The sequence below is a fragment of the Paraburkholderia dinghuensis genome, assembly GCF_003837865.1.
Classification (GTDB): domain Bacteria; phylum Pseudomonadota; class Gammaproteobacteria; order Burkholderiales; family Burkholderiaceae; genus Paraburkholderia; species Paraburkholderia dinghuensis.
The window spans coordinates 1-49,883 of the sequence record NZ_RQIS01000015.1 but is presented as its reverse complement, the minus strand read 5'-3'; the positions used below and the strand labels follow the sequence as shown (position 1 = coordinate 49,883).

Here is a 49,883-nt window from a genome sequence, read left to right as displayed (position 1 = left end):
ACCTGACCGGCTGGCAGCGCTTCTGGAAGCTCGAAGTGCCGTTCTCGATGCCCGGCCTCATCTGGAACATGATGATGTCGATGTCGGGGGGCTGGTTCTTCGTCGTCGCCTCCGAAGCGATCACGGTCGGCAACAAGACGATTACGCTGCCCGGCATCGGCGCGTATCTCGCACAGGCGATCTCCGATAAGAATCTCGGCGCTGTGGGCTGGGTGATCCTGACGATGACGGTCGTGATCCTTGCGTACGACCAGTTCCTGTTCCGTCCGCTCGTCGCGTGGGCCGACAAATTCCGCATGGAAACCACGAGTTCGGGCGATGCGCCAGAGTCGTGGCTGCTCGACCTGATCCGCCGCACGCGCCTGATTCACCGCCTGCTCGTGCCGATGGGCATGCTGCTCGCCACGCTCGCGCGCATTCCGATCCGTGTGCAGCTACCGAAAGCCGTGCCCGTGGTCAGCGCGACGCGCAGCAAGCGCTCGCGTGTCGGCGATGTGGTCTGGGCCGTCTTCGTGATCGTGCTGACTGTCTACGTCGTCTGGCGCGTCGTGGCCTACGTGCGCACGGGCGTGACGCTCGACGAAGTCGGCCACGTGCTCGTGCTCGGCCTCATCACACTGTTGCGCGTCATTCTGCTGATCGCGATCGCTTCGGTGATCTGGGTGCCGCTCGGCGTGCTGATTGGCTTGCGTCCCGCGCTTGCCGAAAAGGTCCAGCCGCTCGCGCAGTTCCTCGCCGCGTTCCCGGCGAACCTGCTGTTTCCGGTGTTCGTGATCGTTATCGTGCGCTTCCACCTGAATCCGGATATCTGGCTCTCGCCGCTGATCGTGCTCGGCACGCAGTGGTACATCCTGTTCAACGTGATCGCGGGCGCGACGGCCTATCCGAACGACTACAAGGAAGCGGCCACGAATTTCCGCATCCGCGGCTGGCAGTGGTGGCGCCAGGCGATGTTGCCCGGCATCTTCCCGTACTACGTCACTGGCGCGATCACGGCGTCGGGCGGCGCGTGGAACGCGAGCATCGTCTCCGAATTCGTCCAGTGGGGCGATACGAAGGTTGAGGCGCACGGGCTCGGCGCGTACATCGCACAGATGACCGCCGCCGGCGACTTTCCAAAAATCATTGTGGGCATCGCCGTGATGTCCCTGTTCGTCACGCTGTTCAACCGCGTGCTCTGGCGTCCGCTGTATGCGTACGCCGAGTCCCGGCTGCGGCTCGACTGAGGTAGACCGCGATGCTGAATCCGAAACTCGTTACCCCCGACCTGATCGCGCCGATGCGTCCCACCCGCGGCGCGGAAGTGCTCTCCGTGCGCAACGTTTCGCGTGGCTTCGGGAAGACCGACGACGAACGACTCGTGCTCGACAACGTGAACGTCTCGCTGCGCGAGGGTGAGATCGTCGGGCTGCTGGGCCGCTCGGGCTCGGGCAAGTCGACGCTCCTGCGCATCATCTCGGGTCTCATCGAGCCGACGGCCGGTGAAGTCGACTGGCTCGGCAAGCCGCTCGAAGGCCCGGCCGAAGGTGTCGCGATGGTGTTCCAGACCTTCGCACTGTTTCCGTGGCTCACCGTGCTGCAGAACGTGGAAGCGGGCCTCGAAGCGCAGGGCGTGGGCGCGCGCGAGCGCCGCGAACGCGCGCTGGCGGCGATCGACCTGATCGGTCTCGACGGCTTCGAGAACGCTTATCCGCGCGAACTTTCTGGCGGCATGCGTCAGCGCGTGGGTTTCGCGCGCGCGCTCGTCGTCGATCCGACGCTGCTGCTGATGGACGAACCGTTCTCGGCGCTCGACGTGCTGACCGCCGAAACGCTGCGTACCGACCTGCTCGATCTCTGGACCCAGGGCCGCATGCCGATCAAGTCGGTGTTGATCGTCACGCACAACATCGAAGAAGCGGTGTTCATGTGCGACCGTATTCTCGTGCTGTCGTCGAATCCGGGCCGTGTCGTCGCCGAGATCAAGGTGCCGTTCAAGCATCCGCGCAACCGTCTGGACCCGGCGTTCCGCAGGCTCGTCGACGACATCTACGCGAAGATGACCGCGCGCGAGGCGAGCGCGGCGTCGCGCGGCGGGCTCGAAGTGGGCAGCCGTCTGCCGAACGTTTCGACCAACCTGATGGCGGGTCTCATCGAGACGCTGGCGGCCGCGCCGTACCACGGTCGCGCCGACATGCCGGAAATCGCGCGCTCGCTGCATCTGGAAGTGGACGATCTGTTCCCGATCGCCGAAATGCTTCAGTTGCTCGGCTTCGCGGACGTGCGCGACGGCGACCTGCTGCTCACGCCGCCCGCGCGCGTGTTTGTCGAGATGGGTACGCAGGCGCGCAAGATGATGTTCGCGGAGCACCTGCTGCGTCACGTGCCGCTCGCGGCGCGGATCAAGAAGGTGTTGGGCGAGCGTCCGGGACACCGCGCACCGCGCGTGCGTTTCGAGCAGGAACTCGAAGACTTCCTCTCCGATGTCGTCGCCGAGGAAACGCTCGATACCGTGATCGACTGGGGCCGTTACGGCGAGATCTTTTCGTACAACGACCAGTCTGAAATCTTCAGCCTCGAAGACGTCGAGGTGTAAGCGGCGAAGGGCAAGTGCCGGCGGGTTGCCGTCGCCTGTCCGTCCGCACGCTGTACGACTCGCGCCCGGGCGTTCGTCCGGGCATCTATTCGCTAGCGGCGCGCAGGTGCGCCCGCTCTTTGCGCATTCAAGACTTATCCATCCCGGAACGAGCCGCTCGCAGCGGGCCTTCTACGCGCACGCGTGCCTGCTGGAACTTCGTGTTCAGGCACGACGATGAAGGGTGAGCTTCTTCGGGAGGTCACGCGATATTTGAGCGCCGGATCGTGACGCCACGCGCAGGTCATTGATTGGACTGAAAAGTCCGCCGTACTGATGGATCGTTACGGCGGGCCTGAACAGCTTGAGGTGAGCATTTTCGGGGGCTGGCAGGGTGAGTTCGGCGCGCGTGCGGTGCGCACCGGCGTGCGGTTTCCTTCGTAGAAAATCTCACCGCCGACAGGCACAGACGAGGTCGTCAGGACGGCTTACGTCCCGTGCCCGATGAGCCGTGGCCGTCGCCGGACTGGCCGTTGCGAGGCTTGCTCTCGTGTGCGGTACGCTGCGACGCGCGCGCTGTATCGCCGGAGGCACCGTCATCGTCGGCGTTGCCGGTCTGTCCTTCGACGTCCCTCGCGCCCGGCAGGCCCACCACGAAATTGCGCTGCGGATTCGCGAGCGCAATGCCGAGCGCCGTGAAGCGCTCGAGGAGCCGCCGGTTGAATTCGCGCTGCACCGGCCAGCGCGCGGAGTCCTTGCACTGGATCTGCCCGACCAGCGTCACGCTCGCACCGTCCACCTGATCGACGCCCCAGTAGGCAAAGTCGCTCAGAATGCCGTCCTTGAACTGGTCGTCGGCGCGCAGTTCGGCGCCGATTTGCTTCATGGTGTCGACGGCGCGCGTCACGTCCGCGCCGTACGCGATCGCCACCTTCACTGCCGCGTTGCCGATGCCGCGATTCGTGTTGTTGACTGTCGTGACCGAACTGAACGGCACGGTGTAGAGCGAGCCGTCGCCGCCGCGCAGTCGCACGGTGCGGATCGACAGGAATTCGACCGAGCCCGAGACGCCCGCCACCGTCACCCAGTCGCCCACCTGCATCGCGTTTTCGGTCAGCAGGAAGATACCCGTGATGAAGTCCTGCACGAGCTTCTGCGAGCCGAATCCGAGCGCCACGCCGAAGATGCTCGCGCCCGCGATGAGCGGCGCCGTGTTGACGCCGAGCTGCGATAGCGCGGTCAGCCCGACGATGATGAAGATCGCGACGAAGAGCGTGGTGCGAAACATTGGCAGCAGCGTGCGCAGGCGGGCGGCGCGCACGTAGTCGCCGGCATCGGTCCAGGCCTCGAGGCGGCGTTCGGCAGCGCCGTTCGCGGCTTCCCAGATCACGACGGCGACGACGATCGCCACGACGATCGTCGCGAGCGCGGAGCCGAGCAGGTGACCGATCGGCGCGCTCACGAGCACGCGGCCCGGGTGCAGACCCCAGACGTGCAGCAGCACATCGAGCGTAATGAGCCAGACGGTCGCGGTCGCAATCAGCCGCAGCGCCGGGTAATAGCGATAGGCGCGGCGCTGCGTGATGGAGATGTCGTCGCGATTGCCGAGCGGGTCGAACACGCGGCCGACCGCGCCGAGCACGACGATCGCGACCACGCGCGCGACGAGCAGCACAGCGAGCGAAATTCCGCCTGCGTGCAGTAACTCGCTGTAGCCGCCGCGCACGTCGAGTGCCCACACGAGCCACAGCGCGATCACGACGAAAACAGCGACACCGGCCCAGATATCGGCGAACCACTGAACGAGGTACGCAAGCGAACTGCGCCCGGAGGCCGAGCGGCGCATTGCGTCGGCGACGGGACGGCGGCACTGCAGGATCATGACGGCTAGCGCAAGGTGGCCAATCAACGTGACGATCTTCACGAGGGCGAGATGCGCATCGTCGGTCATGCCGAGCGGCACCGCCGCAGTCAACGCACCGCCCACGCCGCCGATCACGACGATGCGCGTGGTCCAGCGCTGGGCGAACACCGCTGCCGTGCCGGAGAGCGGCATCAGGCGCAGGGCGTCGGCGTCGGGTGCGAACAGCAGCGCACCGACCGCGATCACGATGCGGCAGATCACATACGTATCGACGAGTTGACCGACTGACTCCGCGAACGGGGCGTCGCTGGCGCCAAACAGCGAGAGCACGCCGGCCGCGCACAGCCCGAACGCAATCACGGGAAGGAGTTCGAGCGAGGCGAGCAGCAGTGCGGCGGGTAGGCGTTGCAGCCGCATCCAGTGGTGCACGCGGCGATGGGGCAGGCTCATCACGCTTGCCAGTGCGCCGGCCGTTTGCCCCGCGGTTTGCCCCGGTGTTGTGCGCGCGGCAGTGCTTGCTTGCACGTTGGTGTGTGGATCGGCGTTCGCTTCGTTGCTCGACACCGCGGACGGCCCGGCGCTCTCCATCCCTGCGGCAGTGCGCAGGGCTTTCGCCTGGTCTTCGCTTGCGTCTTTGTCGTTTTCGGGCCGGTTAGTCGCGGGCGCGGTGTCGCCGAGCGTGGCCGTGGCGTAGGCGACGATCGTGCGATGTGGCCGCGTGATGGCGCGGCGCGTCAGCGCCTCGGCGATCAGTGCGGGCGCGAGCGTGAGCAGCAGGACGCGCAGCAGGGCGAGCAGCATGGCGTGTCCGGCAGGTGTACCGAGGCGCTCGGTCCACCAGTCGCGAGCCGACGCCAGATCGAAGAGTGCCGTGCGTGATTGCAGCAGACGCGCGCCGAGAATCTGCGCACTGCGTGCGGCGTGATCGGCGATCTGCAGCACGAGGCCGTTCGAACGCAGTGCATGGCCGAGCGGCGCGGATGCGGGCGTCGCGGTTGCCGGTGCGCTCATCGCTGCGGGTGCGGGGGCAGGCGTGGCGAGCGCGCCGGCGGCTGCGATCGCGCGAAGCGTGTCTTCCACGTGAGCGCGCTGCGCCGGATCGTCAAGCACCTGCAGTGCGGCGCGCGCCTGGGCGGGCGTCAGCACGACGGGGGCGGCGGGATTTGCGGGGGCTGCGGCGCCCGGTTGGTTCGCGGGTTGCGGCGCGGCGTTGGCGGCGCTCATGCAGAGCGTGCAGGCAAGCGCGGCCAGGGTGGCCAGGAATTGCGTACACAGTGCGTGTAAGGCGCAATGGCGGAAAGTCCTTTGCATGGGAACGGGTCGGATGTCGATGGCTTCGATGGTGGCGGGACGGGCGGTAGGGACGCCGCGTGATCCGGACGGACATTCGACACGTCGCCGCAAAATTCGTGCCCTCTATCGCGCGGACTGGTGAGCGCCAGGCGAAAGGCACCCGGGCGGCGACGGTGAACGGCCAGTATGCACCGCCTGGCGACGGCCTGCGTCGTGCCGCCGTGTTTCATACCGCCTTTGCCGCGGCTTGACGCGCAAGTTAAAACGGATTGCAGGCCAAATAAAAGACGTAAGGGGAGTTTATTGCGATAGCCGTATGTAACTGGTCTGTACCATGTTGCGCCCATCGGGCTATCACGGGAACAGGATCGATCATGCGGCGCAGAACTCATCAGGTAAGCGAAATAAACGCCCGCCTGTTTCAGTGCGTGGCAGCTGCTTCTGCTGCTGCGGCGTTCACATTTACCGGCCTCATGTGCGCGATGTATCACCTGTGCACCACGTCCGGCAGCACCTGCAGCATGATCACAACACCTTCGATGGCGTTGCTCACCGTCGGGCCGGGTGCGCTGATTGCCGCCGTGTCCGGCTGGATTCGCGCCGCGAGCAATGCGCGGCGTGAGGCAGCCTGACGCGCGCCAATCCTTGCGGCGTGTTAGCCGACACGCTCAAGTGTTATGAACATTTCGTCTGGCTTACGAAGTGCTCGCGCATCGAAACCGCGAAAATTACGAAATTAGAAGCTCAGCGCGGAACCCGCGCGGACACGTCCAGTAGTCGCGCGCGAGCCGGCAAAGGCGGCCTCAACTGCGCTGCGCTACGCCTCAAAGTCACATTCACGCTATTCGACACCACGCTGCGGCTCAAGCGCGACGGCTTTGTCACGAGGGCGAGATCCTGGCGACGAGGTATCAAGCTTTGCGTAACGCCTGGATAAGGAAACCATAAGAATTTTTCCCTAGCATTAATCATCAGTTGACCTATCGCGGACTCGTCGGGTTGATTCCGTTGCGGGCAATGATTGCGAGGGACGATGAAATGACGCATGCACTGGATCCGCAACTGCACGCACATATATGCGTTGGCAAAACGCGAGCCGTCGATTTACGTAAAGCGGAAGTGAAGGGCGGGAATCACGTCTGTCGATTCAAATGCTACGGGCGAGGGCCTGACGGCGAGCAGCACTTCCAGTGCGTCGTATGCGGCGTTTATATGGTGCGTGGCGTAATGTATGGTCCAGACTGATTGTCGAAAGGTGTCGCGAATCGCGAATGAAAGCGGAGAATGACCGCGATCTAGCCGCTAACGGCGCGTCGCGCTGACGCGTTTTACCGTAGAGCATGCCGAGTGTCGGCGCAGCCACGCCAGTGCGCTGTGCAAGTTCGGAAGGCGCGCCGAGCAGCGCACGCGGTTCTTCGGCGCGTTCGTCCAACTGCGGCGCCGAAGCCCCGACGATCAGCAGATTGCTGCTGCCTTTGCGGATCACGCCGGGCGCCGCGATCGTCGACGATAAATGCATGACACAACCGGACGTCTGCGCGGGTGGCAGCGCCCCCGACATACGAGGCATCGAGGCGCTCGGCGCGCCGTATCAACGCCGCGAGTACATTCTCGCTAACGTCGTGCCCGGGCGAGAACTGGAGCGAAGTGCGCGTGATGCGCGCCGCACAGCGGCGCGAGACGGTGAGGATTTACGGGAGAATTGTGCAGCCCCAGGCCACTGCACGTGGCAGCAGCGCGTGTCAGCGGAGCACGCCGAAGGCTTCGTCGAGTTCGTGCGCGTTTGTCGGGCGCACCACGCGCGCGACTTCCACACCGTTACGCAGAAAGATCAGCGTGGGCCACAACTTCACGCGAAACGAGCGGCCGAGCGCGCGGCCGGGACCGTCTTCCACTTTTAGATGCCGTACGTCGCCGTGCTGCGCAAATGCAGCCCCGATCAGCGGCTGCGCGCCCTGGCAATAGCTGCACCAGTTGGTGCCGAATTCCAGTACGGCGGAGCCGGTCAACGCGTCGATATCCTTGCGCGCGGGCGCATTCGTGGCATAGCTCATGATGTTTTCCGTTGACGAGACGTTCACACGATACCCCAACGTACCGAAGCGTTCAGGCGCGTGCTCGCGTGGCGATGGTTGCAGACGACTCGATGCGCTCGATCAGCCAGCCGTCTGTGGCGTGCTCGGCGATAAGGGCGTCAATGCGTTCGAGCAGCGTGTCGAGCTGATCGCCGAGGCGCTCGCGTGAGAGGCTCGACATCGAAAGCGGCCGTGCCTTCAACTGCTCCGCACTCACACGACGGTATTCGATCACCGAGATACGTTCGAGCGCTGAAAACGCGGAGCGCGCCAGCACGTCGGCGTGGCTTTCCCAGTCGGCCGACTGGCGCTGCTTGCGCGCGGGATCGAGATTCGCGTATTGGTCGAGCAGCGTGCGATATTGCGCGGCCCACGGGCGCAGCGGGTCGTCGAGATGGGCGGTGTTAAAAAGCGCGACAGCGCCGCGTTCCGCGATGAGTGTGTCGAGGCGGGCGAGCGTATCGGCGCGATCCATCCAGTGAAATGCACGACCGATCACGGCGAGATGAATGGGGCCGAGACTCGCGTCGAGGTCGTAAGAACTGCCTTGCCGGTATTCGACATTCGGCGCGATGCCCGCGCCGAGTTGCGACGCGACTTCGAGCATCGCGGGCTCGGGATCGATCGCGACGGCCATCGCGACCCAGCTCGCGAACGCGAGCGAGATCTGGCCAGGGCCGCAGCCGAGGTCGAGCAGGCGCTGCGTGCCGTCGAGCCCGGTCAGTTGCGCGACGCGGCGGATCAGGGCGGGCGAGTAGGCGGGACGGCCGGTCAGATAGTGCTGGGCGGCGTTGCGAAAACGGTCGGGGATAAAAGGCGTGATCGAACTCATGGCGTCTCGGACGTGCGCGTGGGTCAGCAAAGGAGTGGGGCTTCGACAGTCTGGAGACGCTGCGCGGTTGCGTCAAGGTGCCGTGCGCCGCGATGGGTGAGCTTTTTCGGGAGTGAGCGGGGCGCGGTCTGAAGTCGCACCGTCGCGGGCGCGGTGGGAGAGTGAGCGTTTGGGCGATCGGCGAGGAAGTGCCTTAAAACAAGGGGTAAAGTGAGTGAACGCAGATTTCGGCGACGCGTGCCGCGGCGTCGGCGCGCCGGTTAACACGGTAGCGCGCAGCAAAAGGTGAGACTTTGCGGGACCTGAAGACAGGTACCCGAACGACGTACACGAATCGGCTCGCGGCATAGCATGCCGGACCTCAGAAATCGAATTTTGGCCTTGTTTTCAAGGCGTTTTGTGCCACGCAATCGATTGCGTGGCGAGCGGCTGCGCATTGTTTGGTCAAGCGGAATTTGCAAAGGTGAGAGGATTCGGGAGTCGCGTGCCGGGCCCATGGACGGCCGCATGGGATCGGTATATAACAGAATCACGAGTTTTCTCGATTCCTTGATATCCAGGAGAGACCCATCATCATGACGAGTGACGATATGCACAAACGGGACGCGCAAACGCCAGGTGGCGAGCAGGCGCAACCCGATCTGGAACATCTGAACGCAGCGCTTGCCCACGTCGACGAGGGCGTGAAGTCCGGCAGGATTGCGGCAGGTGCTGCGAAAGGCCTCGTGTACAGCCTGGTTGAAACGCTCGGCGCGCTGGTGGGCGATCCTGATCTGCCGGAGCACGCTCGCTCGGGCTACCAGGGGTTGCTGGAAGCGGCGCGAGAACTGCGCGCGAAGCTGGAGCGCTAAACGAATCGTGGGCGGCGCGCGGTATTCGCGAGCCGCTTGCATTGCGCGTCCTTATTGCTTATGTGGACAGTTGCGCATTGGCCGGGGCGTGTTCACATAATTTTTTGTTTGATCGTATTCTTCGGTGACGGAAATTCTTGAACCATGGGAATATGATCGGCAAATGTACAAGCGCCAAAACGATGTTGAACGCCTGTTTCGCCGCCTCAAAGACCTCCGCCGCATTTTTCCCGGTTCTAAAAACTGGACGTGATCTTCCTCGCTTTCATCAATTTCGCGCTCATTGTCTATGGGCGTAGATAGTGTGAACACGACCTGGATTGTTCTCCTAACGAAAAAACCTCGACGCCATTTCATCACGCATGAGCAGCGGCCACTTGCGCTGGCATGGCAGCAAGCAACTGATGGATCTGCGCAACGACAGCGGCGCCTTCACCCACCGCCGCCGCAACACGCTTGGTCGATCCCGCGCGCGCGTCGCCAATCGCGTACACGCCTTCAACGGAAGTCGCCAGACTGCACGACGCGTCGCTGTCCCCGGTAACGACGAAGCCATGCGGGTCAAGCGTCACGCCACACGTGCGCAGCCATTCGGTGTTCGGGTTCGCGCCAGTGAACAGGAACAGATGGCGCGCGTCGAAATGATCGATGCCGTCCGCGCACGGCGTTTTCAGGCGGATCGACGCGAGCCCGCTGTCGTCTTCGCCGAGTGTACCGATCTCGCTCGCCGGATGCACGTCCACGTTCGACAGCGATGAAATGCGGTCAATCAGGTAGCGCGACATCGTCGATTCGAACCCCGTCTTGCGGATCAGCACGTCGATATGGCGCACGTGTGTGGAGAGGTAGACGATCGCCTGCCCCGCAGAATTGCCGCCGCCCACGAGCACGACGTTCTCGTGCTTGCAGAGCTTTGCCTCGACCGGGGACGCCCAGTAATAGACGCCGTGCCCTTCGAAGCGGTCGAGTCCCTCGATGTGCGGACGCCGGTACACCGCGCCACTGGCGATCACCACGGCATGCGCGCGCACGTCGCCGCTGCATGTTTCGAGCCGCCTCGGCTGCTCGTCGCAGCGCAGCGACTTGACCTTCACGGGAATCGCGATGTGCGCGCCGAACTTCTGCGCCTGCACGAAAGCACGGCCCGCGAGCGCCTGGCCCGAGATACCGGTGGGAAAGCCGAGATAGTTTTCGATGCGGGAACTTGCACCGGCCTGGCCGCCTGGCGCACGCGCGTCGAGCACGATCACGGAGAGCCCTTCGGATGCCGCATAGACCGCCGTCGCGAGCCCGGCGGGACCCGCGCCGACGACGGCCACGTCATACACGCGGTTGTCGTCGAGTTCGGGCAACAGGCCGAGGCATGTCGCAAGCTCGGGAGGGCTGGGATGGCGCAGCACTGAGCCATCGGGGCAGATCACGAGCGGCAGATCTTCGCTGGACGCCGCGTAGCGCTCGACGACGCAGAGCATGTTCCCGTCACGTTCGTCGAGCACCTTGTACGGATGCGCGTTGCGCGAAAGGAAGCCCTGGAGCGCGAGCAGGGCCGGGTCGTCGTGCTTGCCGACGAGGATCGGGCCGCCCGCGCCCTTTTCGATGAGCGCGACGCGGCGCAATATCAGTGCGCGCACGATGCGCTCTCCGAGTTCGGCTTCGGCGACGATGGCCGCGCGCAGATGCTCTGGCGGGATCAGCAATGCCTCCACGGGTTCGAGTGCGACGCCGTCGACAAGCGCCGGACCGCCCGAGAGCTGGCCGACTTCGGCGAGGAACGAGCCCCGATGATGTTCGTTGATCACTTTCTCCTGTCCGAGCCCGTCGCGCTGGCGCACCTTCACGGCGCCAGACAGCATCACGAACATGCCAGGGCCGGTCTCGCCCGTGCGGAACAGCAACTCGCCCGGAGCCCAGCTACGCACGACGCCGAAGCGCCGCAGCCGATCGATTTCGTCGTCGGTGAGCACGGGAAACATCTGGTGGTGCCGTGTGGCGAGCGTCGAAAACGGTGCGTCGGCCGGCTGCGGTTGCGTGTCGGCGTGTCGAGCTTCGGCTTCGGTGATGGTGCTCATCTGGCTGATCTCCTCGTGCAGTGTGCCCGGTAGCGGCCGGGCCGACGGATGCGGATATTCTGCAGGCGACGCGGGACTGGCGTGACGGCGCGACCGGAACCGGTCCCGGGGCCGATCGACCGCGCGTCGCCGCGGGCCGGTCGGACCGATCGCACGTGGTGCAGGAATCAGACGGCTTTCGGCGTGATGTGAGGCGGGACCTCGTCGGCCGGTGCGTGCTGCAGCGGTTCGAGCGTGCGGCCCGAGTCACGCCACGCGTCGAGGCCGCCGAGCAGCGGCAGCACGTCGGTGTAGCCGGCCTCGGCGAGCTGCTTTGCCATCCAGGCCGCGGAAATTTCATTGGGGCATGAGCAGTAAATCACGAGCTTCTGGTCGTGCGGATACTTCGCGAGAATTTCGCCGAGTTGCCGTTCATCGGCGAACAGCGCGCCCGGAATAACGTACGGATCGAGCTTGCGCTTTTCATGCGAGCGGATATCGAACACGACGGGCGGGGGCTTCCCGCCCATCGCGCGGTACAGGTCGTCCACGGTGATGCGGGCGTGGGCGAGCTTCTTGATCAGCTGGCGGCGGCGCTGCCAGCGATAGAGCGCGTAGAGCACGAGCAACGCGGCGACCACGACCGCACTAAGGCGCCCGAGGTGGCTAGCACTCGCGAACAGCATGTCGATTTGCGGTGCGAACATTACGCCGATCAGGAGGCCCGTGCCGGTCCACAGCGCCGCTCCGATTCCATCGAAGCTCAGGAACTGGCGGTACGGCGTGCCCATGGCGCCGGCCATTGGCACGGAGACGATCGACAGTCCGGGGATAAACTTCGCGACCGCGAGCACGCGCACGCCCCAACGTCCGAAGAAGCGTTCGGTCTTCTTGACGCAGGTGTCGCGCGAAAGCGAGAGCTTGCAGAGAGTCTTGAGCGTGTTGCCGCCATAGAGCCGCCCGGCGAGGAACCAGACGCTGTCGCCGATCAGCGTGGCGAAGACGGCGAGCACGAGCACTGGCGCGACTTGCTGACCGATCGTTCCCGGATGCATTGCGGCCATCGCGCCGAAGAGAACGAGCGCGGGCATTGCGGGCACAGGTAAGCCTAGCGACGAAGCGAGCACGTTCGCAAACACAATGGCCGCTCCGTACTGCTGGATGAGATCGTGTAGCATCTGCTTACTTCCGTTGTCGCGGTTAGCGAATGGAGGAAGAGTAACGCAACGATTATGAACGCAATTCGAAGTCGTTCAAGTGAGGCGGCGTAAATCTGCTCCCGCGCGCCTGTTCCAGTCGCCCTTCACGCCGACTGCGCGTGCAGCGACATTGCCTTTCTATGTCAACTGCGATCCGCCGACGATGTAAGCAGACTTCCTGAGCCATCGCCTTGAAGCATAACGAGTTGGCTGTGCCGGGATTCGCGGGTCGACGAAGGGCGCAAGTGGGGAACGCAGGGAAGGGTGTGCGATGTCGTTTCATTGAAATTTAGTATTCCTGTTTATTATCGAGTGATCACGCTTGAGTCGGCTGCCTGGAATTTTCAGGTTTTGGCGAAGCCCACGCATAACGCTCGCGCGATTCTGATTGTCCGAGACCAGGGCTCGGGTAAGTCGACATGGCCGGACTTCCGCGCCGAATTCGCGGTGCGCAATGCAATTTGCGAAGCCCTCAGGCTCCGGTTCTGACTGTTGATGCAAATCACATACCGCAGCGCCGAGTGCCCGGCGTCTATCGTTCGATAGCGCATGCAATATTTGCGTTTTGGCAAGAAAAGGAAAGTTTTGAAAGTTGCGCACGCAAATATCTAACGATATTTGACAGTGTGCTCGGAGCGCCTGTGCAATTCTTACATGACTTACAGGAATACTACGAAACGAGACCCGTCTTGAGCACTGACACTTTGCCCACACGACTTGGTACTGACCTTTTGCTCGTTGCGCTTCTCGAGGTATGCGTGGCTGCGGTTGGCACCGTGTATGCCAATGGCGTCCTCGATCGCTTTGCGGGGGATGGTTACCTGGATATTTCCCTGGCGGTTGTTGCCACAGCATCGGTGATTTGCGTCGGCGTAAGCCTTTCAGCGCTCTGGCGCTCGCGTCGTGACAGTGCCGCACCGCGCCGGCGAGTTTACCTGGCGCTGGTTACGCATGGTGCGCTTTCGATGCCGGGTCTCGTTCTGATCTGGCAATTTCTGAGGGCATAAGCGCCACGCCGTCAACGCACCCGCATGCGTGCGACGGATCCGTTGCACGCAATCGCTAATCGTCAATCGCCGGGCGATACTCGCTGCTCGCGCCGCACTTATCGAACGACCCACCCGGCGAATACGGGCGACATTCCGTAGATTCAGGGCGCACGATTATCAATACTCCTTATCATCGTCCGGCGGAAAACGATTAAGGGCGGACGTATGAATGCGTCTCCGGTACAGGCATGCTGCTCCTCTATGCCTTGCTCGTGAGTGCGAACTCAGCGAATCACCATCGTTTCTCGTCGAGTCACGCTGCACCCACGGCGTCATGTCACGGCTAGCTTACAGAACGCATCCAGAATGCTTGCCGATGGAAACCGGATACTGCCGAGCAACGCGCGGCGATCGTGAGGTTGATGAAAAATAGAACGACGCGATGCGAATAGATCGAGCGTTCGGCTGGAGACGAATACGCTTTGAACGCGTTCAAGTGGCGTGCGACGCGCCCGTTCGAGACCCGTTCGTTCGATCACGCCATTACACGACACGCAGCGCGGGCATGTGAGGACAACAGGAAAGCGCGGATCGGGACAGATCACGCGAAGGGGATGGAAAGCTGCCGCGCCCGCGCGGCAGCACACCGCGCGACGACAGTGCGTGCGCGGGATGGACGACGCGCTCAAACGGCGCGCGTGTTACCGGCTGTGCGATTCCCCAGGTAGCTCAGCGCCTTGCGCGCGAATAGCCGCGATCAGTTCCGCAGGCGTGATTTCATAACGCACTTCGCGGTGGATGCCCGGCTTGCGCTCGTCGACTTCGATCAGCATCAGGCTCTTGCCGTCCGCACTCGATTCAAGCCGCAGCGAACGCACTTCGCGCCCGTTTGCATCGTCATGCTCGGTGAGCAGGGTCATGGTTCCAGAAGACCCGGTCGTGCGCATTGATATTGTCCTCGTGCGTTGGGTAGTCGAGCCATTGTACGGGGTCGGCCGCGCAGCGTGCTTTCCGAATGCGCGCGGGCGCACACAGCATGTGTGTGCCGCGGAGTCCCGGCAAGCCAGTGTAACGCGACTCGCAGATTTGCCGCGGCTTTTTGCGCGCTTCACAACAAGTTCATGGTGCATGCGTTTGTCGCGACCCCAGTGCATACGGTCGCGGCGCGTCGCCGGAGGGTTTCCGATAGCGCTCACCCTCGTGACCAAAAAAAATCGGCCCACCCGGTATGGCCGGATGAGCCGCTGAAACGCCGTTGTTACTCGGATCAGCAGACCCACGTAGGACGTGCTGATGTGCAAATGGTGTGCGTCGCGGATCGGGCTGTCGAGATGGGACTTACGCCGATATTTCAGACCAATAGGTCTCGACGGGGCGATTGACTTGACGCTGGCCGCGTGTCATTCGTCACGCGTATTCCGTTTCTTCGAGCGGTTGCGCCTGCGTCGCCCGCACCGGGTTGCGCCGCGCGGCTTGAGCGCCGCCCACGGTGAAGAGCCGTACCGCTTCGTCGAGCACGTCGGCCTGATCGGCGAGGTGCATCGCGGTAGCGGCCGCTTGCTCGACGAGCGCCGCGTTCTGCTGCGTCGCGCTGTCGAGATGGGTGATGGCCTGGTTCACCTGGCGGATCCCTTCCGCCTGCTCGCTGCTCGCGTTCGCCACTTCGACGATGATCGACGACACACGGCCCACGGCCTCGTCGATCGCGCGCATCTGGGCGGTCGTGCGCGAGACGAGTTGGGTGCCTTGCGCCACTTCGTTCACGCTGGCGTCGACGACGTCCTTGATCTCCCTCGCCGACGCCGCGCAGCGCTGTGCAAGCGTGCGCACCTCGCTCGCGACGACCGCGAATGAGCGGCCCGCTTCGCCCGCGCGCGCGGCTTCGACGGCCGCGTTCAAGGCGAGGATGTTGGTCTGGAACGCGATGCCGTCGATCACGCCGACGATATCGCTGATGCGCAGCGATGCTTCATTGATGCCCGCCATCGTGCGCTCGACCTGACTGGCGATCGAGCCGCCTTCGGCTGCAACGGCCTGTGCTTCGCGTGCGAGGTTGAGCGCGCGCGCGCTTGCATCGGCGTTGGCCTCTACGGTGCTGGTCAGCTGCTCCATGGTCGAGGCGGTTTCTTCGAGTGAGGCCGCCTGGACTTCGGTGCGTCGCGAGAGATCGGCGCTGCTGCTGGAAATCTCGTGTGCGGCGTTGAGCATGCCATCGATCTGCACGCGCACGTCGAGCACGATGGCCGTGAGGTTGGCCTGCAACTGATTCAGTGCGAGGAGCACTTCGCCGAGATCGTCGTGCGTGGTGATCTGCAGGGTGGCGGTGAGATCGCCTGCGGCCATGCGCGTCGAGGCGGTGGTCATCTGTTCGAGCGGCGTGCCGAGGTGGCTCGTGGTCAGCCACCAGGCTATGGCGCCGCAGATGCACGCTGCGCCGAATGCGCCCCAGAAGGGCAACGGCGGCAGGCCTTGCCAGGCAGCAAAGGCGGCGAGCGCCATCACGGCGGGCACGCCGGCGTAGCCGATTGCAACGCGCGTGGCGATGGGCACACGCAGGAGTCCTTCCAGCGCGCCCACGATGCCGGTGCGAACGATCGTGCCGCGGCGCAGTCGCACACCGCGCAGCGTGCCTTCGCGCATCTTCGCGTAGAGCGCCTCGGCGCCGCGGATTTCGTCGCGCGACGGCTTCACTCGCACGCTCAGGTAGCCGACCACGGCGCCCCGTTCCTCGATCGGCGTCACGTTCGCGCGCACCCAGTAGTAATCGCCGTTCTTGCGGCGATTCTTCACGAGCGCGGTCCAGGGACGGCCTTCGCCAATTGTCTTCCACAAATCGGCGAAGGCTTCCGGCGGCATGTCCGGATGGCGAATGATGTTGTGCGCCTTGCCGGTCAACTCGTCCCGGGTGTACCCGGAGACAGCGATGAAGGTGGGATTGCAGTACTGGATGCGGCCTTTGAGGTCGGTGGCCGAGACAAGCATCTGCGAGGCGGGATAGTCGTATTCCTGCTGCGTGACGGGCTGATTATTGCGCATAAATTTCCTTGCTGGCGGGCCTGTGGACCGGCCTGTCATTGAATTGACATATCGGCAATTCCCGCAAGAAATTTAGGGTTATTCAGCGAAGAGTGCTGACCCGCGAGCGAGGGGAATGGGAATTCCGTTTCGGTTCAATGCCTTGGCATACATGCCAGGAGGATATGCACAGGGTTGCTCACGTTTTCTGTGGAAAACTCAAGGCGTTTTACGCGGACGTTTCCAGACGTAGCCCACGATGCTTGCGTTTTGCAGAGTTCTTTTGCGCTCAAGGGCTTGGCGCATTTCTCCGAAAGATACTCACAGGCTTCTCCACGTTTTCTGTGGGTAACTTATGGGGCAAGCGTGGGGTGGGCTCAGAAGGCTTGGGTAGTGCCTCGTTGCGGGATGCGTGGTTGACGGCAACGACGTCGCGCCCGGGAATGAAAGCAGTCGGGTTCCTCGTAGCCTCGTAGCAATCACGAAACGGCGCGAACGCGTGGGCACACGCAAATCTAAGTCGTTCGCGCGACGCGGAGCATCGCGGCGCTTTTCTCGTCGATGCGGCGCTTCATCGCCCGTCGGTCGGCAGAACGATGCAGTCCAGTTGGACCGCACAAGTGTTGCGCAAGATCGAGACGAGGCTGGCGAAAAGCGGTCGCGCCACGAGCGACTTCGGCGCGTCCGTGACGACTCCCAACGCCTGGTAGTACGTAGTAAATTTTCGCCGCGTGCAGCGTGACGGTGCTGTTCACGACTTGTTCCAGTTCTGCAAGCAAGGCATGCGGAGCAGGCCGCGATGACCTCGCCCTGATCGGTCGCCGTCTTGCACCGCCGTGCCCTGCCTTCACGCAGGGCAATTTTCTTCAATACGCATCCACACGGTCCCAGTACGCTCGGTCAGTGATTCATCGCCACCGGGCGTAACGAGGATACCTGTGAGCACCGCACTTTCGATGGCCGCTTTCGCGCTGGCCACGTCGATTACCCCTGGACCCGTCAATGTCGTCGCGCTAGGCACCGGCGCGCGTTACGGCCTGCGCCACGTGTGGGGCGCAACCGCCGGATTCACGTTGCTGCTTCTATTGATCGGTCTGGGCTTGCACGAACTGCTCGCGAAATGGCCGGTGCTCACGCTTGCGATCCGCTGGGCCGGCGTGGCTTTTGTGCTCTACGTCGCGTGGCGCCTGGCTGCCGACGATGGCCGCATCGACGACACGGGCACCGCACGGGGACCGTCGCTCCTGATGGGCGCGATGATGCAATGGCTCAATCCGAAGGCCTGGCTCGCGTCGGTGGCCGGGATGGGCGCCTATGCGGCGTCGGGCGACAAGGCGCTCGTGTGGCAGTTCGCTGCCATCTACTTCGTCATCTGCTTCGTGTCGATCGCGTGCTGGGCGTGGGCGGGTGCGTCGCTGCGCCATGCAATGCGGGAGCCTGCGCGCGTGCGGCTCGTCAATCGGAGCATGGCCGGGCTGCTCGCGGCTTCGGCGCTATATCTGTCGATGACGTGAAGACGATGTAGCCCGCGCTCAGGCGTTGCCGCGATATTGACCCGGCGTTGCCGCGACGAACTGGCGGAACGCGCGCTGGAGATGCGCTTGGTCGGCGAAACCGGCTTCGGCGGCGACGTCGGCAATGGCACGGCCGCGCCGCAGTTGCGCGCGACTGAACTCGATGCGCCGGTTCACGATGTACGCATGCGGCGTCATACCGTACTGCTGCCTGAACGCGCGAATCAGATACGACGGCGAGAGATCCGCCGCCGCGCAGATCTCTTCGAGCCTGAGTGTGCGCGTGTAGTTGTCGTCGATGAAGCCGGCTGCGCGCGCGAGGCGATGGTTCGGCTCGCGTCCTCCCGCGACGGGTGCGGGATTCAGCACCTGCTGCAGCGTCGAGAAGTACGCGACGATCGCGCTTTCCTTGCGCAGCGTGTCTTCGCGTGCGTCGATGAGCAGCGCGTAGAGCTGGTTGAGACCGGCGAACAGTTCGGGCCGCATGCTCAAGGTCTGTTCGAACGCGTGAAAGCCGTGATGCTCACCGAAGCCGAGATCCTGCTGAAGCTTTGCGAGCCAGTCCACATCCAGATAGAACATGCGGTAGGCCCACGGCGCCACTTCGGCCGGATTGCACGCATGCACGACTTCCGGATTGACGACCACCACCGCGCCTGCACCGATGTGCTGCAGTGTGTTGCCGTTGAGATATGTACTGTGCCCGCCCGTCACCGCGCCAATCGAAAACGTGCTGTGCGCGTGGCGTCCGTAGCGCACCTTGCGGCCATCGGCAATCGCACGCACCTCGATGAACGGGAGCGCTGCGTCGCGCCAGAATTGCGGCGAGGCGTCGCAGGATATCGGCGATGAGGGCACGGGCAAATACCTCGAATGAAACGTTTGCACCATATTACCGCAAGGCCGTAACTCCTTGAGTCGCAAGGCAGCAGGGTTCTGCCTTGCCGTTTCCGCGCCTCGTCTCGCGGTCGCCACGCTTGCCTTGCATACATATGAACATTCACAAATCGGTCACAACCCCTCGTGATAATCCCGGCACGAACTATTGCCCTTTGCGTCACGAGTCGCGCAACCATAGCGCGACCGGCGCGATACGGCCGGGGGTTTTGACCATGACCATACGTCACCGCATTACGCTGCTCATCGTTCTGATGTTCGTCGCGCTGTCCGCCATCGGCGGCTACGCGGTGTATCAGACGCGGCACAGCGCAGCCGATGTCCGCCAGGTCACGCAAGGCGTCGTGCCAAGCGCGCTGGCTTCTTCCGATCTCGTTTCGCTGGTGAAAGACGTGCAGCTGGCGACGATGACGCTCATCTACGCCCCGGATGTGAACACGGCGACGCTCGCACAGGACGAGCTGAAGACGAAGGAAGCCGCGCTGCGCGCCGCGCTCGATGTCCAGCGCAAGGCCGCTGCGAGTCACGCTCAGGACGGCCTCGTCGCACAGGCGCAGGAGAGCGTTGCGAACTATTTCTCCGCGATCGACGACACCGCGAAGATGAAGGCCGCGGGCAAGACCGAACTCGCGCAGGCGTATCTCTTCGCGAACGTCGCTCAGTATCGCGACGAGCTGGAGGGCATCGTCACGACGATGCGCGTCGAGAAAAACCGCCAGAAAGACGACGCGATCCGCGCGCTGAACGCCACGCTTGACACCACGACGAGTGCCATCGCCGGTGTAACGGGCGGCGCGGTGCTGCTGCTCACGGTGATTGGCTTGCTGCTCTACCGCCAGATCACGCGTCCGCTCTCGCGTATGCAGGCGATGATGAGCGAAATCGCGTCGAACCAGGACTTCACGCGGCGCGTGCCGGTGGGCCGCATGGACGAGATCGGCCATTCGATCGTCGCGTTCAACGGCATGATCGAGAAGATCCAGCATAGCTCTGCGCAGCTCGCGCGAAAGACCGCCGACATTCAGGCCATGCTGCAGAACATGCAGCAGGGCATTCTCACCGTCGTGGAAGGCGCGACGATTCACAACGAGTACTCGGCGTATCTGGAAGCGATCTTCGAGACGGACGAGATCGCCGGGCGTCCGCTCATGGATCTCGTATTCTCGCAATCGAGCCTCGACGCCGACACGATCGCGCAGATCGACGCGGCCGTCGATGCGTGCCTCGGCGAGGACAGCGTGAATTTCGCGTTCAACCAGCATCTGCTCGTCAACGAAATCACGCGCACGATGCCCGATGGCCGCGAGAAGGTGCTCGACCTCAGCTGGTCGGCGATCATGGACGAAAACGACATCGTCGTGCGCCTCATGCTGTGCGTGCGCGACGTGACCGAACTGCGCGAACTCGCGGCCGAAGCGGGCGAGCAGAAGCGCCGCCTGCAGATGATCGGCGAAATTCTCGCGGTGAGTGAAGAGAAGTTTCATCGGTTCGTGGAAAGCTCGAAGGGCTTCATTCACGAGAACGAGCGCATTATTCGCCAGCACGACTGCGCCGATATGAGCGCCATTGCCGAGTTGTTCCGCAACATGCATACGGTGAAGGGCAATGCGCGCACGTACAGCCTGCAGCATCTCACAGGCGTCGTGCACGAAGTCGAACAGCGCTACGACGCGCTGCGCCGCGAGGACGCGAGTCACGAATGGGATCAGCAGGCGCTCATCGCCGACCTCGAACGCGTGAAGGCATCGCTCGAGCACTACGCCACGATCAACGAAGTGAGCCTCGGCCGCGGCACGCGCGCTGCGAGCGATGACGGCAGCGTGAGCGTGGCGCGCGAGCAGATCGACACGGTGTTGCGCGCACTCGACGCCGCCGACGCAGATGATCTCGCGTCGCTGTGTGCGATGCGCGAGACGGTGCGCGGGACGCTCGCTCGCATCGGCACCGTGGCGATCGCCGACGCGCTCGCGGGCGTGATCGATTCACTGCCGTCGCTGGCTGCCGAACTGGGTAAGGTCGCGCCCGTCGTGCGCATTGTCGACAACGGTTATCGGCTGCGTAGCGGCGCCGCCTCGGTGATGAATGACGTGTTCACGCATCTGCTCCGAAACTCGCTTGACCACGGTATTGAAATGCCGGCGCAACGTCGCGCGCAAGGCAAGGCCGAAGCGGGGTGTATTGCCATCGAAGCAGGCGTGAGCGGTGGTGCGCTGCAATTGGCGCTCGCGGACGATGGCCGCGGTCTTGCGCTCGCGCGTATCCGCAGCATCGCTGTGGAGCGCGGCTGGCTTGCGCAGGACGAGGCCGCAAGCGATGAGACGATTGCCGGCTTCATTTTCCGGTCGGGCTTTTCGACGGCTCACGACGTGACCGAAGTGTCGGGACGTGGCGTGGGCATGGATGCGGTGCGCGCATTCCTCGAAGGCGAAGGCGGCCGTATCGAATTGCGCTTCACGGACAGCCGTCACGGTGCGGATTATCGGCACTTCGAGACGGTCGTGTATTTGCCCGCGCAGTGGGTAGTGGATGGTGCCGGCGCGGAGCGCGCCGAGCGTGCGCAGGCGCTGGCGATCTAGCGTATTTTCGGGGGGAGTTGTGTTGTCGATAGTGTTTGCAGGGGTGGCAGGCGCCGCGCTCATGGCGCTCGCGGCCGCAGGCGTGATTGGCATATCGCGTGCGCGCTGGCGCCGCGAGGGCGAAGCGCAGATCGTCACGCACGAGGAAGCGATTGCGCAGGCCGAGGCGCGAGCGAATGAGCGTTTTGCGGCGCGCGCGAGCGAAATCGACGCGCTCACATCGCAGGTCGACACGCTGCGCGCCGAACTGGCGCAGCGCAAATCCGTCGCCGACGCCCTTGAAGGCGCACTCGCCGCCGAGCATGCGCGGTGTGAGGACGCGCAGCAACGCGCGGCACGCATCGCGGAGGAGGCCACGCGCTTGCGCCTCATGTCGGCGACGTTCGAGCGCTGGCACGAGCAGATGACCTCGCTCATGGCGCAGAACCATGACATGCACCAGAAGAATCAGGAGCTGTCGTCGATCGTGAACCATGTGCTGATCGTTTCGCTCAACGCGTCGATCGAAGCGGCGCGAGCGGGCGCAGCGGGTCGTGGTTTCTCGATCGTGGCGGGCGAGGTGCGTGCGCTGGCGACGCGTTCGCAGGAACTCTCCAAGAGCTATCGCGACAGCCTGAACCGCAACGACCTCATCACTGCTGCGACGTTTCAGGACATCCAGGCGGGCGGCAAGATGATCGCGGCGTCGCTTGCGAGCGTCGAATCGCTGTCGAACCAGCTCAAGACGCAGCTCAAGGAAACGCGCACCGGGGAGCCCGCATGATCGGCCCGCGCGCAAAGGACAGTATCGAGCGCATTTTCTTTGCGGCTGCGCGCACGCGACTCGTCACCGACGCGCAACATGTCTGCGAAATCGCTCCGCACGCGAGCCACACAGCGCAGGGCGCGCAGGTGGTGGTGCTCACGATTTCGTCGATGCAATTCCGTCTGCTGTTGCTGCTGCACTTCGATGATGACGAAACCATGCGCCGGTACTACGCGGCCGACGCGCAGCGCACGCTCGCGGAAGCATTCATGGAATTCGGCAATCTCTGCTGTGGCGCGATGAACCAGCAACTCGTGGCGCACTTCCCGGACCTCGGCATGTCGACGCCCTATGTGCTCAGCGGCGAGTGCCTGCCACATCTGCGCGAGCTTAAGCCTGATTACCGGTCGTCGTATGCGCTGGTGATTGACGGCAGCGTGCGGCTCGGCGCGACGGTGTGCGTCTGTTCGCAGACGTCGCTCGACTTCGTCGCGGCAGACACCGAAACGCAGAGCGAAAGCACCGGCGAGCTGGAATTGTTTTAAATAAAAAAAGTCGTTTTACGCTACGCGAAGGAGAAATCAAAATGGCGAAAATTCTGATCGTGGACGATTCGAGCACGGTGCGCGACGAAGTGGCGGGTTTTCTGCGCAAGAACGGCCTCGACGTGGATACGGCAGTGGACGGCAAGGACGGCCTCACGAAGCTGCGCGCGAATCCTGGCGTCAAGCTCGTGGTGAGCGACGTGAACATGCCGAACATGGACGGCCTCACGATGGTCGAGAAGATCCGCAGCGACCTCGCGAACACGGCGGTCAATGTGGTCATGCTCACGACGGAAAGCAGCCCGGCGATGAAAGAGCGCGGCAAAGCGGCCGGCGTGCGCGGCTGGATTGTGAAGCCGTTCAAGGGCGAGGCCGTGCTGGAGACATTCCGCAAGCTGGCGGGCTGATATCGCGCGATCTCCAACGCCCGACCCGCGCGGGCGTCATGGTGGCAGGGGACGGCAAGGCGGATTGGGCCGGCGATTTCGCAGCGGCGTGCCCCGATCCTGGCATATCCCAGGAATATGCCAGGACAAAAGGACCTGGCTCGCGCTAAGCTAGCCGCAATCCTTTCTATCGCCGCCACGCTATGGACTATATCGACAGTCTGCGCATCTTCCGCTCCGTGGTCGAGGCGCGCAGTTTCACGCGCGCCGCCGACATGCACGGCGTCACGACACCCGTTGTGTCGCGTACGGTCGCCAAGCTTGAAGAGCGCCTCGGCTGCCGGCTCTTTCACCGCACCACGCGCGCGGTGTCGCTCACCGAAGCCGCCGAGGGCTTTTACGAGGGCTGCTGCCGCATACTGGACGACCTCGATACGCTGGAGGCAAGCGCCTCGGAGCAATCGCGCGAGGCGAACGGTGTGCTGCGGCTCGTCGCGCACACCACGGCGACGGTGAGCCGGCTCGTGCCGCTCATCGCGAGCTTCAAGCGAGCGCATCCCAAGGTGAATCTCGACGTGACGCTGACCGAACGTCCGGTCGATCTCGTCGCGGAGGGTTACGATCTCGGCCTCGTGCTGCCCTTCATGCTCAACAGCGACACGACCGTGACGCGTCTGCTCGAACGCATCCCGCTCGCGCTTGTGACGACACCTGGTTATCTCTCGACGCACCCGTCGCCCACGCATCCTGCCGAGCTGACGCAGCATGTATTCGTGCTGATGCCGCCTTCACTGCGCAAACCCGCGCTGACCTTCCGTGATGGCGATGCGGACGTGTCGGTGGAGCTGAAACATGAAGTCGTCTCGAACAACCCGGAATTCAATCGCGAGATGGTACTGGAGGGCTTCGGCATCGGCGTGCTGCCGGCGGCGCTCGTGCGTGCCGAACTCGAAGCGGGCCGGCTCGTGACGCTGCTCGACGAGTACCCCATCGTCGACGCCCAGATCGAGATCCGCCTTGCCTACACGACGCGCACGCTTCTACCCGCGAAAGTGCGCGCGTTCATCGACCACGCCACCGCGTTTTTCGACGATATGACATCCGCAGCGCCGGTGCCTGCTGCAGTGAAAGCAAAATGAAGGTTTGAACGTCATTATTGTCGGCGCGTTCACAATTTGATGTCGCGGCTGGCGGTTGTATCTGCATTTCGCGCCCGCTAATCTGTGCGTATGCACACTTACCCGTCCACCCAGCTTCCCGAACACGACGATTGCTTCGCCGTTCGCCAGGCCGCCCGCCACTTGTCGCAGCTTTACGAGCGGCATCTTTCGGCGGCCGGACTCACGCCGACGCAGTTCAGCATTCTCGGGATGCTCGGACGCGGTTCCAGTCTGACGATGGCGGAGCTGGCCGCTGCTCTGGTGATGGAGCGCACGACCCTCGTGCGCGCGCTGCGGCCGTTGCTGCGCGGGGGGCTCGTCGCCGACGCCGCGCTTATGCGCCGCCGTCAACTGGCGCTGACGCCGGGCGGCCGCGTGCGGCTCTTCGAGGCGGGCGCGCATTGGCGGGCGGCGCAGGATGAGTTCGAGCGCCGCTTCGGTTCACAACGGGCAGCGTGGCTGCGGCGCGAACTCTTTCGCGTCACGCGCGCGCTTTGAATTACTGCGCCGCGTCGTGCAACAAACGCATAAGGTCGTCCAACAGCGGCATTTTTTTGTCTTCAATAGTGCATATACACAGGTGAGCGCAATGTCGAGTCCTTCTACTCCCGTAACAGACAGGCCCGTTGCCGTGCGTGTCGAGCCGGGCCGGCTGCCGTGGATGGCGCTGGCCGTCGGCGCCGTCGCGCTGGTGCTCGCGCTGGCGGGCGGCTACTGGTTCTTCGTGTTGCGGTTCGTGCAGACGACCGACGATGCCTACGTCGGCGGCAACGTGACGGTGATGGCGCCGCGCGTGAGCGGCTTCGTGGACGAGATTCTCGTGCAGGACAACCAGCGCGTGCGGGCGGGTCAGGTGCTGATCCGGCTCGATTCGCGCGACTACGACGCAAAGCTCGCCGAAGCGACCGCGGAAGTGGACAGCGCGCGCGCCGCCGTCGCCGAACTGGAGGCGCGCCGCACGTTGCAGGAAGCGGTCATCAACCAGCATCAGGCGGACGTGCGTGCGTCGAACGCGGAGCTGACGCGTAGCGCGCAGGATCAGACGCGCTATCGCGAACTCGTCAAGGACGACGCGGTGTCGAATCAGCTTGTCGAGCGAGCGGACGCCGATTACGCGAAAGCGCAGGCCGTACTGGCCAGCAACGGGGCAGCGGTGCAGGCCGCGCAGCGCGAGCTTGAGGTGCTGGGCGCGCAGATCGCGAACGGACAGGCTCGCGTTTCCACCGCTCTGGCAACCCAGCGGCTCGCGGCGCTGAACGTCGACTACACGACGATACGCTCACCCGTCGATGGCTACATCGGCAATCGCTCGGCGCGCGTGGGCACGCTTGCGAACGTCGGCGCGTCGCTGCTGACCGTCGTGCCCGCGTCCGATCTGTGGGTGGACGCGAATTTCAAGGAAGACCAGTTAAAGAAGATGCACGCGGGCGACCGTGCCGACGTCGAACTCGACGCGGCCAGCGGCGTTCTGCACGGCCACGTGGAAAGCGTGGCGCCGGCCACTGGCGCGACCTTCAGCGTGCTGCCGCCCGAGAACGCCACGGGCAACTTCACGAAGATCGTGCAGCGCGTGCCGGTGCGTATTCGCCTCGATGTGCCGAAGGAGATGGAAGGCACGCTGCGGCCCGGCCTCTCGGCGACGGTGAAGGTCCATCTGTCCGGCACCGAAGTGACGGCGACCACCCACTGAGACGGCAGGCAGACATGAACACGACGCAGACCGCAGCCACGCACGAGGCGCCGCTCGCACCGCACCTTCAGCCGCTCGGCCAGCGCGCCTTTGCGTTCGGGCTAATGTGCATCGGCTTTTTCATGGCGACGCTCGACATCCAGATCGTTGCTTCCTCGCTGCGTGACATCGGCGGTGGGCTGTCCGCGAGCCAGGACGAACTCTCGTGGGTGCAGACCGCGTATCTGATCGCCGAAATCATGGTGATTCCCATGTCGGGCTGGTTATCGAAGGTGTTCTCCACGCGCTGGCTCTTCGTTGCATCGGCGGTGGGCTTCACGATCACGAGCATGTTGTGCGGACTCGCCTGGGATATCGATTCCATGATTCTCTTTCGCGGCCTGCAAGGCGCGTTGGGCGCTGCGATGATCCCCACCGTGTTCACGACCGCTTTCGTGCTGTTCCCGGGCAGGCAGCGCATCGTGGCTTCGACGACGATCGGCGCGCTCGCATCGCTTGCGCCGACCATCGGACCGGTGATCGGCGGCTGGATCACGGATCAATGGTCGTGGCACTGGTTGTTCTATCTGAATCTCGTGCCTGGCATCGCCGTAGCGGCGCTCGTGCCGCGCTACGTGCACGTCGACGAGCCCGATGTTTCGCTCCTCAGGCGCGGCGACTATCTGGGCATCGCGCTGATGTGCGGCTTTCTCGGCTGCCTCGAATACGTGCTCGAAGAAGGCCCGCGCAAGAACTGGTTTGGCGACGACGTCATCGTCGCCTGTGCCTGGATTGCGGCGATCTGTGGTTTTCTTTTCATCGTGCACGCGCTCACCGCGAAAGACCCCATCGTCGATCTGCGTGCGCTCGTCGTGCGCAACTTCGGCATCGGCAGTCTGCTCTCGTTCGTGACCGGCATCGGCATCTTCGTCGCCGTCTTTCTCACGCCGCTTTTTCTCGCCGAGGTGCGCGGCTTCAGTTCGCTGCAGATCGGGATTTCGCTGCTATCGGTGGGCGTATTCCAGCTACTCGCGCTCGGCGTCTACGCGTTCGCCACGCGCTTTGTCAGCATGCGTGCGCTGATGGTGTTCGGCTTGTGCCTGTTCGGCCTCGGGTGCTATCTCTACGTGCCGCTCACGCACGACTGGGGCTGGCAGCAGTTTCTGCTGCCGCAGGCGCTGCGCGGTATCGGCCAGCAGTTCGCGATACCGCCGATCGTGACGATGGCGCTCGGCTCGCTGCCGCCCTCGCGCCTGAAATCAGCGAGCGGCCTCTTCAATCTGATGCGCAATCTCGGCGGCGCCATCGGCATCGCCGTGAGCGCGACGATGCTCAACGACCGCCTGAATTTTCACTATCTGCGCCTGAACGAAAGCGTCACGCACGGCCAGCCGCAGGTGGAATCGCTGCTCGCGCAGCAGGGGGCGTACTGGACATCGGTCGCGGGCGATGCACTCAACACCGGCGCGGCGGGCCTTGCGCGTCTGCAGGCGCTGGTGCTTCGCGAGGCGCTCGTGCTGACGTTCTCCGATACCTTCTTCGTATTGTCGCTGTGCTTCGTGGTGGCTCTCGCGAGTGTGATGTTCTCGCAGCCGATCTCGCCCGGCGGCCCGCCCCCCGATGCTCACTGAGCCACTGAGGTCAATCATGCAATCGCCTTCGAATTTCAAGCCGATGCGCGTCGCGCGCACGCTCATTGTGTCGCTCGTGACAGCGGTGGTTGCGGCTTGCGCCGTGCAACCAGCGCAGCACGCGGACCTGCAGGGCACGGTCCGCGAGACTGCGCCCGCGGCGTGGCGCATCGAGGCGCCGCAAGACGCCGTCGACGCCCAGGCGTGGTGGGCGCAGTTCGGCGACCCGACGCTCAACGCGCTGCTTTCCACGGTGCTGCAGGGCAATCTCGATCTGCAGGCGGCAGCGGAACGCGTGAAGCAGGCGCAGTCGATTACGACCCAGAAGCACGCGGCGCTATTGCCGCAACTCGACTTCACGGCGCATGGCGCGTATACGCGGCAGAACGTGCCGCCGCCGCTCGGCTACGTGAAACAGGCGGGGGCGGGCCTGGCGCTCAGCTGGACGCCCGACGTGTTCGGCGGCGAGCGGCTCGACCTGCTCGCTGCCCAGGCGAATCTCGTGGGCCAGCATCATGCACTGGACGCGGCGCGACTCGCGCTCGCAGCCGATACGGCATCGGCTTACGTTGATCTGCGCTGGGCACAGGCCGAACTGAAGATTCTTGAGGATAACGTATCGATCAGGCAGCGAGCACTGTCGCTCACGCAGGATCGGCTGAAATACGGTCTTTCGACGCAACTCGATGTCACGCGTGCGCAGACGCAGCTAAGCGAACTGCAGGCACGCATTCCGCGTGCCCAGGCGAGCATCGATCATCAACTGAACCTGATCGCCGTCTATACGGGACGCACGCCTGAATCGGTCGCGCAGCTTGCGCTGGCGGCGCCTGCGTCCATTCCGGCCGCGCCCGCGAGCGCGCCGCAACTGCTGCCTTCACAAGCGCTACTACGCCGCCCCGATGTGCAGGCGGCGTATGCAACCGTCGAGCAGCGCGCCGCCGAAGTGGGCGTCGCGCGCGCAGAGCGTTATCCGAAGTTCTCGCTGAATCTCGCGGACGGCGTGCTGGCCGCGTCGTACCTCGGCATGCCGGCGCTGACCGATAACCTCTTCAGCGCGGCGATCGGCGCGACGAGTCCGATTTTCAACGCGGGCCGTATCACCGCTGAAATCGACCAGAGCGAAAGCCGCATGCGCGAGTCGCAACTGAACCTGCAGCAGACGATGCTGCAGGCGCTGCGCGAAGTGGAGGACAGCCGCACCGACCTCGTGAGCACGACGGGCCAGACGCAGCAACTGAACGATGCAGTCGCGGCGTCATCGCAGGCGCTCAAGCTCGCGAACCAGCTCTACAAGGGCGGCGCAGCGGACTTTCTCGACGTGCTCACGGCGCAACAGACCTATCTCGCCGATGCGGACCTGCTCAATGAGGCGGAGCGCGACCACGCGCTCGCGGCGGTGGCCCTCTACCGGTCGCTGGGTGGCGGCTGGAGCGAAAGCGGCGACGTGATCGCCAGGACCGACGATGCGCCGCGCAGCTGATCGCGTGCAAGCGGTGAAAGAGCGCTTACGTGCGAGCCGCCGCGCGCCACTGCGCGGGCGTCATGCCCACATGGCGTTTGAATACCCGCTGAAATGCGGCATCGGACTGATAGCCCACCGTTTCGCCGATCTCCGCGACGGGCTGGTTGCCTTGTGCGAGCAGACGGCCTGCGAGCGTCATGCGGATTTCGGTGAGCACGTCGGCGGCCGAGCGGCCGATCGCCTCGTCGAAGTGGCGCGCGAATGTCGCGCGCGACATGTGGCACAACGCGGCGAGTTCGGGCAGCGTCCAGGCGCGTCCTGGCGCTTCGAACATCGCATCGATGGCCGGTTGCAGGCGCGGACGCTGCGCGAGCGCGAGCAGGCCGCGCGGCGGCGTTTTCGCGTCGCTCGCGTAACGCAGCGTGAGCGCGAAGAGCGCACCCGAAAGATGGTTCACGAACGATTCACTGCCGGGGCCCGCTTCGAGCGCCTCGTCGCGCATCAGGCCGATCAGGCGCACGAGGCGCTCGGGTGCGTCCCCGCCTTCGCGCGCACTGTGCACGATGAGTCGTGCGGGCAGGTTTTCGCGCAAGAGACGCTGTGGGACGGCGGGCAGCAGGAAGCGGCCGCAAAGCAGATCGGCGACGGCGCCGCTGCCGTGGTTCGTTTCGACTGCGATGCCGTCGTGCATGCGCTGCTTGGAGGCCGCTGGCGCCTTGCCGCTGCCGTCGTGCAGCGCGTGCGCGCCACCGGACGGAAAGAGCACGATGTCGCCGGCCTGCATCGCGACGCTCGCGCCATGCGCATCCTCGATAACGGCCTCGCCTGCGAGCAGGACGTGGTAGGGAATTTCGCGTGCGCCGGCGTCTCCCTGCTCGATGCGCCACGGCGCGCCGAAATGACAGCGCACGTCGAGGCGACCGGAGACGGGCATGAGCGCGAGCAATCGGCTGAGCAGGTCCATGGTGGGGCGGGGTTGAATTCGGGGTTGAGTTGTGTGAGACGAATGGGCATGAATTCGCGCAATTCTGGCATTAAAAACGTCGGATTGCACGACTAGACTGGCATCACGCCATCGACGATGGCCGTGCAAATCACCCCAACAGCAAGGAGTCGAACATGTCCCGTCTTACCACCATCCGGCCCGAAGCCGCCACCGGCGCCGCCGCCGAAATCTTCGCGAAGATCCGCAAGGCCGTCGGCAAGGTGCCGAATGCTTATGCGACGATCGGCACGCACAGCCCCGAAGCGCTCGGCGCGATGCTCGGCGTCGAAGCCGTGATCGCGGCGGGTACGCTTTCCAAGGCCGATATCGAAGTCGTGAAGCTAGCCGTGAGCGAGGTGGCCGGTTGTGACTACTGTGTCGCCGCCCACACGCTGGCAGGCAAGTTCGCAGGTCTTGCGCCTGAGACGATGAAGCAGATTCGCGCAGGCTCGCCCACCGGCGAGGCGAAGCGCGATGCACTGGTGCACTACGTGCGCGTCCTCGTGACGACACCTGGCACCGTGCCCGAGAACGAGGTGAACGCGATTCGCGAAGCCGGTTACACCGAGCGCCAGATCATCGAAATTGCGCTGGCGGTGGCTTCGATCACGTTCACAAACCTCGTGAACCGCGTGAACGACACGACGCTGGATTTTCCGGCTGTGGCGTAAGCGTATTCGCCAACCTGCGGGCGTCGATGACATAAAACGTGCCACACCGGACGAAGTTTGCTTCGACCAAAGCGTTTGAATGTGTGCATATGCATACATAGAATGAAATCGACATCCGCAGTTTTTGTTTCGTGGAGGTAGCAGGATGAGCACGCGCGAAGTGGTCTTGTGTCAGCCGGTGCGTACGGCAATCGGAGGATTCAACGGTGCGTTGAAAGGCACGCCTGCGACGGCATTGGGAGCGGTGGCGGTGCGCGAGACGCTTGCGCGCGCGAAGCTCGATCCGGCGCTGCTCGGTTCGGTCGTGATGGGCAACGTGATCCAGGCGGGCAACAAGATGAATCCCGCGCGCCAGGCCGAGCTGGGCGGCGGCGTGCCCGTGTCGGTGCCTGCGCTCACTGTGAATCGCGTGTGCGGATCAGGTGCGCAGGCAGTGGCGAGTGCGGCACAGGAAGTGCTGCTCGGGTTCACCGATGTCGCGCTTGCGGGCGGCATGGAAAACATGGACCGTGCGCCGTATCTGCTCGACGGCGGCCGCTGGGGTTACCGCATGGGCAACGCTCAAATTCACGACAGCATGTTGCGCGATGGCCTCGTCGACGCGTTTTCGGGCGAGCACTCCGGCTGGCACACCGAAGACCTCGTGACGAAGACGCAACTCACGCGCGAGCAACAGGACCGCTTTGCCGCGCGTTCGCAGCAGCGCTTCGCGGCTGCGCAGGCTGCGGGGCGCTTCAAGGAAGAGATCGTCGGCGTGGAAATGAAAGGTAAAAAGGGCGTCGAAATTTTCAACGTGGATGAAGCGCCGCGCCCCGACACGACGTTCGAAACGCTCGCGAAGCTGCGCCCCGCATTCCGGCCGGACGGCACGATTACGGCGGGCAATGCACCGGGACTGAATAGCGCCGCGTCGGCGATGCTCGTGGCCGACCGCGCGTTCGCCGAGGCAAAGGGCATTGAGCCGATGGTGCGGCTCGTGTCGTGGGGCGTCGCGGCGGTCGAGCCCGGTATGTTCGGCCTGGGTCCGGTGCCCGCGGTGAAGCTCGCGCTGGAGCGCGCGGGCTGGTCGCTTGCCGACGTCGAACGCTTCGAAATCAACGAGGCTTTCGCGGCAGTGCCGCTCGCCGTGATCGCGCAACTCGGCATTCCGGAGGACATCGTCAACGTGGAAGGCGGCGCGATCGCGCACGGTCACCCTATCGGCGCGACGGGCGCGATCCTCACCACACGGCTGGCGTGGTCGATGCAGCGCGATGGCATCCGGCGTGGCGTCGTGACGCTTTGCATCGGCGGCGGGCAGGGTATCGCGCTCGCAATCGAGAAAGTATGATGAACGCGCGCCGCGTGGCGCGCGATCGATGAAGTGAAGGGAGGTGAAGGCAATGACGAAGCGGACGATTCGCGAGGAATGCAACTGTTTCGCGCTGCGGCAGGCTGCACGATTTGTTACGCAATTGTACGAGCGTCATCTCTCGCAGGAGGGCGTTACGGCCGCGCAATTCACGATCCTTTCGCGTCTCGCGAGCCGGCCCGACACGAGCGCCGCCGAACTCGCCGACGACCTCGTCATGGACCGCACCACGCTCGTGCGTGCGCTCAAGCCGTTGCAGCGCGACGCGCTGGTGGTCGCGAGCGCATCGGAGCAGGATACGCGCATGCTGGTCTATCGCCTCTCGGCGAACGGCCAGCGGCGCTACGAACGCGCGCGCGTGCTATGGCAGGACGCGCAGGCCGAGTTCGAGCAGCATTTGAAGCGCGATCGTGCGAAGGCTCTACGCGCAGAACTGTTCGCGCTGACGAAATCGACTGTCTGAAGCGCAGCTTGTGGCACCGCTTGTGACGCAACCCGCGCACGGCGCGGCGCCAAAAACCGTCCGATCTGGCGCGAAAATGGCATCATGACGTTTCCAGTGTCGACCGGAGCGAGTGCTTGAACGCTGACTCCGGTCCCCTGCAGGGCTGAGTCTGACGCATCGCCGCCGGGTTCTCATGAAACGACATCGACTGCCACCGCGTTTCCTGCGCGACCACGAAAATCCCGCCTGGCGCGATCTCGCGCTCACTACGTTGCCCGTTGCCCTCTTTTGCGCGATTGTCATCGCGCTTGTGGTGTGGCTCGTCAATCCCGCACCGCCGCGCACCCTCACGATCAGCGCCGGACCGCAGGACAGCTCGCTGATGCAAATGGCCGACGCCTACCGGACGATCCTCGCGCGCAACGGCGTGAAGCTCAACGTGATCGAATCGGATGGCTCGGTGCAGAACCTCGAGCGGCTGCTCAACCCGAAGTGGAACGTCGATGTCGCGTTCGTGCAGGGCGGCGTGGCCGAAGGCAAGGACGTCAGCTCGCTGATGTCGCTCGGCAGCGTCGCTTATGTGCCGCTGGTCGTGTTCTATCGCGGCTCGGGCCTCACGCAGTTGTCGCAACTCGAAGGCAAGCGGATTGCCATCGGCCGCGAAGGCAGCGGAACGCGGCTTCTCTCGCTCAAGCTTCTCGACGCGAACGGCATCGACCCCGGCGGCAGTACCACGCTTTTGCCGCTCGATGGCCTGCAGGCGGCGACGCAACTCGTCTCAGGGAACATCGACGCCGCCATGCTGAGCGGCGACTCTGCCACGCGCGCGCTGATGTTGCGATTGCTGACGATCCCCGGCATCGCCGTGATGAGCTTCGACGAATCGGCCGCGTATACGCGGCTCTTTCCGAGTCTCGAAAGCGTCGACCTGCCGCCAGGTGTGCTCGATCTGCGCTACCGCATTCCGCCCGATGTGGTGCACCTGATTGGTCCGACCGTGGAAATTGTCGCGCGCAACACGCTGCATCCGGCGATCTCCGATCTGCTGCTAGAGGCAGCAGGTGAGGTGAATGGTGCGCCGGGCCTGCTGCAACGTGCGGGCCAGTTTCCGAACACGTCGGTGCACGACTTCCGCATCGGCGAGGATGCGACCCGCTATTACCGCTCGGGCAAGAGCTTTCTCTATCGCTCGCTGCCGTTCTGGCTGGCCAGCGTTGCGGACCGGCTCCTCGTTCTGCTTCTGCCGATCGCCGTGCTCGTGATCCCGGCGCTGCGCGCGATCCCAGCGCTCTATAGCTGGCGCGTGCGCTCGCGTATTTATCGCTACTATGGCGCGCTCATCGCTATCGAACGCGATGCGCTCAAGCACAAGAGCGAGGAAGAGCGGCGCAAGCTGGTCGAAGAACTTAATGAAATCGAGCGATCGTTGAATACGCTACGAATGCCGCTTGCATTTGCCGATGCGTTTTATGTGTTGCGCGAGCATATCGGCTTCGTCCGCGCGCATCTGGTTGCGAATGAGACAGTGACGCACTGAGCGAAACGTGGGCGAACGCTGCCGAGGGTCATTTCGTTCGGGCGTTGACCGGAGGCAGTTCAGGCGCGTCGAGCCCTGCGAATGGATCCCTCCAGGCTGGGATCTTCATGAGCCGCGCATGCCAGGCTTCGACGCGAGGAAAATCGGCGAGCGGCAGGCCGGCGAGTTCAGCGAACGGGAGCACGCAAGCGACGCGAAAATCGGCGTAGGTGACCGCGTCGCCGACCAGCCAGTCCCTGTTCGCGAGATGCTGGTCCAGAATCGCGGCCGAGGACGCGAATTCGCTCAAGCCCTCATCGACGACCTCGCGCCTGACCGGTCCCAGGCCGTAACGCTGCTTGGTCACCCGTTCGAAATGAACCATGTCGCAGGCACGCACGAAGTTCCAGTAGCCCCAACTGATCCAGCGGATGAGGTCCGGCATGGCGTCGCCTGTGGGCCAGAAGTCTGACTTGGCGAGGCGCGAGAGCCGGCAGGCGATCGCGTCCGCTTCCCACAGCGTTGTCTCCCCCTCGACCAGAATGGGAACGCTCTGGTTCGGATTGAGCTTGAGGAACTTCTCGCGCTCGCCCGGCGCGAACGGGGAAGCGAATTCAAACTCGACCGGCGAGTTCAAATGGCGCGCCACGGCGACGGCGAGGCGCGGATTATAGTTGCGGCTGAAATAAAGCTTCATGGCGCGTTTGCTCACGAGGGATCGGTTCGGTTTCTTGTCTTGATGAACGCCTGCTCGAAAGTACTCGACGATTCTACGCGCGCCGATGAAAAGGGACCCAGTGGGATTGGATGGAGAGCTGTTTCCCTCGCGCGAAATGCCGTCGGATAGACGCCGATGATGGATCGCACACATTCAACGAACTCGACGCGTGCCGTTTGACGGGGCATTTCCGTCCGGCCTCGACGTCCGGTTTGGGACGAATTGATTGTCCCCTGCATTGGCATAGAATCCTCTGAGGAGGTTCTAGCCGTGTCAGCTATCAAGCGCATCGATCCGGGCCATCCCGCCTATCAGTCCGCGCCGCACAGGACAACCCGCTACCCTTCGGAGCACGTTACGTTGACGGCCGGCTCCAGGAAGAGGCTGCGCCCCTGTGTGCCTCATTTCAAGGTCGGGCGCGGCAAGGTCGGCGTCGGTGGCGTCAGGTTGTAGGCCGCCTGCGTCAGGAGGAACCACTGCTCGACCCGCTCGCGGTCGCGATACATCGCCTGACGAATCCTGCCTGCCGTCTTGCTCCAGTTGAAGACCTGCGCGATGCATTTGCGCTTGCACTGGCTGATGGCGTAGCGGGCCCAGCGCATCGTCCGACCGTCAATCGCCGAGCCACCCCCGCAGCCGTTGTTTTGCGCCACATGCGGTGTCACACGATTGGCGCGGAAACTCGCCACGAAGCCCGCCGCGTCATCGTTCTTGTCGGCCCCAACCGGATCACAATCCTCGAAACCTGGCGCCTGCGGCACTGTAAACACAGCAGGGGGCTAGGCGCGTAGGATGCGGGTTGTTGTACTGCTTTTCAGTTCACGATCCGTCGCCGATTTTCTGAAGACGGATGACCTTCACGGTTTTGTGACTTCCAGACAGGGATGCAGAGCAGACAATGGCCACGATCGACTCGATTTCAGGCAGTTCCCGATTCTCTCTCGTCCTCATCAAGCCGACCCATTACGACGACGACGGCTACCCGATCCAGTGGCTCCGCTCGGTCATGCCCTCCAATACACTCGCCTGTATGTATGCGCTCGCTGATGACGCGCGAAAGCGAATGCTGCTGGGCCCTGGCGTCCAGTTTGAAATCGAAACAAGCGACGAAACCAACCAGCGGGTGTGGCCAGAGCGCATCATTCGTGACCTGAAGGCAAAGGGCGGGAGATCGATGATCGGTCTGGTCGGTGTGCAGTCGAACCAGTACCCGCGCGCACTCGACCTCGCCCGCCAGTTCCGTGCCGCGGGCTTGCCGGTTGCGATCGGTGGCTTCCACGTTTCTGGCTGTATCTCCATGCTGCCTGAGATGCCCGCTGAGCTTAAGGAAGCGCAAGCAATGGGTGTGGCGCTCTTCGCTGGGGAGGCCGAGGAACGGCGTTTTGATGAAGTCCTTCTCGACGCGTGGAATGGTGCCATGAAGCCCTTGTATAACTTCATGGACGCGTTACCCTCGCTCGAAGGCGCTCCCCAGCCCTTCTTGCCGCGCAAGCATATCGAACGCACTGCAGGTACCTATACCTCGGTTGACCTCGGTCGTGGCTGCCCGTATCAGTGCTCGTTTTGTACCATCATCAACGTGCAGGGGCACAAGAGCCGCTTTCGCACCCCCGACGATCTCGAGAAGATCATCCGCGAGAACGCAAAGCAGGGCATCGACCGGTTCTTCGTCACGGATGACAATTTCGCACGCAACCACGACTGGGAGATCCTTCTCGACCGCGTCATCGAACTTCGGGAAAAGCAAGGCATTTACTGCGGCTTCACGATCCAGGTCGACACGCTCTGTCACAAGATTCCAGGCTTCATCGAGAAGGCAACGCGCGCGGGTGTGCGGCGCGTGTTCATCGGGCTTGAGAATATCAATCCCGAGAATCTGATCGCGGCGAAGAAGCGACAGAACAAGATCACCGAATACCGCGCCATGCTGCAGATGTGGCGCGCCCACGGCGCGATTACCTACGCGGGCTATATCATCGGATTCCCCGCGGACACGAAAGAATCGATCCTGCGCGACATCGAGATCATCAAGCGTGAATTGCCAATCGACATTCTCGAATTCTTCATGCTCACGCCGCTGCCGGGCTCCGAGGATCATCAGACGATGGTAAGGAACGCTGAATGGATGGACCCGGACGTCAACAAATACGACACCAACCATCGGGTCACGCACCACGCGAAAATGTCGGACGCTGAATGGGAAGAAGCGTATCGGTGCGCCTGGAGCGCGTTCTACTCGTACGAGCACATCCGCACGATCGTCAAGCGGGCAGCGCAGATCCCGAACGGCCGACCGAAGACGATCATGCGCACAATCGCCTGGTTCAGACTGATGATCGAACACGAGGGTGTGCATCCGCTCGAAGGGGGAGCCCTGCGGATGAAACATCGCCGTGATCGCCGTTGGGGGCTGCCGGTCGAATCGCCGCTTCGCTTCTATCCGCGCTACTGGAGTGAGACCGTTGTCAAGGTGACAAAATATCTGCGCTTCTACCTCAGGACAGAGGCTATCCTCAGGGAAGTCATGAAGGCACCGGAACGTTACGCCTACACGGATATCGCCATCACGCCGCTGCAGGAAGAGGAGTTCGAGCAGCTTGGACTCTTTCACGCCACGAGCGGCGGCGAGGCAGCGCTGGCGGTCCACCACCGGCGTATTGCCATCCGGTCATCGGGCCCGTCTGCAGCGTGATGCCGTTGACAATGTCATCCGGTTTTCCTGGTACACATTCGACACGAAACAGTAGATCAGTCTTGTCGCGGTAACCGCACGAACGACCGGCTGAATCCGCCATTCGTAAGCTGCCGTAGATTAGCTCGGGAATTGAAGGGCACTTCAGGGTCGCATTGAGACGGTTGTCATCTCCCTCCCATTGCGGCCATCAACGCCCTTTTGACCCTGCGCGCAAGTCGACGCTGGATCGCGGCACCGACTTGAAACGCGTCATCGCTATGGCAGTTTCAGCCGGGCTTTCGACAGACGGGTCCGACGAGGATCGTTTTCTTCGGCATGCTCGAATTATTGACCGGCTACTGGATGGTGTGCCACGTCGTCTACTGCATTGCTGCGCCACTGCGACCGGATCTTTGCGATTACCGGATTCGGCAGCGGACTATAGTCGAGAGCCTCACTGCTTGACTGGCCATGCAGAAGCGCCCAGTCGAAAAACTTTAGTGTCTCCTCGGTGCGACGCGCGTCGTCGGATCTTGCCCATACAACGGCATAAGTGGCCCCGATTACTGGCCACGCATCCTTCCCGGGCTGATTGGTCAGGAACTGATAAAGTGAGCCGGACCAGTCCGCGTTGGCCGCCGCTGCATTGAACGTCTCGGCACCGGGTTCCACGATGGCCCCTGTCGCGTTGGTCATCGCCGTATAGGTCAAATGGTTCTGCTTCGTAAAGTCCCATGCGATATAGCCAATTGCACCGGGTAAATATCCGACGTAAGTCGCGACACCTTCATTACCCTTTCCGCCGATACCGCGCGGCCAACGCACGCTTGCCCCCTCCCCGATTCGACGCCGCCATTCAGGGCTGACCTGAGCGAGAAAGTGCGTCCATATCAAGGTTGTGCCCGAGCCATCCTGACGCCGTACCACGGCTATGGGAGTGTCTGGCATTTTTATCTTCGGATTCAGTCGCGCGATGGCAGGGTCATCCCAGTACTGGATCTTGCCAAGAAAGATGTTGGCGAGCACTTCGCCCGTCAACATTAACTGGCCAGCTTTGATGCCCGGAAGATTCACGACCGGCACGACGGCACCAATTGCAATTGGGAATTGCAGCAGACCATCCTTGTTCAATTGATCGTCGGTAAGCGGGGCGTCGGAGCCGGCGAAGTCGACCTGGTGGGCTATCACCTGCTTGAGCCCGTCTGACGAGCCTGTGGCCTGGTAAACGATTCTGCCTCCGCCTGACTTCCGGTACTCATCAGCCCACCGGGTGTAGAGGGGGGCGGCGAAGGTACTGCCAGAACCGGTGACATCATCGGTGTGCGCTACGGCCGTGCCGACGCCGCAAATCAGAACGGTGACCAACGTATTGGGTAGTTTCACGAGAGTGTCCAGTCGGATTATTGTGCTGCGTTTGCCTGGGCTGACCGCGAAGACGCCAGTCTGTGCGTCCCAGCCAGAATCGCGACCCCAGGGAGGTGAGATTGCTGGTACGCGTGCGGCAGTTCCAGCGCCGATCGAGCACCTGCTCGACGTTTGGCTACATCCGCGTTTGGCCGCGTTCAGATCGGACGCTGACTTCGGCACGAATGCGACTGGTGGCCCACACGCCCAGTTGAAGGCACCTGCTCTGCCTAACGTTCGCAATATCAAGTTCTCGATCGCACGAAGGCAATCAGCTGCAAACCTTTGTCGCCGGAACGATCGTGTCCTGCTGATTTTGCCGTGTCGATGCGTGAGGCGCCGCGCAAGAAGAGCAATTGACCCCTGCGCTCGCCGTAACTGCAAAATCGTGGGCTGCGTTAATCGCTCGCAGACTAATCAATCAGCGTCTCTGTCGAATCCGGTTGTCTTGCCACCATAATTCCGGACAATGCACGCGCGCGTGCGCTACCGAACATTCGCAGACAAATTCAGATCGGAGTCGCACTAAACTTTTCCATGATCTGTGATAGTCGCTGCGTACGGATACTGTCCGTTCTGACCACGATCTGAATGCCCCGGCGTTAAGCGAGAGTCGCCACAGAAGTGGCCATAGGACATCGGTACTCGTCAGGTCGACAATCGGCGAACAGGCGCTGTCGACTTAACATTTCGAGGCCAACGAATGCGGCTCGCTCAATGCGTTTCTTGCGGCTGCGCCGCGTGCGCAGCCGCCGTGCGGCCAGATCGCGGCCATGGTCTCGGTCAGTGATTATGCTGACCGGCGCGCCACGCGCGCTTGAAGATGGCGAGACCATCTCGCTCGGTCAGCACAGCTTACGCTGGCTTGATACACGACACCTGACGCACGCGTGGGAGTGCGGGTTCCTCATGGAGAACACGTCTGCAACGCTGCTATGTGGCGACGTGTTTGCCCAAGGCGGCTCGCATCACCCGCCGCTTGACGAGGACGACATCCTCGAACCCAGCGAGGCATTCCGCCACAAAAATGAATGCGTGCGCACCATGCTCCTCGAAGAAAATCTACCGGTATCGCGGATCGCCTGGCGTTCGGGCTTGACCGATCTCGCCAATTTCACCCGCATTCCGAAGGAGAACGGGGTCACGCCGACCAGATTCAGGCGCGCCCATCGAACCGGGTAGCTGTGCGAGGGCCGCGCGGCGAACAACTGCATGTTCGCCACCTACCCGGAAGTGTGCGGTAACGCACACTTCGTGCATCAAGCTGAAAGTCGCCAGGCCTATCGTTTTGACTTTTGTCCCGACCAGCCAGCGCACCCGCCGCACCGATGCAATAAATCCTTGAACGCGCAACTCCTGCCACTACTGGCGGGAAAAGCTGGCCTTTCCGGTGGTGTCCAAAACGGAGAGACATGGTAAATGGATAGCGAACCTCGGCCCGCGCCGCCGGAGAGCGCCGTGGGATCAGCCCGGTCATTGAACCCGGCACCGCGCTGGCACCCCTGGCAGGTCAAACTTCAGTGGGCGGTACTCGTGCTCGCCACGGCACTTTGCCTCGCCTTGTCCGTGCACGAAGGCGTCGAGCCCTTAATCATCGGTGCCGTTTTTCTGGCGTCCGGCATATCGAGCATCGCAGGCTTCGCCTTTTCCGCGGTCTGCGGCGCAATGCTGTTCCATCTCTCCGACGACCCGGTGCAGATTGTCCAGATCATGATTGTCTGCAGCATCGCGAACCAGACGGCAATGGTCTGGTCACTCAAACGGGATATCCAGTGGCGGGCACTGGCCGTTTTCCTGATCGGCGGCGTAGTCGGACTGCCCTTGGGCATCACCGTACTGCTCACCCTGGATCGTCACGTCTACACCCACGTGCTTGGTGTGTTCCTGGTTCTCTACGGGGCCTACATGCTCGCCACGCGGCCGCTGGTCATCCGGCGCCAGACGAAGGCACTCGATGTTTTCGCGGGATTTCTCGGCGGCGTCACGGGTGGCGCGGCCGGTTTTCCCGGAGCATTCGTAACCATCTGGTGCGGGTTCAAGGGGTGGAACAAGGACCGCCAGCGTGCGATGTATCAGCCGTTCATCCTGATCACGCAGGTCGCCGCACTCGCAGCCATCACTCTCTTGCGGCACTCCTCCGGCAAGACCGGTTTCGCCCCAGCCATTCTGCTCTGCATACCTGGATCGCTGTTGGGAACTGCGATCGGCATGACGCTCTATAAACGGCTATCGGACAATCATTTTGCGCGGGTCGTGAACCTGCTGATGATTGTGTCTGGGATCAGCTATTTTGGATAACTAGAGAACCCGCCGCGGAATGTGTGCCGCATCGAAACCAGCGGACCGCGAATGGTTGCTGATCACCGCAGGAGCGGGTGTTGATGTTGCAGCAGCGCGGTGGTTCGCTGAGGGCTTTGGATTCAACCGGTCGATGCAACAGATTGATGGAAGCGCCCGGGCGGGTCGTCGTCGCTGTCACAACTGACGTTGACTTGAGGGTTTGCCTCCTCTTTAGAAGTGCCCGTCGCGTGCGCGCAGTACGCGGCCATCCGAATCAAGTAGCGCGATACCAGCACGAGATGATCGTCTCGTTCACCACGCCTCACCTGCCTGTTTGCTCAATGCGTCCGTTGAAAGACCCATTCGCCGCTGCCCTCGCGACAGAAATGCGGGCGCAACGTCATCGACTGGCCCCGGGAGTTCAGAACGACGCTGGTTTCGCGACATGTACGGGTTCCGTCATGTGTAGTGCGGTCCGGCGTGATCGTCGCGTCGACCCGAACGCCGCGGCGCAGCCCATGGGACGACCACTGAGTCGATTCGCCGTCCGCCTTCTGGTCCAGTGACTCGCGCAGCACCTTCTGTAGCGCGGCGTTATCCTGTTGCGTCATCGCCGCGACCGGCGTGTCGCGCAAAAAGGCCAGGTTCGCGGCATGCGCCGCGCACACGCTCGTGGAAACCAGCACGGCAACCATCAGATGAAACGTGGTTCGGGTTCGCATTGTCTGCATCGGGCGTTCTCCGTCGATGGGTGTCGGATCAACGCCAAGAGTAGCACGGGCCCTGGTAGAACCTGGTGGCGAACGGACGGTCGGTTTCGGCCGACCGCGTCGGCCAGGAAGAGACAATGAAGCCCCACTGGCGAAGGGCAGGTTCTCGCCCACATCGGTAGGATCTGGTGACCCGCGCCAACGGAGTTCGAAATCACAGGCCCGGACGCCCTGCTCAGTAAACACCTGCCTCGCCCGGTGGACGATTCTTGAAGCGTCGATGCACCCAATAATATTGCTCTGGATAATTCCGTATCTGCGTTTCAAGAAACTCATTCATTCGACGCGCGTCGCTTGTGTCGCTCGCTGATGGAAAGTCACTGAGCGGCTCGAAGATGGTCAACTTATATCCCTGGTAATCCGGCAGCACTTCAGTGACGAATGGCACAACCCGCGCATTGCCCAGGCGAGCAAGGCGCGAAACCGAAGTGAGCGTGCATGCGGAAACGCCAAAAAAAGGCACAAAAACGGAGTTGCGTATGCCGTGGTCCATGTCCGCAGCCAGCATCACCGGTTTGCCTGAACGAAGTAACCCCACGATCTTCCTGGCACTTGTCGAACGTTCAAGCATCTCGGCGCCAAATCTGCCGCGTTGCCGCCTGGCCAGGTCACACAGGGCCTTGTTCGACATCCGCGTGTACAGGGAGGCGACAGACCATTGCATCGAGTACAGCATGCATCCGATCTCGATGCCCACGAAGTGGAACCCCATAAAGATGGTAGGAGGAGCATCCCCGTCTTCGAGATCAATCTTGCTTTCGATCTGGACAATATCCCGTATCGTCTCTGCGCTACCGAACCATTGAATGCCTCGTTCCAGATAGCTTCGAATGACGTGGCGAAAGTGGTCCCTCGCGAGATCATCGTACTCGCGCTCGCTCTTGCCCGGGAAACAGAGGCGAAGATTGACGAGAACTATATGTTTTCGGGAGCTTGGGAACGCAAATAACATCGCACCAAGCGCGCTGCCAAACCGTGCGACCAGCGCGTAGGGAAGCAGTGAAAACAGGCGAAGCAGCACGACAATGGAAACAAAGCCTAGTTGCTCGAAAAATGTTCTGCGCTTGTGCGAATCGCCCATCGTGATTCCGGGAAGTACCGATATTTGCGGATAACCGTCGTGTGCTGGGCGTCGGCACTTCTGACTGCCCTCTCGGGCCTGAACCCATAGTCAAGGGTACCACCTGCAGGAGCGAAAAGTTCACGATTGTTGAGAAACATCAAAAATTGCGCCCGCGATGCAGCAGTGACGTTCGTCCGTTACCGGAAGGCGAACCGACGCTAGGGACATATGCGCTAAAGTCCGCTTCGGGTCGATTTCGGGCGACTGCGTGGGGCGGCAGTCGGCCAAATTCAGACCGTCGACATGTGCCCCTGAATCGCTCACAATCACCGACGAAGCTTGGATACGCGCACAAATTGGCGGCAAGATGTGCCGCACGGCAGGTCGGAATGCGTTGCGGACACTGCCGTAGCGGTGACGTTTGAAATTGAATGCTCTATCTTGTGGTAGAAAAATGCATATTCACATTCCAAGCGTCACGCTCGCTGTGTTGGCCTTATTCCTGAATGGCCTAGTCTATTTGCTCGCCATGAATGCCGTGTTCGATCGACTCAGAGAGAGACATCCGGTTACCTACAATCTCCTCGACAGGCCCCAAATACGGCTCGGGGGATTCAATTGGCCAACCATGCAATGGATGTTGCGAAGAGGCTATAAATCGATCGACGACAGATTTTTGAAGGTGTTAGCAGACCTTGGGCTAGTTAGCTGGATACTTCAAGCAGCAGGCGCGATACTGCTACTCGCACTTTTCAGCCGCCCATAGCTTCGCTGTCTGGCAACAAACCGAACTCATATAGTCCTCTCAAATGGCAGTTTCATGGCGCGACGAATGTCCCTTGTGGGTCGGTTTATGCCTTTTGCATTAGGCGCACGCCTGAGATGATTGCCGCGCTCAGTGGGGGACTCCACGCGGCCACTCTCAGTCATTCATACGCACGCTGGGAGTGTCCGCGTCCATACGCAGAGCCGACCTTATGCTTGCCTCACCGGCAATCGACAGCCTATCAGTGATAAAGCGTCGACATCGGCATAGTGACCTGCTTTCCGGCCCTCCTACCATACCTGCCGCTGCTCGTTCCAACCGTTGTGAAAACGCAAACTACTTTGTGGCCCATACAACATCCCCGTCCACCGAATAAACGCGGCAATCCTCGTGGCCGTTTGCACACTGCACCAAAGCCGCGTTGATTGAATCGATCCCGGACGCCTGTCCCCACGCACCGTCACGCGCGATCACAAATGCCCGAGGTCGTGTCGCGGCGAGATAACGCGTATAGGCCTGCCGCCCATCGGCACGCAAATAGGGCACTGCGTTGACGTCCTGAAGCGATGCGAAATCCGTTGGGGGCGGCGCCGACTCCTGGCGCGGCCACACGACAGTATTGTCGACCGCGTAGAGCTGGCAATACTGCGAGATCTTCCAGCATCGCTGCATCGCTGTGCGCGCAGGATCGAATCCACCGGAAGCCCACATGCCGTTCGTGCTGCCGATGGCGATAGCTTTGGGCAGCGGCGCCGCCAGATAGCTCGCATAGAGTGCAGCTTTCTGCCGTGCATTGAGGTAGGGAACTGCGCTGAAGTCGTTGATGCTCGCGTAGCCGCTGGCCTTCAGCGCAGGACGAGGAAGATATTCCTGATTGACTTCGCTGCCCGGCATGCCGATGCTCGCAAGAAAGGCGTCGGCCTTCGCAACCCATAGCGGAAGCCCCGCACCCGAGGCCGTCATGGCGTGCGCGTCCTTCTGGAAGTTGCCATAGTCGACCAACTGCGCATGGCCGCCCGCGGCCGTGTAGTGGGCATACATGCTTCTCCACGTCGTACTGGAGAAAATCTGGTCGTTGTCGCCGTAGAACCAGATCGATGGCACGCGCGTGTGCGCGCCGAGTTCACCGGCAGCCGTAATCAGGCTCTCGTCGGGCTTGCTGCAATCGGCTTCTTTCACGCCACCAGCGAAATTGAGTAGCCCTTTCACGTCATCAGGACTCTGTGCACCGAATACGAGCGTATTCCAGCCCCCCATGCTCTTTCCCGCGACGACGATCCGCGTGGCGTCAATGCCCGGAACGTCTTTCACATAATCGAGAACCTTGCGAATATCCTTGGCGGCATCTGTGCCGATGGCAAGTACGTCGCATCCGTGCGGTACGAGATGCCCCCAGGAACGCGCGTAGCCACGCATCATCGGCAAGGCGACGGCGTAGCCTCGTGAGAGGAAGTACCAGACTATGAATTCATCGGCCACGCGCGGCGTATTCATCGGATCGTGTGACGCGCCATGATTGATGAGCGCGAGCGGAAAGGGACCGCCGCCCGCAGAGTGTGCAGGCATATACACTGTCACTTCCAGGGTGACTGGCGGCGACGATTGAACGGGTACGCGAAGAATTTTCTCGTTAAGTGGCGCCTCTGGTTCGACGGCGCTGCGGTCTGCTGACCATGCGGCCTGCGGCAGCGTGGAAAGCAAAACGAAAGCACCCCAAAGAAAGGCAAGCGAATATTTTAGGCGTAGCGGCATTTATTCTTTTTTTCGTAGGAAGTTCGCTGCGGGTTGCCTCAAGACAACGCGTGGGTCCGTTGTAGTCAACGGCAGGTCACACCAAAAGCTTTAGAGACTGACCGTATAAGTCCTTGATCTGCGGCACGCCCAAGGTCGTCACACCAAATCCGTTACGAGTGTCCGAAAATGCCGGATGACCCGTCGTTCGGCTTGCCATTGCGAATGACGGTTCAGGGTCGGTTTCCGCCGACGGCGTGCCGAAACGGAAGATATGATCCGACCGATAACAATCCATAGTTCTTGCCGACACCAACATCGATCATGAAGGCGACAATGCAGCTTCCAATTTTCCGCATCACGTTCTCTATCGCCTTCCTATGGCTCAGCGGCATTAGTCACGCAGCACAATCCGCTGATCCGTTATCGACACTCCCTGCTGATTCTCAACAAACCACGCAACCGCAGTGGGTCAAAGCGGTACCACCATACTCCTTGGAACCACTGTTTTCCAAAGCTGAAGTGGATCTGAACTCCGTTAAGCAAGGTGACAACGGTCAAATCACCGCTTGGGAAAGAGACACCTACGAGAAAATTCAGCAGCCTTCAACTGATTATGCGTTCCAGATCGGCGAAGCTCATTATCTAATCGATTGCAATGATGGCAAATACACCGCTCTAGCGGTGAATACTAGAAGAACGAATGGAGACTTGGTTAAATCCGTACCAATGCCCGAGTTTGCACAGAAAAATCTGACCGATGTCCCACCTGATTCATTGATTAGTGCTGAAGTGACTCTCGCCTGTGCGCAGGCAAAGAAAAACTGGCCGGGTGATCGATATTATGATTTACACATTAAACCCAAGCACGTTGCTACGAGCACACCTCTTACATCACAAGAAAAAGAGAAAATAGATCAAGCGATAGTTCAACGGAAGGAATCCGACAAACGTAATACTCCCTTCGTCGCACCGCTACTGACTGCACAAAATGGTAGAAACGTATGCCACACGATGAACGGAGCTGATGGAAACCCATCTCCCTATGAATTGTGTGATGCACAGGGCATGTTCTCGCATGACGTCTATAGCGTTCGAGTCGGGGGAATTCCTTTTATTCAAGGAATCGATGACACTACGACCAAAGGGATTGACGGGGTATTCCATGACACTCCAATTCGACTCCAATGCGAACCTGTCAATCAGTTGGCAGATGGCGTAACGAATAAAACCATAGAAGGTGCCATTCAGGTCGATCGAATGTCGTCGAAAAAAATCTCGTTCGATGATGAATTGAAGTTCGCAATAGCGACCAATGTGATCGAGATCGGGAGGCATTGCACACTGAGCAATACGGATGGCGTCATGGCAAAGCTTGACGTTGTTTCTCCTTAATGAACCAAGTTGTGGCAACAGGCGTCTTGGGCGGATGTCCGCAATTGAGAAAGCTGGATGTCTCTTATGGGTCGATTTCGGGCGACTGCGTGGGGCAGTAGTCGGCGGCGGATTCAACCGGTCGACGGACGATCGAGCGCCGAATTCACGCTCGAAAACAGACGCTGATGAACGGAATAACGATAACGTACCGCCAGTTTCGCATCGATTCCCCCTGATCGTACCGCCACCAACCATGTCTACAAGATCAGATAACGCGACAAGTAGTCTGACGCCGGGGGGGCGACTTCCGTAGTTCAAGGGCGGGTGTGGCGGGAGCGATGCGACTTATTCCTGAATTTCTGAGTGAGGCTTCGTGCGGTTGTTTTAACGACCGAGTGAGGATTACACCAGCAAGGTGGTGCCTGCCCAGGCGATCAACACGACACCTAGCACGCGGCCGACACGCTCACCGTCGGGCAGGATTTTTTCGACGAAGACAAAGAGCGACAGCGCGGCGATCCAGACGAGATTCATGATTCCGCCGACGAACAGCAACGCCATCAACAGCCAGCAGCAGCCGACGCAATAAATGCCATGGCGTACGCCGAGCAGGAAACTGCCGGTGACGCCAGGGCGCCAATGCGCGGTGAGGACCTTCACGGGTGACCGGCACTGCTTGAGGCAAGCGCGCTTGAGCGGCAAAAACTGATAGGCCCCGGCAACGGCCAGAACGATGGCGGAAAGCGGCGCGCTCTTCGACCAGAGCATCATTACCGAAATGAGGCCGGTCGGTTGCAGCATCTTCTGCAGCGACGCCGCGCCGATTGAGAATGCCAGCCATGCAGTTAAATAGCCGGCCAGAAGCACCATCGACGGAATGGCCGACCTGGCCTCGAGAGCGCCGTAATGCCGCATTACGCGTCGATACAAGAGGATGAGCGGCGCCGCGGCGGGCGTCATCATCGCGATCATCATCGTCCACCACATGAGGATCACCGCCGGAAGCGATGGGTCCATGCTGCCGGCGCTATCCGCAAGTCGATGCGGGAAAAGCGTGACTGTCGTCATCTCGAGCGCGGACATGCCGATTCCCGCGCCCGTCCAAAGGTAGAACCACGATAACGTGACGACGGCGGCCATGCCGAGCGCCGTGATGGTGCGCTCACGTCCGAGCATATTTTCGATGCTGCTCATGCGGCAGCCCGATGCCGAATCGGCCCTTTGTTATTCAAGTGCAGTCGCGCGAACTGCGCGTAACTCCCCTCGAGATTCAGTACGATATTGCCGCGAGAGCGACTGGTGCCGGAGCCGATTTCGGCAAGCTCGTATTCGAAGCCGTGCGGCAGATCGATCCGGACGCGATGCTCGTCACCCGTCACCGGATTGCGGATCGGTTCCCCGACGAGGTCGAAGACGCCTTCGACATGAATCCGGCCGCGTCTTGCGTCGACATCGACGTCGAAGTCGATCCGTGTGAAGATCGGATCGAATGCCTGCTCGAGCGTCGACGCGAATACCGCGAACATCGTGGCGAACGGTTCGGTATCCTGACCAGTCAGGATTTTCAGAATGGCTTCACGTTGTTCCGGGGCGGTCCGTTCGTCGACGATTGGCTGGCACGTGCCCTTGCCTTCGTGGATCGGTCCCGGCCACTGAAATACCACCGCAATGTTGATGCCATCGAGCCGCACGTCGCCGTAGTACCCGCTGCTGACCGCAATGGCGCCCATCGCTTCACAAAATCCATGCGTCGGCAATGCGTTGAACTGGCAAGGGCAACCAAATGAGCAATTGCAGTTAACCAGTTCGGTGCCTTGAATTTCCCATGGGGTCATGGTTGTCCTCCTTGTACTACGCGACGAGTGGGGTGGTTCGAATCTAGTGCACGCAACAGGGGAAGTAAAAGTTAGGGCGAGCGGGCCGTTGTCATGGGTGCCCCAGGGATACCCTCCATCGTCTGGCTCGGCGAGAAGTCGCTCCGCGCTGTTGCCGGATATCGCTAAACGATCGCTGTAGCCTGAAAATTCCCGCAGTCCACAAAAACACCCGGCGGAATGGCCACAGGGTCGACCATGGAATTTGACTCAATTCGTGAACGTCGATGGCAGAGAACATGTGCGGCGCCTGGCTACGACATATTTTCTGCGGAGGCAGTCGCACCAAGAACGCCTGCCCCACTTCGAGAAGAGCCATTGATGTGTCGGCATGTCGACAGTCCTCTCAGGGTCGATCAGGCACGCCTGGAATACGCCCGAACTGCCTTGCACGCGTTGTTGCCTCCAATCTGGAGCGCTTCGCCAACTCCACCCCGCTCTACGGCGCAAGAAAGACGGGCAAAGGACGGCTCCCCGCATCTGCCGACAGACTGATCAGGGTATGAACTTCCTGCACCATCGGAAGTGAGGAAAGCCGGTCTGCGAGAAGACGGCTGTATGCATCGAGGTCGATGGTGACGATCCGCAGGAGAAAGTCATACTCGCCGAGGAGCGTGTGTATCTCGAGGATTTCCGGATACTGCTCAACGGTTGCCCTGAAAATTTCCCCGGCTCGCTCGCTGTGTTTGTTCAGCTTGACCTGGGTGAACGTCTGCACACTTAGCCCAAGCTTTGCGCGGTCCAGGACGGCGACTCTCCGAACGATTACCCCGTTTTTTTCGAGTCTCTCGACGCGCCGCCATGCCTGCGATTGAGACAGGCCAACTCGCTCACCTAGCTCACTCATCGGAAGCGTCGCATCGGTAATACCCCCGTTTTCCACGGTCGGCAGAAGTAGAAACTAAGCGGCCATGGCCAGCCGCTGCTTCGGGGTAAAGCCGCCCAATGCC

At 62.2% G+C, this 49,883-nt stretch carries 39 protein-coding genes and 2 pseudogenes; 23 read left to right on the top strand and 18 right to left on the bottom strand.

All coding sequences use genetic code 11. From position 1 onward, the window contains the following. Together D1Y85_RS19625 and D1Y85_RS19620 are read left to right on the top strand one after the other, a co-directional pair. On the top strand, positions 1-1,226 hold a 1,226-nt coding region (locus D1Y85_RS19625), incomplete at its 5' end, for an ABC transporter permease (protein WP_124152837.1). Between the two features lie 11 nt (positions 1,227-1,237). Further along, positions 1,238-2,575 carry an ABC transporter ATP-binding protein gene (locus tag D1Y85_RS19620; protein WP_124152740.1) on the top strand — a complete coding sequence of 446 codons (1,338 nt, stop codon included), beginning with the start codon at positions 1,238-1,240 and terminating at the stop codon, positions 2,573-2,575. Positions 2,576-3,032: 457 nt separating this feature from the next. Here the strand turns inward: D1Y85_RS19620 and D1Y85_RS19615 are convergent, their stop codons facing one another. From D1Y85_RS19615 to D1Y85_RS19605, 3 genes are all read right to left on the bottom strand, one after another. Further along, on the bottom strand, positions 3,033-5,642 hold the full coding sequence (locus D1Y85_RS19615) for a mechanosensitive ion channel domain-containing protein (protein WP_246024990.1): 2,610 nt from the start codon (positions 5,640-5,642) through the stop codon (positions 3,033-3,035). Positions 5,643-7,453: 1,811 nt separating this feature from the next. Further along, positions 7,454-7,765 carry a thioredoxin family protein gene (locus D1Y85_RS19610; protein WP_124152739.1) on the bottom strand — a complete coding sequence of 104 codons (312 nt, stop codon included), beginning with the start codon at positions 7,763-7,765 and terminating at the stop codon, positions 7,454-7,456. Between the two features lie 52 nt (positions 7,766-7,817). Next, positions 7,818-8,618, bottom strand: a complete 801-nt coding sequence (locus tag D1Y85_RS19605) for a class I SAM-dependent methyltransferase (RefSeq protein WP_124152738.1) — start codon at positions 8,616-8,618, stop codon at positions 7,818-7,820. 590 nt (positions 8,619-9,208) lie between these two features. Between D1Y85_RS19605 and D1Y85_RS19600 the strand changes: the two genes are divergently transcribed. After that, entirely contained in the window at positions 9,209-9,469 is a 261-nt protein-coding gene (locus D1Y85_RS19600; protein ID WP_124152737.1) for a hypothetical protein, read from the top strand. Positions 9,470-9,605: 136 nt separating this feature from the next. Further along, a pseudogene (locus D1Y85_RS28115) lies at positions 9,606-9,772 on the top strand (IS5-like element ISCARN85 family transposase); the annotation flags it as partial. 53 nt (positions 9,773-9,825) lie between these two features. Here D1Y85_RS28115 and D1Y85_RS19590 read toward each other — a convergent pair. After that, the gene (locus tag D1Y85_RS19590) at positions 9,826-11,538 is read right to left on the bottom strand and encodes an FAD-dependent oxidoreductase (RefSeq protein ID WP_124152736.1); all 1,713 of its coding nucleotides are present in this window, start codon (positions 11,536-11,538) and stop codon (positions 9,826-9,828) included. Positions 11,539-11,705: 167 nt separating this feature from the next. Then, positions 11,706-12,695 (bottom strand): DedA family protein/thiosulfate sulfurtransferase GlpE, encoded by a 990-nt coding sequence (locus D1Y85_RS19585; protein ID WP_124152735.1) that lies wholly within the window; start codon positions 12,693-12,695, stop codon positions 11,706-11,708. 710 nt (positions 12,696-13,405) lie between these two features. On the opposite strand from D1Y85_RS19585, the gene D1Y85_RS19580 reads away from it, so the two are divergent. Further along, a complete protein-coding gene (locus D1Y85_RS19580) occupies positions 13,406-13,723 on the top strand; it encodes a hypothetical protein (protein ID WP_124152734.1) in 318 nt (105 codons plus the stop codon). Positions 13,724-14,406: 683 nt separating this feature from the next. On the opposite strand, the gene D1Y85_RS19575 is transcribed toward D1Y85_RS19580, so the two are convergent. Then, entirely contained in the window at positions 14,407-14,652 is a 246-nt protein-coding gene (locus D1Y85_RS19575; protein WP_124152733.1) for a hypothetical protein, read from the bottom strand. 460 nt (positions 14,653-15,112) lie between these two features. Further along, positions 15,113-16,741: a methyl-accepting chemotaxis protein gene (locus D1Y85_RS19570; protein WP_124152732.1), complete on the bottom strand. Its 1,629-nt coding sequence runs from the start codon at positions 16,739-16,741 to the stop codon at positions 15,113-15,115. 917 nt (positions 16,742-17,658) lie between these two features. Here D1Y85_RS19570 and D1Y85_RS19565 point away from each other — a divergent pair. Further along, positions 17,659-18,234, top strand: coding sequence for a LysE family translocator (locus D1Y85_RS19565; RefSeq protein ID WP_124152731.1), 576 nt, complete (start codon positions 17,659-17,661; stop codon positions 18,232-18,234). 18 nt (positions 18,235-18,252) lie between these two features. On the opposite strand, the gene D1Y85_RS19560 is transcribed toward D1Y85_RS19565, so the two are convergent. Further along, the gene (locus D1Y85_RS19560; protein ID WP_124152730.1) at positions 18,253-19,125 is read right to left on the bottom strand and encodes an AraC family transcriptional regulator; all 873 of its coding nucleotides are present in this window, start codon (positions 19,123-19,125) and stop codon (positions 18,253-18,255) included. Between the two features lie 221 nt (positions 19,126-19,346). Between D1Y85_RS19560 and D1Y85_RS19555 the strand changes: the two genes are divergently transcribed. From D1Y85_RS19555 to D1Y85_RS19515, 9 genes are all read left to right on the top strand, one after another. Continuing rightward, positions 19,347-21,707, top strand: a complete 2,361-nt coding sequence (locus D1Y85_RS19555) for a HAMP domain-containing protein (protein WP_124152729.1) — start codon at positions 19,347-19,349, stop codon at positions 21,705-21,707. A 61-nt stretch (positions 21,708-21,768) separates the two neighbouring features. Further along, positions 21,769-22,470 (top strand): methyl-accepting chemotaxis protein, encoded by a 702-nt coding sequence (locus tag D1Y85_RS19550; RefSeq protein WP_124152835.1) that lies wholly within the window; start codon positions 21,769-21,771, stop codon positions 22,468-22,470. Further along, positions 22,467-22,997, top strand: a complete 531-nt coding sequence (locus tag D1Y85_RS19545; protein ID WP_124152728.1) for a hypothetical protein — start codon at positions 22,467-22,469, stop codon at positions 22,995-22,997. Before D1Y85_RS19550 ends, D1Y85_RS19545 begins: the two co-directional genes overlap by 4 nt. A gap of 41 nt (positions 22,998-23,038) precedes the next feature. Beyond that, positions 23,039-23,404, top strand: a complete 366-nt coding sequence (locus D1Y85_RS19540; protein WP_124152727.1) for a response regulator — start codon at positions 23,039-23,041, stop codon at positions 23,402-23,404. A gap of 182 nt (positions 23,405-23,586) precedes the next feature. After that, positions 23,587-24,522 carry a LysR family transcriptional regulator gene (locus D1Y85_RS19535; protein WP_124152726.1) on the top strand — a complete coding sequence of 312 codons (936 nt, stop codon included), beginning with the start codon at positions 23,587-23,589 and terminating at the stop codon, positions 24,520-24,522. 90 nt (positions 24,523-24,612) lie between these two features. Further along, on the top strand, positions 24,613-25,041 hold the full coding sequence (locus D1Y85_RS19530) for a MarR family winged helix-turn-helix transcriptional regulator (RefSeq protein ID WP_124152725.1): 429 nt from the start codon (positions 24,613-24,615) through the stop codon (positions 25,039-25,041). Positions 25,042-25,132: 91 nt separating this feature from the next. Further along, the gene (locus D1Y85_RS19525; RefSeq protein ID WP_246024988.1) at positions 25,133-26,233 is read left to right on the top strand and encodes an HlyD family secretion protein; all 1,101 of its coding nucleotides are present in this window, start codon (positions 25,133-25,135) and stop codon (positions 26,231-26,233) included. A 14-nt stretch (positions 26,234-26,247) separates the two neighbouring features. Next, complete coding sequence (locus D1Y85_RS19520) at positions 26,248-27,843, top strand: DHA2 family efflux MFS transporter permease subunit (RefSeq protein ID WP_124152724.1); 1,596 nt, start codon at positions 26,248-26,250, stop codon at positions 27,841-27,843. Positions 27,844-27,886: 43 nt separating this feature from the next. Then, positions 27,887-29,326, top strand: coding sequence for an efflux transporter outer membrane subunit (locus D1Y85_RS19515; RefSeq protein WP_124152833.1), 1,440 nt, complete (start codon positions 27,887-27,889; stop codon positions 29,324-29,326). Positions 29,327-29,351: 25 nt separating this feature from the next. Here D1Y85_RS19515 and D1Y85_RS19510 read toward each other — a convergent pair whose 3' ends face one another. Next, positions 29,352-30,272 carry an AraC family transcriptional regulator gene (locus D1Y85_RS19510; protein ID WP_124152723.1) on the bottom strand — a complete coding sequence of 307 codons (921 nt, stop codon included), beginning with the start codon at positions 30,270-30,272 and terminating at the stop codon, positions 29,352-29,354. A gap of 155 nt (positions 30,273-30,427) precedes the next feature. Here D1Y85_RS19510 and D1Y85_RS19505 point away from each other — a divergent pair, with 155 nt between their 5' ends. The 4 genes from D1Y85_RS19505 (at position 30,428) to D1Y85_RS19490 (ending at position 34,297) form a co-directional block, all read left to right on the top strand. Beyond that, positions 30,428-30,964 (top strand): carboxymuconolactone decarboxylase family protein, encoded by a 537-nt coding sequence (locus D1Y85_RS19505; RefSeq protein WP_124152722.1) that lies wholly within the window; start codon positions 30,428-30,430, stop codon positions 30,962-30,964. Between the two features lie 145 nt (positions 30,965-31,109). Beyond that, positions 31,110-32,294: a thiolase family protein gene (locus D1Y85_RS19500; protein ID WP_124152721.1), complete on the top strand. Its 1,185-nt coding sequence runs from the start codon at positions 31,110-31,112 to the stop codon at positions 32,292-32,294. A gap of 52 nt (positions 32,295-32,346) precedes the next feature. Next, positions 32,347-32,778 carry a MarR family winged helix-turn-helix transcriptional regulator gene (locus D1Y85_RS19495; protein ID WP_124152720.1) on the top strand — a complete coding sequence of 144 codons (432 nt, stop codon included), beginning with the start codon at positions 32,347-32,349 and terminating at the stop codon, positions 32,776-32,778. A 175-nt stretch (positions 32,779-32,953) separates the two neighbouring features. Next, the gene (locus D1Y85_RS19490; RefSeq protein WP_124152719.1) at positions 32,954-34,297 is read left to right on the top strand and encodes a TAXI family TRAP transporter solute-binding subunit; all 1,344 of its coding nucleotides are present in this window, start codon (positions 32,954-32,956) and stop codon (positions 34,295-34,297) included. 28 nt (positions 34,298-34,325) lie between these two features. Here D1Y85_RS19490 and D1Y85_RS19485 read toward each other — a convergent pair whose 3' ends face one another. Both D1Y85_RS19485 and D1Y85_RS19475 read right to left on the bottom strand, forming a co-directional pair. Next, the gene (locus D1Y85_RS19485; protein WP_124152718.1) at positions 34,326-34,973 is read right to left on the bottom strand and encodes a glutathione S-transferase family protein; all 648 of its coding nucleotides are present in this window, start codon (positions 34,971-34,973) and stop codon (positions 34,326-34,328) included. Between the two features lie 422 nt (positions 34,974-35,395). After that, a pseudogene (locus tag D1Y85_RS19475) lies at positions 35,396-35,719 on the bottom strand (hypothetical protein); the annotation flags it as partial. 173 nt (positions 35,720-35,892) lie between these two features. Between D1Y85_RS19475 and D1Y85_RS19470 the strand changes: the two are divergent. Continuing rightward, on the top strand, positions 35,893-37,686 hold the full coding sequence (locus tag D1Y85_RS19470) for a B12-binding domain-containing radical SAM protein (RefSeq protein WP_124152716.1): 1,794 nt from the start codon (positions 35,893-35,895) through the stop codon (positions 37,684-37,686). A 327-nt stretch (positions 37,687-38,013) separates the two neighbouring features. Here D1Y85_RS19470 and pstS read toward each other — a convergent pair whose 3' ends face one another. Next, positions 38,014-39,051: a phosphate ABC transporter substrate-binding protein PstS gene (gene pstS / locus D1Y85_RS19465; RefSeq protein ID WP_124152715.1), complete on the bottom strand. Its 1,038-nt coding sequence runs from the start codon at positions 39,049-39,051 to the stop codon at positions 38,014-38,016. A gap of 807 nt (positions 39,052-39,858) precedes the next feature. On the opposite strand from pstS, the gene D1Y85_RS28035 reads away from it, so the two are divergent. Both D1Y85_RS28035 and D1Y85_RS19455 read left to right on the top strand, forming a co-directional pair. Further along, on the top strand, positions 39,859-40,254 hold the full coding sequence (locus D1Y85_RS28035; RefSeq protein ID WP_342773481.1) for an MBL fold metallo-hydrolase: 396 nt from the start codon (positions 39,859-39,861) through the stop codon (positions 40,252-40,254). A gap of 237 nt (positions 40,255-40,491) precedes the next feature. Further along, a complete protein-coding gene (locus tag D1Y85_RS19455; RefSeq protein ID WP_124152714.1) occupies positions 40,492-41,370 on the top strand; it encodes a sulfite exporter TauE/SafE family protein in 879 nt (292 codons plus the stop codon). Positions 41,371-41,690: 320 nt separating this feature from the next. On the opposite strand, the gene D1Y85_RS19450 is transcribed toward D1Y85_RS19455, so the two are convergent. From D1Y85_RS19450 to D1Y85_RS19440, 3 genes are all read right to left on the bottom strand, one after another. Then, positions 41,691-42,047, bottom strand: a complete 357-nt coding sequence (locus tag D1Y85_RS19450) for a hypothetical protein (RefSeq protein ID WP_246024985.1) — start codon at positions 42,045-42,047, stop codon at positions 41,691-41,693. Positions 42,048-42,297: 250 nt separating this feature from the next. Further along, complete coding sequence (locus tag D1Y85_RS19445; RefSeq protein ID WP_124152712.1) at positions 42,298-43,203, bottom strand: lipid A biosynthesis lauroyl acyltransferase; 906 nt, start codon at positions 43,201-43,203, stop codon at positions 42,298-42,300. 1,084 nt (positions 43,204-44,287) lie between these two features. After that, positions 44,288-45,703: a dienelactone hydrolase family protein gene (locus D1Y85_RS19440; RefSeq protein WP_124152711.1), complete on the bottom strand. Its 1,416-nt coding sequence runs from the start codon at positions 45,701-45,703 to the stop codon at positions 44,288-44,290. 315 nt (positions 45,704-46,018) lie between these two features. On the opposite strand from D1Y85_RS19440, the gene D1Y85_RS19435 reads away from it, so the two are divergent. Beyond that, positions 46,019-47,077 carry a hypothetical protein gene (locus tag D1Y85_RS19435; RefSeq protein WP_185219048.1) on the top strand — a complete coding sequence of 353 codons (1,059 nt, stop codon included), beginning with the start codon at positions 46,019-46,021 and terminating at the stop codon, positions 47,075-47,077. A 384-nt stretch (positions 47,078-47,461) separates the two neighbouring features. Here the strand turns inward: D1Y85_RS19435 and D1Y85_RS19430 are convergent, their stop codons facing one another. The 3 genes from D1Y85_RS19430 to D1Y85_RS19420 all read right to left on the bottom strand — a co-directional run bounded on the left by D1Y85_RS19430 (position 47,462) and on the right by D1Y85_RS19420 (position 49,816). Beyond that, on the bottom strand, positions 47,462-48,253 hold the full coding sequence (locus D1Y85_RS19430) for a DUF2182 domain-containing protein (protein ID WP_124152709.1): 792 nt from the start codon (positions 48,251-48,253) through the stop codon (positions 47,462-47,464). Beyond that, complete coding sequence (locus tag D1Y85_RS19425) at positions 48,250-48,894, bottom strand: DUF1326 domain-containing protein (protein ID WP_124152708.1); 645 nt, start codon at positions 48,892-48,894, stop codon at positions 48,250-48,252. The genes D1Y85_RS19430 and D1Y85_RS19425 overlap by 4 nt, the downstream gene beginning before the upstream one ends. A 478-nt stretch (positions 48,895-49,372) precedes the next feature. Then, entirely contained in the window at positions 49,373-49,816 is a 444-nt protein-coding gene (locus tag D1Y85_RS19420) for an Lrp/AsnC family transcriptional regulator (protein ID WP_281278305.1), read from the bottom strand. Positions 49,817-49,883 lie beyond the last annotated feature (67 nt).

Excerpts from the sequence above, each read along its gene's own strand:
- D1Y85_RS19620 (WP_124152740.1), top strand. The coding sequence starts at position 1,238 with ATGCTGAATCCGAAACTCGTTACCCCCGACCTGATCGCGCCGATGCGT.
- D1Y85_RS19615 (WP_246024990.1), bottom strand. The coding sequence starts at position 5,642 with ATGAGCGCCGCCAACGCCGCGCCGCAACCCGCGAACCAACCGGGCGCC.
- D1Y85_RS19610 (WP_124152739.1), bottom strand. The coding sequence starts at position 7,765 with ATGAGCTATGCCACGAATGCGCCCGCGCGCAAGGATATCGACGCGTTG.
- D1Y85_RS19605 (WP_124152738.1), bottom strand. The coding sequence starts at position 8,618 with ATGAGTTCGATCACGCCTTTTATCCCCGACCGTTTTCGCAACGCCGCC.
- D1Y85_RS19600 (WP_124152737.1), top strand. The coding sequence starts at position 9,209 with ATGCACAAACGGGACGCGCAAACGCCAGGTGGCGAGCAGGCGCAACCC.
- D1Y85_RS19590 (WP_124152736.1), bottom strand. The coding sequence starts at position 11,538 with ATGAGCACCATCACCGAAGCCGAAGCTCGACACGCCGACACGCAACCG.
- D1Y85_RS19585 (WP_124152735.1), bottom strand. The coding sequence starts at position 12,695 with ATGCTACACGATCTCATCCAGCAGTACGGAGCGGCCATTGTGTTTGCG.
- D1Y85_RS19575 (WP_124152733.1), bottom strand. The coding sequence starts at position 14,652 with ATGCGCACGACCGGGTCTTCTGGAACCATGACCCTGCTCACCGAGCAT.
- D1Y85_RS19570 (WP_124152732.1), bottom strand. The coding sequence starts at position 16,741 with ATGCGCAATAATCAGCCCGTCACGCAGCAGGAATACGACTATCCCGCC.
- D1Y85_RS19560 (WP_124152730.1), bottom strand. The coding sequence starts at position 19,125 with ATGGTGCAAACGTTTCATTCGAGGTATTTGCCCGTGCCCTCATCGCCG.
- D1Y85_RS19555 (WP_124152729.1), top strand. The coding sequence starts at position 19,347 with ATGACCATACGTCACCGCATTACGCTGCTCATCGTTCTGATGTTCGTC.
- D1Y85_RS19550 (WP_124152835.1), top strand. The coding sequence starts at position 21,769 with ATGGCGCTCGCGGCCGCAGGCGTGATTGGCATATCGCGTGCGCGCTGG.
- D1Y85_RS19545 (WP_124152728.1), top strand. The coding sequence starts at position 22,467 with ATGATCGGCCCGCGCGCAAAGGACAGTATCGAGCGCATTTTCTTTGCG.
- D1Y85_RS19540 (WP_124152727.1), top strand. The coding sequence starts at position 23,039 with ATGGCGAAAATTCTGATCGTGGACGATTCGAGCACGGTGCGCGACGAA.
- D1Y85_RS19535 (WP_124152726.1), top strand. The coding sequence starts at position 23,587 with ATGGACTATATCGACAGTCTGCGCATCTTCCGCTCCGTGGTCGAGGCG.
- D1Y85_RS19530 (WP_124152725.1), top strand. The coding sequence starts at position 24,613 with ATGCACACTTACCCGTCCACCCAGCTTCCCGAACACGACGATTGCTTC.
- D1Y85_RS19525 (WP_246024988.1), top strand. The coding sequence starts at position 25,133 with ATGTCGAGTCCTTCTACTCCCGTAACAGACAGGCCCGTTGCCGTGCGT.
- D1Y85_RS19520 (WP_124152724.1), top strand. The coding sequence starts at position 26,248 with ATGAACACGACGCAGACCGCAGCCACGCACGAGGCGCCGCTCGCACCG.
- D1Y85_RS19515 (WP_124152833.1), top strand. The coding sequence starts at position 27,887 with ATGCGCGTCGCGCGCACGCTCATTGTGTCGCTCGTGACAGCGGTGGTT.
- D1Y85_RS19510 (WP_124152723.1), bottom strand. The coding sequence starts at position 30,272 with ATGGACCTGCTCAGCCGATTGCTCGCGCTCATGCCCGTCTCCGGTCGC.
- D1Y85_RS19505 (WP_124152722.1), top strand. The coding sequence starts at position 30,428 with ATGTCCCGTCTTACCACCATCCGGCCCGAAGCCGCCACCGGCGCCGCC.
- D1Y85_RS19500 (WP_124152721.1), top strand. The coding sequence starts at position 31,110 with ATGAGCACGCGCGAAGTGGTCTTGTGTCAGCCGGTGCGTACGGCAATC.
- D1Y85_RS19495 (WP_124152720.1), top strand. The coding sequence starts at position 32,347 with ATGACGAAGCGGACGATTCGCGAGGAATGCAACTGTTTCGCGCTGCGG.
- D1Y85_RS19490 (WP_124152719.1), top strand. The coding sequence starts at position 32,954 with ATGAAACGACATCGACTGCCACCGCGTTTCCTGCGCGACCACGAAAAT.
- D1Y85_RS19485 (WP_124152718.1), bottom strand. The coding sequence starts at position 34,973 with ATGAAGCTTTATTTCAGCCGCAACTATAATCCGCGCCTCGCCGTCGCC.
- D1Y85_RS19470 (WP_124152716.1), top strand. The coding sequence starts at position 35,893 with ATGGCCACGATCGACTCGATTTCAGGCAGTTCCCGATTCTCTCTCGTC.
- D1Y85_RS19455 (WP_124152714.1), top strand. The coding sequence starts at position 40,492 with ATGGATAGCGAACCTCGGCCCGCGCCGCCGGAGAGCGCCGTGGGATCA.
- D1Y85_RS19450 (WP_246024985.1), bottom strand. The coding sequence starts at position 42,047 with ATGGTTGCCGTGCTGGTTTCCACGAGCGTGTGCGCGGCGCATGCCGCG.
- D1Y85_RS19445 (WP_124152712.1), bottom strand. The coding sequence starts at position 43,203 with ATGGGCGATTCGCACAAGCGCAGAACATTTTTCGAGCAACTAGGCTTT.
- D1Y85_RS19440 (WP_124152711.1), bottom strand. The coding sequence starts at position 45,703 with ATGCCGCTACGCCTAAAATATTCGCTTGCCTTTCTTTGGGGTGCTTTC.
- D1Y85_RS19435 (WP_185219048.1), top strand. The coding sequence starts at position 46,019 with ATGCAGCTTCCAATTTTCCGCATCACGTTCTCTATCGCCTTCCTATGG.
- D1Y85_RS19430 (WP_124152709.1), bottom strand. The coding sequence starts at position 48,253 with ATGAGCAGCATCGAAAATATGCTCGGACGTGAGCGCACCATCACGGCG.
- D1Y85_RS19425 (WP_124152708.1), bottom strand. The coding sequence starts at position 48,894 with ATGACCCCATGGGAAATTCAAGGCACCGAACTGGTTAACTGCAATTGC.